Source organism: Streptomyces sp. MS06, from assembly GCF_047200655.1.
In the GTDB taxonomy this organism is placed as follows: Bacteria; Actinomycetota; Actinomycetes; order Streptomycetales; family Streptomycetaceae; genus Streptomyces.
In genome coordinates this window covers 113,721-169,463 of sequence record NZ_JBJZOJ010000002.1, presented here as the reverse complement: position 1 = coordinate 169,463, position 55,743 = coordinate 113,721, and the positions used below count along the sequence as shown (strand labels likewise).

The following is a 55,743-nucleotide window of genomic DNA, read 5'->3' as shown; positions in this document are numbered from 1 at the left end:
GGGTCGGGAACCGCGACGTCCCACCCGGTGGGGTGGATACGCACGGACTGCCCGTCGCTGCGGCCGAGGTCCAGCCAGGTGGCCCCGTCGCATCCGGGGGCCACGCGGATGTGGACGGGCTGTACGTCCTCGCTCAGCGCGAGCGCTTCGATCAAGTCCAGCGCTTCCTTCAGGGCGGTGCCGTTGAACACGCCGTGCCCGTCGCGGAAGAGTCCGACCATGAGTTCCTGGCGGTGGCTGCCGGTGGTGCCTTGGGAGCGGATGGGGCGGGCCACGGGGTGGCCGTTGCGCTGCGCGTACACGGTCCCGTCGGCGGTGCGGAAGTACCGGAAGTGCTGCTGCGCGTAGTCGGTGATGACTTCTCGGGCCGGGGGCTTGTCGTCGTCGGCCATGGTCACAGTCCCAACCGGTTGAGAGCGTTCGTCCACGCGTCCGCGCAGTGCCGCGGGGTCTCGCCCTTGCTCTGCGCGGCGGTGAACAGGCGGGCGACGTGGGTGTCGGTCAGGCAGCCGCACCGGCCGTGTGTGGACAGCACGGCCAGGAACGTCCGGTACACGGTCGCGTGGACCGCACTGGACGCCTCGGTGATGCGCTGCTCTGCCATGGCGATCCCGCGGTTCAGGTAGGCGGGCGTGCGGTGCCGGCACTCCCCGTCCCTGGCCCCTGCGGGCCTGGTGGCCGCGTGCGCCAACGGCCGGGCCGGGGCAGGAGCCTTCACGGCCAGCGCGCGCACGGCGTCCGGCAGGGCGGTCATGGTGCCGGTTCCGGGTCCGAGGTAGCGGGCGTAGGACATGGTCGACTTGATGTCGACGCCGGGGCGGACCGCGTTGCGGGAGGCCATGGCGCCTCGGTAGATCCAGTGCTGACCGCGCGTGGTCGGCACGGTCCGGGTGGCGGGCAGGGCGGTGCGTGCCCAGGCGATGGCGTCGGCGTCGTCCAGGTCGACCACGGTCAGCCCGGCGCCGCCGGGGTGGTAGCCGACGCACACCGCCCGACGCCATGCCGCCGCCCACGGGGGCGAGACGATGACGGCCGGGTCGGTGGCGGCGGCGGCCCACGCGTGGCAGACGCCGGGGCAGCGGCAGGGTCCCGGCGCCTTCATGTTCGGCCGGCCGTCACACGCGTTGTCCGCGCAGGCGGGGCAGTTGCCGAACGGTACCTTCCCCCGGCGCAGCGGCAGCACGGGCACGCCGGACGCCGCAAGGCTCAGCGCCGTGTGCTGGGGGTGGGGCGTCACACTCATGCCGCCACCCCCAGCGCGGCCGTGGCGAGGTACGCGGCATCGATCCACTCGGTGTAGGCGGGCGGGATGGCCTCCGTCAGTTCCTCGCGCACGTCCGTCCAGTCGATACCCATCGCCGCTTGCAGCTCCGGGACGGACGGTTTGCCGCCGCCGTTGCCGTAGGCGGCGACGTAGGGGCCGTCGTAGAAGCGGCCGTGCCGGTAGCCGCGCACCCGCCCCCGATGCGGGCGGTGCGCCGGCTGCTCGATCGTCCAGCCGCTCACTTCGAAGTTGCGGTGCCGGATGACTCCGAGGCCGAACATCTCCCCGCACAGGGTCAGATCCTTGCGGATTTCGGCGCGGCCGTTGGGCTGTTCGATGACGTAGGGCAGGCCGGTGGCATCGAGCAGCTTCCGGGTGGGTGCCACCAGGTCGACGTGCGCACGTCCCCAGCCCTGGGAGCGGTTGGTGCCCACCGTCAGGGCGCACTTGTCCTGGCAGGGCGGGGAGGCGTGCACGAACGCGTACCGCCGGATCTCGCCCGTGGTGATCAGGTGGGTGAGATGGGTGAGCGCGTCGCCCTGGTGGTGGGGGAAGGGGTAGTTGGGTCGGTGGGCGATGTCGCAGCCGTGCACACGGAAGCCGGCGCGGGCGTAGCCCATGGCGGCGCCGCCGGCGCAGGAGAACAGGTCCAGCAGTAACGGCCGCACGCCGTCTCGCTGGATGTCGGTGGGTTGGGTCATGCTGGAGGTCTCCAGTTCCATCGTTGGGTGACTGGCTGGACAAGGGCGGCCCGGTCTTTGCCGAGAGGGGGCCGCCCTTGGCGTTGTCAGCGGTGGAGTTCGTTGCGGTTGCGGGCGATGAGCCCGTAGGCGGGTGCGGTGAGGGTGTTGGTCTCCTGCCGGACCGGGCCGGTGTAGTGGTGGTGGGTTTCGGTGCGGGTGGCCTTGAGGGACTTGAGGGCTGAGCCGATGGCGGCGGCGACCGCGGCCACAGCGGCGATGGGGAGGGTGGCGAACAGGACGCTGGTCAGAGTCACGGCGGCGAATCCTTGGCAGGCGAGCCAGATCCCGCAGCCGATACCCACGCATGCGGCGCCGGTGCCGATGCCCGCGACGGCGGTGCCCGCGGCCCATGCGGGCACGATCCGGTGGTCGGGTTGGGGGACGGGCGGGGTGGTGCCGTGGTCGGGCACGGGGTGGGTGTCGCGGTAGCGGGTGGGTGTCTGTGTGACGGGCTGGTAGGCGTCGGCGATGATCCGGCGCGCTTCGGCGTTTGCCTGTTCGTCGCTCATCCGCGCGTACGGGTTGAGCGGGTCGGGGGTGCTCTCGGGCGGGGTGGTCGGGTGCACAACGGTGTCCCTTCAACCGGGAGGAGTGTCACGCCGGGTGATCGGTCTAGTGGGGCGTAGTGGGTAGTGGGTAGTGGGGTCCCCAGTGGGGGATGCCTGTTCAAAGCCCCTGCGCGCCCCACTAGGGGCCGGTGGTGGGTAGTGGGGGTGTTTCCCCGCTACCCACTACTCGGTAGCGCTGCGTAGAGGGTGTTCAGGCGTGGTCGGGGTGGACGTAGACCGAGTGGGGGCCGTTGTCGCGGTAGACCAACTGGCCCCGTTCGGTGGCGGCCTGGAGGGCGGCGCGCACGGTCTTGCGGTCCTTGCCGACCAGTTCTGCGATCGCGGACGGCTTCATGCCCTCCGCCCCGGTGGCTTTGATCGCGTCGATAGCGGTGGGCAGCCATGCCGGGCCCTGCTCGCCCCGCAGCGCGGAGAGGTTCAGTCCGGCCGGCAGGTCCGGCCCATCCCCCTCACCCTCGCCTTGCTTCGGCTCTCGGGTGTGGGGGTCGGGTGCGGTGGCGAACTGCGCGTCGATCTCCGCGCGGAAGCGGCGCAGCATCTCCTCCTGCGGCGACGCCGGGCGCTGCTCCTGCTCGCGCAGGGCGGACAGGTTCAGGCCCTGTCCGGGCCCGTCCGGGGTGGGGTCGTCGTCCAGGCCGGGGAGGTCGCGCATCCAGGCGGTGCGGTCGGTGTCCCAGCGGCGGGCGTAGGCGGGCCCGGCGACTCTGGCGGAGACGTCGTCGAGGCGGGGGTGGCGGGTGGATGTGGCGGCGGTGATCTCCCGGATCTGGTTCGGCAGGATCCGCCAGGCCTTGAACAGTGCCGCGGGCGACTCGGGGGTGCCCATGAAACCGGCGCCCTTGTAGGGGGCCTGCTCCACGCGCAGTCCGCGGCGGCCGGGGAACATCTTGGACAGGTCCATGCCCTCGGTCTCGCCGCCGGTCAGGGCGACGCGGACCTTGCCTTCCCGGCGGATCATCAGGTTGCCCAGCACGCTGCCGGTCGCACCGAGCGCGGTGAGGACGGTGCGCACGCCCATGGCGCGCAGCATCCGGATGACTTCCAGGATCTTCTTGGCGAGTTGCTTCATCTGCCGGTCGGTGCTGACCAGGATCTCTGCGCCCTCGTCGATGACCAGCATGATTTGCGGGATCTTCGCGCTGATCGGGAGGAGGTCGGTGTTCGCCTTGGCGAGCAGGTCCTGATAGGCCCTCTTGCGGTGCAGGCCGATGGCGAGCGCGGCATCGAGCATCAGCATGGCTTCCTCGTGGGAGGCGGCCAGCCAGTCGATACCGGGGCGAACCGGCTCGCCGCCCGCGGTCTCGATGTCCCCGTTCAGTGCGGGCAGCACCCACGGCAGTCCCGCGCTGCCGGCGTTGAGGTCGATCACCCATGTCAGGACGTCGTCGGCGCGGGCGAAGCCGGCCAGGATGTCGTGGACCATGTTGGTCTTGCCCGATCCGGTCGGGCCGACCACCAGGGCGCACTGCTCGCGCAGGTAGGCGCAGACGACTTCTCCGTTGGTGCGCACCCCCCAGGGCAGGCCGGTCAGGAGGGACAGGCGGCCGTAGTCGTCGGGGTAGGGGCGGTCATCGTTGAGGACGTTGACCGTGGTCACGTCCAGGATGGTGCGGCCCTGGTGGATGCCGGGGGTGGCGGTGGCGGTGCAGCCGTGCGGCAGTTTGGCGTCCGCGGACAGCGCCACCGTGTGCTGGGCGATGCGGTCGTAGGTGATCCCGCCCTGCGGCTCCAGATCCAGCGAGTAGCCGGTGGTGGTCGGCCACATCTCCACGGCGAGCACCCGCACGGTGATGTTGCAGATCCGCTGGATCCGCTCTACCCACGCCTCGGCGATCGCCCGCCGCTCCGCGGACAACTCCTTCGCGATCTGCCGCTGTTCGGCGGCGATCGCCTCCTCTTCGCGGGCTTCTTCGTAGAGGTTGGTGGAGCGGGTGGCGGCGCCGATGCCGACGCCGAGGGTGGCGAGTGATCCGAGGGCGGCCCAGGTCAGGGGGCCGTGGGTGATGGCCCAGGTGGTCCAGCCTGCTCCGATGAGCCAGGAGGCGGCGCGGGAGGCCAGGGTGCGGCCGGCGTTGCGCACGCGCAGCCCGGCCACGGTGTGACCGAGGGCGCCGGCGGTGCCGACGGCCAGGGCCCAGCCGGGGGGCATGTGGGTGGCGGCGCCGGTGGTGGCGACGGCGAAGGCTCCGGTGGTGGCGGACAGGGCGCCGGTCACGGGTCCGTGACCGGCCGCCCAGTCCAGCACCGGGCCACTACCGGTGTTCTGCTGTTTGGTGGTGGCGGTGCTGCTCATCGTCAGACGTTCCAGCCCTTCTCGGCCTCGGTGCCGTTGCGGGGGTCCTCGTGGCGGGCGATGTCCTGCTCGTGGGCCTGGCGGAACAGCGGGCCCATGTCCTCCGCGACCGCGACGGCGCTCATCAGGGCGCCGAAGATGTCGTTGAAGCTGTCCGCGACTTCCTTCTCCAGCGGGAACTCGCTGTCGGAGCGCTCGGCGAGGATCTTCATCACGTTCGCCACGGACGTCAGCGCGGCGGGCAACCCCTCGACCATGGCGAGGATCTCCATGGCGTTCTCGGGCTCGTAGGAGTTGGCCGCCTGCTCCATCTCCTCGGCGGCCTCTGCAAAGCGGAATCCGGACACGAACTGCTCTCCTTCACTCACCTCGGGGATCGTGCTGGCAGGGGTGTCCACGGCCGGGCGCTGCACCTGCTCGCCCAAGCCGCCCGTGCCGTCCTGCTCGGCCTCCGCATCCGCGGCGGCCTCCTGCTCGCGCAGGTCCTTGCGGGTGGTCTCGTCCCGCTCCGCGCGCTGCTCGCCTGCCGTTCGAGCCATCCGCCGGTACAGGCGCCGCCCGGGATGCATCAGCGCGGGGATGCCGAGCTTGCGGCCGATCGGGGTGCCGAGGAGCCCGAGCAGACCGACCGGGAGAGCGAGCATGGCAGCGAGCAGGCGACGGCCGTGAAAGCGGGCCGCGGACCGGCGCAACGCCTGACGAGCCGCCTTCCGGGCCGGTGCCTTACGGACGTTGCCGCGCTGTACGGCGACCGTGCCACCGTTCTTCGCATCCCGCGCGGCGCGCTGCTTGGCGATCGCCGCATCCCGCGCGGCCCGCGCCTTACGGATCGTGCCCCCCGTCAGGCGGCCCGCCAGGCCGGGGCGCTTGCCCGACCGGGCGCGGGCTGCGGTGGCTTTGGCATTGCGGCGGGCATCGGCGACCGCGCGCCGCGCGCGGGTGGTCTGCGCCCGCTGACCGCCCCGCGAACCGGCCGCGGTCCGCTGCGCGGCGCGCAACGCCCTGACCCGCTCCACCCCGCCCACAGCCGCGCTGCGGGACGTTGCGGGTTTGGACGGGCCGTGACCCGTCCTGGTGGGGGTCTTTCCGCTGGCCGTGGGGGTGCCGTTGCGGGCGGCGGTTGCGTTGCTGCGGCGGTGCTGGCCGGGCACCGTGCCCGACCGGCCACCGGAGCGACCGGGACGGGCACCGCTCGAACGGCTTCCGGAGCTGCCGCGGGTGCCCGCACCGCTGCTTTGCAGGCGGGCATTGCGGGCGGTGGAGCGGCCGGCGGCGCGGGCGGCGGTCCGGCGAGCCTCCCGGCGCGAGTCGGGCTTGCGGGAGCGGGTGGCGGCGACTGTGCCGAGCACCGCCATCCCGGTAGCGGCGACCGCCGCGGCGAGCGGACCACCGGCCAGCGAAGCGGCGGCGACCGCACCCACGGTGCCGTTCGCCCCGGACAGGGCGAGCGGGACGATGGGCCAGCCACCGGGCGTGTGCTCCACCTCCCTCCCCTCCCGCACCTTGGCGGGCGGGGTGTCGGGCGGAGGTGGTGGGGTCGGGGCAGCCTCGACGGCTACCGGCTCCGTGCTGAGTTCCGTCATGCTGAAAGCACTCCTCTATGGGGAGTAGGGCCCGGCCAGGGCTGTAGGAGGCATTTGGCCGGGCCTGCCAACAGGGTTTATGCAGCGCGCTGTTCTTCGGAGTAGGCGCAGGTGACGCACATGCCGAGCGTGGGAGGGATGACGTATCCCGCGTCGCGGCGGCATTGAGGGCAGGTGCGGCGGGCGGTGTTGGCCTTGGCCAGGGCCGCCCACTTCGCAGGCGTCATCGAGCGGACCGGTTTCGCCCGGTCGGTGCGGTACAGGTAGGCGACCAGCGGGCCACGTCGGCGGCGTCGTGGGCGTTCCACGACCGCTGCTACGTCCTGACCACCTGGACGGAGTCCGAGGGCGCGGAGTTGGCGGCGGGTGGCGTAGCCGTCCGGGGCGAGCCGCCACCGGTAGACCGGCAGCGTGCCCATCAGGCGTTCTCAAGCACGGGTCCGGCGTGGTCGCGGTGCTCGGTGTAGCGGGCGGAGACCCAGCCGACCGACCAGCCGCACAGCTCCGCCGCCGCCCGCACCGCAAGCCCCTCCGCGAACGCCGCCCGCACCACCGCACGGGCGCGCTCCTCGGGAAGCTTCTCACCGGCCGGTCCGGCGGACAGCAGCGCGGCGCGTTCACGGCGTTCACGCTCGGCCCGCTCCTGCTGCTGCCGGAGCTCGGCCGCGGCCCGCTCCCGCGCTTCCCACTCGGCGCGCTGAACGGCTTCCCGTTCGATGCGTTCACGTTCGCGCTGCTGCTGTTCACGCGCGCGCTCACGGCGTTCACGCGCCTCTCGCTCCGCCCGCTCCGTCGCCTCCTGCTCGGCGCGCTCGGCTTGGCGGGCGGCTTCCTCACGGTCGCTCTGCTCACGGGCGAGCCGGGCCTCATGCTCACGCTGTTCACGCAGCAGCAGCGCCGCGTGCTCACGCTCCTCACAGGCCCGCCTCTGAGCGCTCTCGCGCCGCTCGGCGGCGGCCTGCTCGCGGGCTTCCCGCTCGGCGCGCTGCTCAGCCTCCCACCTGTTCACGGCGGCGGCGATCGCGCGCCGGTAGGCGAGCCCGGTCTCGGCGGTGACGATGAGCAGGAGCGGCGCGACCGCGTGCACGGCCACGCCCACCAGGTCGTTCGTCAGCGCGGAGTCGGCGACGTTGAGGGCCAGAGTCATGCAGCCGGTCATCCACCGCAGCGCGATCGGCCACCGGCCGCCGTGCCCGCCGAGACGGGCGAGCACCGCGTCCAGGCGGACCACGATGACCACCGCGGCGTCCACCACGAGCGGCAGAATCGGCGCGGTCCACGCCCAACGGCTTGGGGTGTGCTGGGCCGCGAGCGGGGTCACGGTGAGGACCGAATACAGCATCGCCCCCGCCACGATCAGCCACGTGCCCGCCGACAGGGCCCGCTCTGCTGAACGGATCTGCTCGGCGTTCACGCGACCACCCCCGCCCGTGAACGCACCCGCGTCGACGCCATCAGAATGACCGCGGTGGTGGGGTCCTCCGGGACCGTGCTGTCCTCCGACCACTCCCACGCACCACCGTCGACCGGTTCGAAACCGAGCGCACGGAGCGCGCGTGAACGCTCCATGAGCGTCGGCACCGGACGCCGCCGGCCGAACGCGAACTCCGGCCACCGCTCCGTCGTGCCGAACAGCACCACGTACACGCGCCAGCAGCCATCCCGCACCGACATCTGCGCGATGAACTCCCGCGCCGTCTCCTGCGCGCTCATGCCGCACCGCCCCGGCCCGCGTCCGTGGCCTGGTTGGTCAGCGTGCGCCGCGCGGCCAGTACCCGGCGGCGGGCACGGCGGATGCGCCGGGTGTCCAGCTCTGTGGGGGTGCGGTCGAGGGTGGTGATCTGCGCGTCCAGCAAGTCGACGTCCGCCAGGATGGCGGGCATCTCCTCCTCGATCGCGTCCAGCTCCGCATCCGTCGGCTCCATGAAGTGGGCGAACGCGGTAACAGCGTCCTGAACAGTAACGATGTGATCCATTGGGTCTGGTTCCTTCCAGCGAGGAACGGCCCGTCGCGGCTCCCGGGTGGCACCCCGGGAGCCGCTTGCCGTTGACGTCGGAACATCCGGCCCCTCTCAGCGCTGCTCGTGTGAGACGAGCAGCGGAGGCAACCGGCCGCAGCAAGCGCTACGGAGCAGCTGAACAGGTACAGGTGTTGCTGTCTCCTTCGGGAACACGAGCTCCCGATTCAGGCGTATGGAGACGTGACCTTTCGGTCTAAGCCGTCCCGAATGACAAGGGTCGGGTCCGCCCTCGGCCCGCTCTGTCCCGGGCCCCTTCACCTCGTGCGGTCCTGTCAGAAGGCACAGAGATACCCGAGGCGCTAGTCATTGTCCGTACAATGGCTACAGTCAGGATGTTGGCAGACGGTGTGGCGGACCGCAAGCACATTGGCCGCATTGACTGGACAATGCAGTCAGCTAGCGGCTTCCATGGGAGGCATGGCAGTGACCCGACTCGGGCGAAACCCGATGTACCAGCAGATCGCGGACGCGCTGCGGGAGCAGATCACGTCCGGGAAGCTCGAACCCGACGCGAAGCTTCCGACGGAAGCGGAGCTGCGTGACCAGTACGCCGTGTCACGGGAAACCGTGCGCAAGGCACTCGCCCAGCTCGTGAACGAGGGGCTTGTCGTCTCAGCCAGGCCGCAGGGTCACTTCGTCCGGCGCCGTCAGCCGATGGTGTTCCGACCTCAAGGGGAGTTCCGGAAACGGCCCTACTCGCCGGAGATGGACGCCTTCATGACGGAGTACTCAGCGGAGGGACGCGAACCACGGCAGGAAATCGAGGTGGCGATTGTGGAGCCACCGGAAGACGTGGCCAAGCGGTTGCGGTTGGAGCCGGGCGACCTCGTTGCAGTCCGCAAGCGGGTGCGGTACCTGGATGGCGAGCCGTTCAACATCAATGACAGCTACTTCCCGCTCGCGCTCGTACGGGATTCGGAGGTCATGCGTCCAGAGAACATCGCTCGCGGCGCGAACGAGGTTCTGGCCGAACTCGGGTACCGGCAGGTCCGGGCGCTGGATGAGTTGTACGTCCGTATGCCGACGCCAGAACAAGTACACCGCCTCGATCTCGGTCCTGGGACACCGGTCGGCGTTCACGTCACGACCGGCTTCACAGAGGAAGGGCAACCTGTACGCGTCGCGGTGACTGTGCTCCCTGGGGACCGACACGTGATCTCGTACGAGCGGCAGCGTGAAGTGCCGAACGAGGAAGCATGAACGATCTGCGCATTCGTCCCGGCCGTCCCGATGAACTCGACACAGTGGAAGCACTGTTGAGCGAGGCCTCCGGCTGGCTCGCGTCACGTGGCATCGACCAGTGGCAGTACCCCCCGCATCGGGATCGCATCACAGCGGCGCTGGAACAGGGTGTGTGTTTCCTTGCTTCCGACGATGGCGAGCCCGTCGCGACCATCCAAGTCGATGACTTCGCCGACCCAGAGTTCTGGACACCAGATGACGACCCGGGCGATGCGCTCTACGTGCACCGCATGGCCGTGCGTCGGCACGCGGCCGGTGCTGACGTCGGCGCGAGGATGCTGGACTGGGCAGCGCACCGTGCTACGACACTGGGCAAGAGATGGCTCCGCCTGGATGCCTGGAAGGACAACGAAGGGTTGCACCGGTACTACAAGTCCGTCGGGTTCACCCTTGTGCGCATCGTTGACCTACCGCACCGTAGATCGGGAGCGCTCTTCCAGCGCCAGGCCCAAGGCGAGGCCTGAGGTCGGCCCCCACAGGCCAGGCACCACCTGACGCGCGACCTTCCATGGGCAGGGCCGGAGGCCACAAGGCGATGATCTGTAGAGCACCCTGCAGTCAAGACAATGCCTTCGGCGCGGGATCGGCCGGCACCGGGATGGCGCGGGCGTCGTCGCCGACTGCGGGTCCGTAGTGGCGCGCACGGGGATCTCCCGTCCCATCCAGCGTCGACCCAGGCAAAGCCGAGCAGACGAGGCTCAGGGCGTCCAGGTCGCTCGTACAGTTGCGCGCTCCACCTGGACGCCATGAACCACGCCCGCTCTACGGTGTTGTGGGTCGACGACGTACGGGACGGAGATCCGGAGCCAGTGGTGGGATCGGCTAGTGCGAAGCTGGCCAATCCGCAAGAGATTGGTGACATTCACCACACATTAATACGGACATATGAGCCCCAAGGTGGCGCGCCTTCGTGATGGGCAACGCGAGCGAGTCATGATTGTCAGCGGCGTGTGATACGAGACAGAATCATCGCAGGTCAGTGGACTGACGCGTGAACGCTTAGATCGCCTAGGCCAGCCTGAGTTCGTCTTGCATGGTCCGCCATGCCTAAGTGGGCGACTCAAGGGCGAGGGGCGCCTATTGCCAGGGGTGTGCCATACCGTTGGAGCCCCAACACCGAGAGACGCGCCTGCCTTTGGGGAGAACCTCCGGACGCGTCCTTCTGACGACCAAGGAGGACTATGCCCACTCTGGGTCTCGGTGGACTGTCGGGGCTTCACGTCATCTACTCGCACTCCCGCACAGGTGGCGCTCCTCGCGCTGGTGTTCGATATTCAACTCAAGGGCGACGTCCGGTAGTTCACCTCGACAGGCGGTACGGAGAGTCAGGTAGGTCACACGGAACATCTCATTCCGCGCAGAAAGCACACAGTCGGTGCCGCTGACCAGCCGCTTCGGGAGAGACGGGCGCACGCTCCGTATTGCGAGCCGCGTGTTTGCGCCCCCTGCGCCCCCTCTTTGATTACTGAGCGTCGCGGTCAGGGGGTAAGCTCTTTGGCTACCTGATTGGCAGTCAGCCAGTTGGCAGAGACAACTGTGCCCTCGCACGGATGTACGGTCCGTCGAGGGCAATGGACTCAAGGAGCCAGCCTTGAACCTCTACCACCCTATCGCCCCCTACTCGCCAGTCAACAACCGGGGGACGCCTTTCTCAGCGGGATCTCTTCGGTGACGGCCCACTCGCCACGCCGTCGCTTCAATGCCACCGAGCGGACTGTGCTCTTCCTTGCGGCGGACGGCCGCTGTACCCACTGCGGCATCGAGCTACAGCCGAGCTGGCACGGCGACCACATCACCCCGTACTCGGCCGGTGGCGCCACCGACATCATCAACGGACAGGCCCTCTGCCCGACCTGCAACCTCAAGAAAGGCCGCTCTGTGGTCAACGGCGCCCGCGGATGGCAAAACCAAGCACATGAAAAGTTCTTTGCCAACCCGACGAAGGACTATCTCGTCTCGGCGACTCCCGGAGCGGGAAAGACCTACTTCGCGCTGAATCTGGCAAAGCGCCTCATGCAAGAGCGCACTACAGAGCGCATCATCGTAGTCGTCCCCACCGACGCTCTGCGCCTCCAATGGGCTGACGCCGCAGGAAGTATCGGACTGCACCTCATGCCGGTTACTGATCCTGAGGACTATGGAAAGCCGGGCTACCAGGGCTACGTCGTGACCTACGCACAGGTGGCCAGGGGAATCGGATCTGAGAAGTTGCGGTACCTGACCAGGCGCCCCACAGTCGCGCTGCTTGACGAAATTCATCACGCAGGTCAGAACAAATCGTGGGGTGAAGGTCTAACGCACGCACTGGAGCACGCAGTTCATCGCATCGCGCTCACGGGTACACCGTGGCGCAAAGACGGTGCCAGCCCGATCCCCTTCGTGCGCTATGACCGGGATGGCAAGGTCGAGGTCGACTACGCCTACGAGTACGGCACTGCCGTCGCCGATGGAGTGTGCCGGCGCATCGAATTTCATGCGTACGATGGCGAGGCCAAGTGGACAGACTGCGGCAAAATCAGCACCGCCGCCCTGGGCGGTGAGCTCGCCGATGATGACGTACCCGCCGCGCTCGACGCCGTGTTGGAGCCCAACCACAAGTGGATTCCGGCGCTGCTGGCTCAGGCGAACACTGCGCTCGATGAACTACGTACCGAGGTGCAAGATGCGGGTGGTTTGGTGGTCGCGCATGAAAAGTGGCACGCACGGGCCTACGCAAACCTCCTCCGCCAGCTCACCGGTGAGCCGCCGACTGTAGTGCTCTCCGACGACCCAGAGGCAAAGGAGAACATCGACCGCTTTCGGGGAGGGCGAAGTAAGTGGCTGGTTGCTGTGCGGATGGTTTCTGAGGGCGTCGACATTCCACGCCTTGCGGTTGGTGTATACGCTACAAAGATTCGCACGCCGCTGTTCTTCCGTCAGGTTGTCGGCCGCTTCGTGCGTATCCGCAAGGACGAGGAGTTCAACGCCCGTCTTTTCATTCCCGCGATTCCGTCGATCATGCAGCATGGACGGGCCATCGAAGAGGAGCTCCGTCACCAGTTGGAGATCGAGTCAGACCGGGTCGAGCGTGTGCGTGAGAGTAGCGATTCTAGGGGCGGGATGCTTGATTTGCGTATTCCGCTCGACGCAACCGAGGCAGTGTTCGATAGGGCAATCGTGGACGGCGATGAGGTGACACCCGCCGAAGTCGCCAAAGCCGCGGCATGGCTACGAGCGAACGGCATCCCCTCGACCTACGCGGTGAACGCTGCTCGTGGTTTGAGATCTGCGCCCACCGCAGTAGCCGTGGCAGAGAAGCATATGACGACGCCAGCGCCCGCCCCACCGCGCCACCGTGCCGAGCGCATGCTTCGCGGGGAAATCGACACTCTGGTGGGCAAGTTGGCATATAGGCGAGGGATGCCGAAGAAGGATGTCAACCTGCAACTGATCCGTGAAGGCTGGCCAAGTCGCTCGAAGGCGACAGTAGAGCAGCTTCGCCGGCAGAAGAGTCATTTGATGCAGATTCTGGGAAGGTCTGAAGGCTGAACCAAGTTCACCATGTCCTGACATAGCCGCTTCAAGGTTCCCGAGACTGGGGGCGGCCTTAGAAACGGTGGTTGCAGTTCAGCAACCACACCAACCAGCATCAAAGATTAACAGCCCAGCCGGCCCCAGTGACCACTCCGCCCGTGATTGGCATGAGGGGGCGCAGCACTCGGTAGACCCCCGTGCCTCAGCAGTTGAGACTCTGCCAACCTCTCGTGGCGCAACGCAGGCTTTTGTGGGTCGATCTGGTCATGGCGCCGCCACTCCGGGGAGTCATCTTGGGGCTGATCTGGAGCTTCTAGAGGAGGTGCGCCAATGGCCAAGCACACGTTCGCAAGCTATGTCGTCAGGATTCGAAGGAGTCGAGGGAAGGACTACCTCCCTCTCAGTAACATTGATGGCATGGAAATCGATCTGCTCAAAGAATTTTACGGGTTCTTCCTTCACCTTCAGGAGCGGGCGTTCGAATTTCCTGAGAAAGAACGCTCGCTTGAAGCTCGTGAGATTCAGCAGAAGAACCGTTCCCTGCACGTAAAGCTTGCATATGGCGCCTACGGTGCCCAATCGCGTATCCGTGACAGGACAACCGGGCAATTGGTGTTCCAAAAGGAGGAAGATCACGTAGATCTGACCGACTTGCGAAATTACATCATCTTGCCTGAAAATTCCACCGCCGGCCTCCTCTTCACTGAGCGGTTCCAGGGTAGCGGCATTGTGTCAGCGCTCTCGGAAGCATTCAAGAAGGCATTCCATGCCAAATATAGCGGCTATACGCTAGAAATTAATGCCATGACGTCAGAGGCTGCATTTGGTGCATTTATGGAAAGTGGGGAGATTAAGAAAATCAGATTGGTGCGGCAGGCTATTCCCCACGACGTAGCAGGCGCGCTGGGACTAGGTGACGAAGAGACGGAACTTGGCTCCCTCGAGATCATGTTGCGCCCTCCGCGCACGGGAGCTTTCCGCAAGAAGAGGATCCAGTCTGTGATGAGTGGGGAAACCGATGTATCTAGCCTTCTAGAGTGGCGCAACGTTGCCTTCCGAGAGCTCAAGGTCGAGGTCAAGATCGCCGACTCGGTCAGGACGTTGTCAGTGTCGTCTGGTACAACACCAGGCATGCTCTACGACCTCGACTCGGAGATGCGGAAGGAAGGAGTAGTCGAGCTGTCCGACGCATGGGTGTACTCGAAGGCCGAAGAGCTAGCTGAAGACCTAGGTGAGAATATGGGCCTCAGCGCCGACCGTATGCGCCGCGAATTCCAATGGCCAGAATCTTGGGATCGCTACAGGCTGGAGGTTCCCGTTGATGCGAATGATTGACCTCATTCCGATCGTCGAAGATCATTTCAACACCCTGCGCAGCCACTCGACCAACAGGATTATGTGGGGGGAGGTTATATTGTTCTATGGGGTACCAATTGCACTGGGGGGAGTCGGCGTGGCGCTGCATTGGAAAATTGGCGGAGTCGACAATATTTTGGCTGCCTTCGCCATCCTGACCGGCCTGCTTTTTAACCTCCTAGTATTGCTGTTCGATGTAGCGGCAAAGGCTGCCCAGGGCGTAGGGGGGACCGGTCCTCAGAACGTTCGCCTGAAGCTCGCCAAACATCTTCAGTCAAATGTCACCTACAGTCTTCTTGTGGCCCTCATCGCAACCTCAATTCTTGGCGTCTTGGCTGGAATGGATGTTGATAAAGCAGACCGATGGATTAGCGGCGTCTTGCTGATTCTTCTCTCACATTTTACTCTCAACCTACTCATGATCATGCGGCGCATTAGATCCGCATTCCTGACTTCTTTCGAGTAGCTTTTTGCGTTTTTCTGTGTTCATATATCGCCACCCAAAAGCTAAAGTTGATGGGAAGGCGTCACGCTGCCAGCACTCCACGATCGGTAAGGGTTCGTGTGAATTCTGATCTCTACAACTGACATCAATGAGTCCAGACAGCGGCAGACATGGGTGAGCACGGGGCCAGCCGGCGACAGCAGCAGGGGGTGCAGGCCGAATTCACAGAACGGAGGTCATCGGCTGGCTCTGCCCCAGCGCGAGCGGATGACCCCACCGGAGCTGCTTCGGGACGAAGAGGTTGCCAGCAAGCGGCAGGCGGCCAACCTCTGGCCAACCTGCGGGCGTTCGAAGCTCATCACGATCGAACGGCCAGGTCAGATGGCCAGGGATGCGCCTTACGGGCTGGCCTTGAAACCCGTTGTGCTCCCAGCCAGGACACTCCCCATGCCATCAAGAACCCGGCTCCGGTCCGCCGGGCGGCTTCCCAGCGGCACGAGCGCCCGACCAGCCTCGACCAGGGTCCAAAACGATGCCTCCGGCGGGGGATTGGCCGGCACTGGGATGGATGGGGCGCCGTTGACGACGGCGGCCCGTGCGTGGCGTGCGTTGGGAGCTTCCATCCCGTTCGCCGTCGCCCGAGGCAGAGCCGAGCAGACGTTGCCCTTGGCGTACAGGTCGTTCATGCAGGGATGGGCTGAAATAGCGGAACTGCCGCGCGCGCACAGAACCTACTGGCAGTATCGGCGCTATGTCTTGGGACTTTCCGTCAGTCGTGACACCGCTCGGCACAGCAATGGTCACGCTTCCCGCCCTCTACGTCGCTGTACGAACAGCCATTGGCTCGTACAAGCGTGACGTTGCAGAGAACCGTCAGCGGCTGCAGCGCGAGTTGCAGGTCTCAGGCGACGGTGGAATCTCGATTCGTGAGCCAAACGTTGAGTCACAAGCCGACACAGGTTCAGATGGTCCCGACGGCACCGAGTCTCCTACGTCCACGCACAATACGTACTACAACATCAGGGTTAACCAGAGTGCCTCGCCCGAGGAACTTCGTGCTGAACGGGAGGAACAGACATTCTCGCTCCTACTGGCTGACTACTACGCACACGGGCTGACTCAAGCGCAACGCAGCTCGATCATGAGCCTTACGTTCTCTGGTCTTGGTTGCCTGATCCTTTTCATCGGAGTAGGCCTAGCCATCTGGCGCTCCGAGACAACTGGGGACCTGTATGCAGCCATGGTCACAAATGTCACGGGAATCGTAACCGGCACAGTCGGTGTGCTGTTCCACCGGCAAGCCCGAGGAGCGATGGATCACCTAGCAAGTCAGACGAAACTTCTGCGTCAGGACATGCGTGCCGAGCGTGGCACCCGAAACGCTCTTCGTCTGGTCACGGAGGTAGCAGATCCCGGGCTGCAGAGTCGACTCCAGGCAGCCCTGATCTTGAAGTTCACAGACGCCGAACTGCCTGACACCGGTACACCTTCAGTGACAGTGCCATCACAAGCGAATGGGAACGCTCCCGAAACCTCAGGTCGTTCCATCACCTGACTGGCCGGGCCACATCCGTGCCAGAACGGGCGGGGATTTACGCAAGTCGGGAGCGCAGAGACACCTGCCGTCGACCCCCGCTCAAGGTAGGGGAATAGGAGGTCACGTGTGCGTCGCCTCACCTCGCTCGCGAAGCGGGTATCGGTCGCCTCGTTGTCCTGGTCTTTGTCCAGTGCACCCATGGCCACCACCGTTCATGGACGTACGTGCACCCCGTGTGACCTGCCCCGCGAACCCCGGCGAACGCCCCCGGATGGCCATGCGGACAGTTGGAAAGCGTGTTGGGGGCAACCCCTCACGAGTTCGAATCTCGTATCCTCCGCCAGTGCCTCACCGGGCACGATGTCGAAGGGCCCCACCGTTCGCGGTGGGGCCCTTCGACATGTCCGTCTCAGTTTCCGTCTCAGTTCGTTTTCGGGAGCTCCCAGAGAGCGTCACCGACTTGCTGCGCGACCTTGCGGAGCATGGTCCCCGTCACATGCATGTAGCGGGCGCGCATGCGAGCCGCTCCCCCGGGCTCCCAGCCCATAATGGCGTCGACCACGACGTCCGGGACGCCGAGGATCAAAAGCACCGTCGCAGCGGTGTGGCGAGCATCATGGAGGCGGGCGTCCCGTACCCCCGCGTCCCTCAGCAGCCGCTTCCAGACGTGGAAGTCGGTGTTCGGGCTGAGGGGGCCGCCGGTCGGCGAGGCGAAGACGTACCCCTTGCCCTCCCAGTCGGCACCGGCCGCGAGCCGTTCCCGTTCCTGTTCCTCCCGGTGCTGGCGGAGGAGCTTGATCAGCGGATCGGGCAGACCGACCGTGCGCCGTCCGGCACGGGACTTGGTGGACTTGTGCTCGCGCCGGGTCTGCTGCCGCTCCGGGCAGTAGCCGGCCTTTCTGCCGCACGAGGTGTCCCCGCACCCGTGGGCGTACTTGGGCCGGAGCCGATTCTTGCGGATGCGGACGTACCCGGCGTCCAGGTCGACGTCCTCCCAGTGCAGCCCGAGGGCTTCCCCCTGGCGGAGACCGAGCGCCAGGGCCACGACCCACCGCGCACTGTTGCGCAGCTTGGACGCCTCCAGCAGCAGGCTCTGAACCTCTTCGATCGTGTACGGCTCGATGTCCTCCTCTTCCAGGCGGGGAGCCTTGGCAATCTCAGCCGCGTTGGTGACGACGTGCCCGCGTCGGACCGCTTCACCGAGGGCGACCCGGACCGTCCGGTGCGCGTGGTGGGCCGTGCCGGCGGAACTCCCGGACTCCTGCATCCTCCGGTAGAAGCGTTCGAGGTGCTCCGGCTCCAGCCGATCTAGCTTGTGGGCGCCCAGGCCGGGGACGAGGTGCACGCGGACGTCGACCTCGTAGCCGTCGTACGTGTTCTCCGAGACGTACGGCTTGGCGATGTTCTCGACCCAGTGCTCAAGCCATGCGCGGACCGTCCAGCTCTGCCCCGGCTTCCTGAGCTTCCTGTCGTCCCGGGCCCGCTCCATTTCGCGGACGGCCTTGGTCACCCCGGCCTTGGTCTTGCGCTCGATGTGGCGGCGGTCCGGTCTGCCGTCGTCACGGACGCCGACCGTCACTCGGCCGTGCCATTTTCCGTCCTTGCCGAGATAGATGGACGAGGCTCCGTTGGGTTGGCGGGTGCGCTTCTTCTCTGCCATGTCGTCCCTCTCAGGCCGCTTGGGCGGGTCGGTGGCGGAGCTTGGCCACGTAGGCGGGTACTGCGTCGGCGGGAACTCGGCGGAGCCGGCCGACCGTGACGGACTCGATCTCTCCGGCGAGGACGAGGCGGTAGCACGTCGTACGGCCGATGCGGAGTCGCCGGGCGGCCTCCTCGACGGTCAGGAGCACCAAGGACGGGTCGGAGGTCTCTGGCGCGGCAGTTCCTCGGGGCTCAGCCATGGGTCGGCTCTCCTTCCGTTCCGGGGGCGGGTTCGAGGGATGCGGCGAGCCAGGTCTCGGCGTCGGAGAGGCCGGTCCCGGCGAAGACCCAGTGGGCGAGGACATACGTCGTCTCGGGGGCGGGTCCGTTGGCCGTTGCCGCTTGGGCGCGGCGCCAGTCGGCGCGGGCGTCGCGGAGGGCGCCGAGGGTTGTGGAGTAGCGGCGGGACTTGGTGGAGAAGTGGCCGCGGAAGCAGAGCATGTGGGCCCAGGCCCGCAGGCGGAGGTGTGCGAGGTCCTTGCGGGCGCCGAGCGCCCATGCGGTGCGGATGAGGCGGCGGGCGTGGTCGCTGATGTCGAGCTGGGCCAGTTCGGCGACGAACCTGAGCGGCCGGTCGAGAGCACCCGTGGCCGTCTCGGCGCCTTTGGTGGCGTACTTGGCGATGTACGCGGCGACGGCCCGTTCGGTCAGTTCCTGGCCTCCGTTGAAGTCGGCCGAGCGGATGGCGCGGACGTCGAGTTGCCGGCCGAAGGTGAAGGTGTGGGTGCGTCCGTCGATGACCAGGCCGTCCACGTGGACCTTGGCGGCAGCCGCCTCGATGGCGTCGGTGAGCAGTTCGGCACTCGCCCAGGTCGGGGGCGGGGTGTCGCCGCCGTCGGGGCCGTCGAGGCGGACGACGGCGTGGAAGTGGACGGCGCCGCGCTTCTGGTACTCGGCGACCTTGGCGAAGGACACCCGGGCGTACTCGCGGAAGCGTCGTTGGGTGAGGCCGGCGCGCTTGGCGACCTCCCGGCGCAGGTAGATCGAGAAGCGCCGCCAGAGCGGGCCGGCGTGCGCGTTCCACAGCACGGCCGCTTCGTAGTCGTAGGTGTCGGGGTGGAGGGGCGAGCCGAGTGCGGGGGCGTCCTGGTCGTGGCGGTCGCCGCAGCGGCAGGGGCGTCCGCTGGAGGGGCGGTTGTGCACGGGGCCGAAGCTCGGCGCGGTGAAGGTGGCGAAGACGCGCGGGTGGGCGCCGACCTGCTCGGGGATGCCCTTGCCGCCGCGCAGGCCGGAGGTGATCAGGTGGAAGGTGTCCCGCCGGTAGACCTCGGCACAGGCCGGGCAGCGGTTCGTGCGGCGGTTGTTGCAGCGGACGAGGAGCTGTCCGGCCGGGAGGTCGGACGAGTCGAGGTGGTGGAGGAGGTTTCCGATCTCGCCGGTGCGCGTGTCGACGTCGTACTCGGTGCGGTGGCCGTCGAGGCGGATGGGGTGGGTGCAGCCGCCGAGCCCGGAGAGCTGCCGGAGGATGCCCGGCAAGGTGCCGTGCTGGGCGAGCCTGGCAAGTTCCGGGAGCGGGGGCGGGGTGGTGCGGGTGAGGATGGCTGTCTCCTTCTGACTGGCTCGGTCGGGAGTGACGGGCCCCGGGGCGGCCGGATGCTTGGCGGTGTCGTGGCCACCCCGGGGCGTCGGGTGCTGTTCGGCGCCATTGGTGTGCGATGAGGAGGAAGGCCCGGTGGCCTCAGCCGCTGAGGCGACGGAGACAACCGGACGCCATTCATCTACTCGTCTAGACGTGTGACCCGTTTACGACGTCCACGCCGGAGCGCGTACCGGACTCGATGGCCGGGGCGAGGAACGTGTGCGAGAGCCAGAAGCCGAACAGGGCGACCAGGACGACGATCCACATGCGGACGCCGAGGAACTTGACCGCTCCCCAGGCGAAGAAGCCGAGGACGACGACGAGCGGCAGGCTGACGGTCATGGGGTGGCGGAGTCCTTTCAGCGGACGGGGCAGCGGTGGGTGCGAGCGGCCAGCTCGGCGGCGGCGCGGCTGTCGTAGTCGGTCGAGAAGCCGCAGCGCGGAGCCGTGCAGGCGGCGGTGTGCTTCTCACGGCCGCGGCCGTCGTGGTACGTGGCGACCTGCACCGGGCCGATGCGGACGACGTGGCGGAAGCGGCGACGGGATGGCACGGTCAGTCCCCCTGCCGCAGGCTCGCCCCGGGGAACTCGCGCAGGATGCGCGCGGCCTGGTCGGGGTCCTGGGTACGGTCGGCGGCCTCCTCGGCGAGGAGCCGGGCAAGGGTCGTGTGGCCGCTGTCGGCCGTCTGGCGGGCCGCGTCGAGGTAGTCGGCGGCGGTGTTGAAGGTGAGCAGAGGCACGGTTCAGCTCCCGGTGGGGGTGAGGTGGGCGGCGACGGCTTGGGCCATGGGCTCGGGCACGCCGAGGCGGGCGCGCAGGGTCGGGGTGTCGATGGGGGTTCCGGTGCGCGTGTGGTGCTCGGCGGCGACCTTGCGGGCGTGTTCCACCAGCGCGGCCGGAACGGATGGGGCGGGGAGCTCCGGCGGCCGTCGCGGCTGCTCGGGTGGCCGCTGCTCGATGACCGGAGCTGGGGGCGGCTCGGGTGCGGGTGCGGGTTGGGGGGTGTCGGTCTGGTCGTGGCTGTCGGTGTGGTCGCGCGGTTCGGGTTCCGGGCCGGGGTCGGGTGTGGTCGGGGTCGTGTGGGCGAGGAGGGTGCCGCCGAGGAAGGCGACCGCGGGCCAGCCCGCGACGAGGATGCGCAGCCAGGCCGGGACCTGGTCGACGTCGAGCAGGCCGGCGGTGGCGACGTTCGCGCCGAGGGAGGCGGCGAGGGCGATGACGAACCAGCACCACCCGGCGGCTTTCGTCCGCCCGGAGCGCAGGCGGCGCCAGGCGGCGACGAGGAGCAGGTCGACGCTGATCGGGTAGGCCCACGCTTTCCAGCCGTCCTGCCCGGCCGCCGCCGCGATGTCGTGCAGGTGGGCGAAGGACAGCGCGGCTGCGATGACGGCTTGGACGAGTACCGCGTCCACACGGGCCAGGTGGGCGCGCATGAGGCGGCTCCTTTTCGGTTTCGGGCATGGCGGGGGTAGGGAGTTGGCGCGAGGTGGTCGCGCCGACCGGGGTGGTGGGGACGTCAGTCGGTCACCGGGCGGGGATGGACGACGGGCGCAGGGGGCTCGGCCGGTGGTACGGGTACGTCGGGCCGGAAGGGCTTGAGGGCGGGGACGTCGGGCACGAGGTACGCGGATTCGCGGCAGATCCCGGCGGCGTCGGCGAGGGACAGATACGGCGTGCGGATGCGGGACCAGCCGCCGGAGGTGTCGCCCGCGACGGCGACGCCGGGCCGCTCGGCGGCGATGGCGCAGGCGGCCGTGACGGCTTCGGGGGCGATGTCGCCGAGCGCCATCTTGGCGGAGGCTTCGTCGTTCACGCGGTGGCAGACGCGCCCGGTGAGCTGGGCGCGGAGCATGGTGGCGCCCTTGCCCAGTTCGGCGCCGAAGCGCTGCCCGCAGACCTCCAGGTAGATCCCGGCGGCGCGGCCGAGCTGGGCGAGCCGGATGAGCTGGGTGACCATCTCGTCCCGCCGTTCCTCCTCCTTGCGCGTGGCGACGAGGAAGAGTTCGGCCACCTCGTCCACGAACAGGACCATGGGGACGGGGCGTTCGCTCTCGGGCAGGCCCCAGATGTCGGAGGTGATCACCTCGGCCGGGGTGCCCGGGGCGATGCCCTGCCGAGCCTTGATCAGGTCGTAGCGGTCCTCCATTTCCTTCACGAGCACGGGCAGCAGATCGGCCGCCTGCTCCGGGTCGGTCGCCAGCGCCGACAGCCGGGAGGCGAAGGGCGCCAGTTCCACGCCCCGCTTGCAGTCGATGCCCACCAGGGCGACCGGCTGACGGGCGAGGCCGGCGACCAGGTGGCGTTGGTACATGGACTTGCCCGAGAGGGTCGCCCCCAGGGTGAGTTGGTGCGGAACGGCCCGGTAGTCGCGCACGAAGGGCGTGGCGTCCTCCCGAAGCGCCACCGGCACTTCCAGTGAGCCCGCGCCGGACTTGCGCGGCATCCGTACCCGCCGCAGCACGTCGAAGCCGACCAAGCGCAGTTCGACCACGCCCGGCTTGACGGTCGAGACGTACACGGCGTGCACTCCCCAGGCGTGCCGGAGCCGTTCCGCCGAGGCGGCGACGTCGGCGGGTTCCTGTCCCGGGGCGAGCCGCAGGCGGAGCCGGAGACCGGTGGCGGTGGGGCGGACGATGCCACGGCGGGGAGGCACGGGCCGCACCTCCCGGCGGGTGGTGGCCTTGACCGCGAGGGCCCGCAGCCGGGACGGGGCGACGGTCAGGCCGCAGGCTTCCATGACCGAGCCGTAGGAGCCGAGCAGCCGGGCGGTGGACAGGGGCAGGCCGACCGCGGACCAGTACACCGACGGGTGGTTGGCCCGGGCGTAGGCGGCCCCGCCGCCGAGTGCGGCGAGGGGGCCACCCACTTCCAGGAGGGTCGTCAGGTCGGTCATCAGGCGGTGGCCTCCATGGCGGCCGGGAAGGCAGCCGGGGTGACGGCGGCGGCGCGGTAGGCGATGCCGTGCCGCTGCTGGCCGTTGAACACGCTCTCCCACGGACGGGCCACCAGGCCCGGCAGCGAGACGGGCGAGCCGAGGATCAGCCCCTCGGAGACACCGCTCTCCGGGACGGTGACCTTGATCAGCGACGACTCGCCTTCCTCGATGTACACGACGCCGATCGTCATCAGCGCCTCACCACTGACGGCGTCCTTGGCGATCTCGCCGGTCTGCCGGTCACGGATCTTCGGCTCGGGAGCCTCGGTCAGCAGGATGGTCGCGGCCGAGGTCTCCACACGGATGGTGCGCAAGGCGGTTCCCCTCTCTACTCGTCTAGACAAGATGCGTCCCGCGAACCCGATCTCCGGGTTCGCGCGGACCACTGTGCCACACAACTTGCCCACTCGTCTATACGAGTATGTGTGTTGGGGTGTACGGGTTCGAAGAAGGGACTGCCGCCAGTGTCAGAGCCACGCGTCAGAATCCGTCCATGCTGACAGCGACCAACGGCCGTGGCCACGCGGTGAAGCGCCCCACGAAGCCGGCAGTAGGGGCCATGCTCGCCAACCTGAGGCGCGGCAACGAGCATCTGATCCTCGAGCGGCAGGACGAGGAGCGCGAGGGCGACTGGTACATCCAGGTCTGGTTTCGCGAGAACAACACCTACCAGCTGGAATACCGCGACGGCGTCCCGGCGGAGCACTACCAGACCTTGACGGTGTCGCAGGACAAGGTCCTCCAGGCAGTCCTTGGCTGGATGCTGAACAAGCCCGACTGGCGAGAGGGCTTCATGTGGAACAACATCGGCCACATGTTCACGTCCGCTCCCGACGACGAGGCCGAGCCGTCGACCCCTTAGAACTTCGCCGACACCCATCTCGTCACGTCGCTGGGAGCTGGTACGACAGGACGTACGCGTCCGCCGCCATGACCGTGTCGCAGACCTCCACCGGCCGGCCCTCGGCGTCGTAGGCGGTCCGAATGAGATGGATGACCGGCACACCGGAAGCGAGACGCAGCGTCTTGACCTCGGCGGGCAGGGGCATCCGGGCGCGGATCTCCTCGTCGAAGTGGTCGAGGCGGTGTCCCAGCTCCTCAAGCCGGGCGTAGATGCCGCCAGGCCCGGGGTTCGGCTCGGCGATCGGAGTACCGCGCGCGATGTCGAGCGGCAGATACGAGGTGGCGAACTCCACCGGCCGGCCGTCCAGCAGGTACCGGCGCCGACGAGCCAGCACCCGCCGCACCGAGCCGAGCCGGGCGGAGACGTCCTGACTCGCCTTCTCCTCCTTCACTTCCAGGCTGTCGACCTGCGGGTGACTGCCGGCCGCGTCGGCCTCCACGATGAACGCGGACTTGCCCTGCTCGCGATGGCGGCGGGCGAAACGGTCGGACGCGAGCCGCCGGACCGGGGGGCGCGGTCGTACGAACACCCCCTTGCCGTGCTCGGCGTGGACGAGTCCTTCGCCGGTGAGGACGGAGAAGGAGTTCCGGACCGTCATCCGGGAAACCCCGTAGTGGTCCACGAGCTCGGCCTCGGAGGGCAGCTTCTCGCCCTCCTTGAAACGTCCACGGTCAATGGCTTCGCGCAGTTGGTCGGCGATCTGCCGGAAGACCGCACGATCACTCGTGGGGTCGAGATCACCGAGCAGGCCGGAGGGAAGAGAGGGCACGTGCACTCCTTTAGGTATCTAGACGAGTGGGCGAGTTTTGTTGCTACGGTGGAGAGCCTAGCCAGCCGAGAGGGCCGAGGAACGTGAGCACCGACCGTCCGCACTCCGTGAGCGTTGCCGGAGTCATCGTCGACGACCAAGGCCGCGCCCTCTTGATCAAGCGCCGCGACAACGGCCACTGGGAACCCCCGGGCGGAGTCCTCGAACGCGAGGAGACCATCCCCGAAGCCCTGCAACGCGAAGTACTCGAAGAGACCGGCATCAAGATCACGCTTCCCGCGACCCTGACCGGCGTCTACAAGAACATGACGGGCCTGATCGTCTCGCTGGTCTTCCGCTGCGAGGCAGCCGACGGCACGCCCACCACCGGGGACGAGACCCGCGCACTGCGCTGGGCCACCCGGGCAGAGGTCACCGAACTCGCCGACGAGGCGTACGCGATCCGCGTCCTGGACGCACTGGACGCGGCGTCTCCACCAGCCATCCGCGCCCACGACGGCGTGAAACTCGTCTAGTCCGAACCCGCTGCACATGGCGGCCTATCAGCATGAAGGAACTTGTATGCACGAGTATACGAGTATGGCGAGGGTCTGGGGACTGTCTTGCCCGGGATTCCCGGAAGAGGTCAGCCGAGCCCGCCGCTGGACGCGGGACATCCTGCGCGAGTCCCCCTTGGCGGAGGACGCCGAACTGATCGTGAGCGAGCTGAGCGCAAACGCGATCCTGCACACGGCCAGCGGCCGGGAGAGCGGCTCCTTCCACCTGGCCTTAGCTGTATCGCCCCAGGTGATCGCCCTGTCAGTGACCGACGACGGCGGCGCCGCCAACGCACCGAAAGTCGAGCACCAGGACCAGGACGCCGAACACGGCCGCGGTCTCGGCATGGTCAGCGCACTCGCACACCGGGTCGTCGTCCACACCAGCCAGGCCGGCCACACGGTCACCGCGGAGCTGTACGCGGACACTCGGCCGGGAGGCCGCCCATGCTGAAGCCACCGCAGTGGGGCTACTGGTGCGAGTGCTGGACCGACGATCTGACAGAGCAATGGGGGCCTGCGCTGCTGGCATCGTTCGACGCGTACTCGGCGCCCCAGGCGGACCGTTGGGTAGCGGTCGCACTCCGCACGATCTCACCGGCCTTGGACGCGGACACCTCCGACGAGGCGTGGGAGTGGCTGTACGAGGGCCGCATCGAGACTCGTCGAGCGCTGTTGCGCGCCGAGCCGTGCACGGTGTCAGTGACCCACGCCAAGACTCGCATCATCTGGACCATCCGCCCAGTGCTCTTCCTGCCACTCGCTCATCGCGCACGCAGAGCACTCCCGCCCTGTGCTGACGACTTCGAGCGTTGGCCTACGGCTACCCGTCTCAGCTGATGCGAAGGCCCAGCCTCGCATCTGTAGCTGGGCCTCATGCATGCTCAATGGCATGAGCGCCTACAGCAGCGATCTGGACCTGAACGTCACTGACGCCACCGGCAATGGCGTCGAGGTGGACGTGGCGGCGAACCTGCTGAACGGCACCGTACGACTGTCAGTGCTCTGGGCCCAGCAGGTCTACCTGCACCCCGACGACGCCGAACGGGTCGCCCGCTCACTGCTACGTGCTGCCGAACACGGGCGCCACATCGCGGAGGCCCGAAGCTCAGGAGCTGATCAATCCACGGGCCCCAGCCAGTGAGTTACAACTTTCTCTACTGGTTCAAGGCGGCTCGCTCCGCTCACCGCGCGCGGCCCGGCCCCCGGCCGGGCCTGCGCTCCTGCCTTCGTCCCGCTCCAGCCCGGCCGGTGCCCATGCCGCGCTCACAGCCATCGGTCGCCTGATGCCAGAGAAGGGGTGCGTCGTGGCTGGGGCGGTCGGCTCCACGGCTTTACGGAGCCACTTTGGCGCGAGCCTCGAAGATCATGGCCCCAACGTCGTACTTTACCGGGCAGGTCCACTACCTGCCCGACGCGCCGGAAGCTTACGGGGCCATGATCACTCGCGCCAAAGCAGCGCCACCGCAAAGCCGCTCCGCCGCCCTTGCGCCAGGCCCCATCCTGCCAGGAACGAGCTGGTACGCCATCCCGTCATCGTGCCACGTCGCATTAGTTGAAGCGGATACCGAACAAACCACCTGTTTCGTACGGAGCATCAGACAATCGAGCGCATTCATTGAAATTTACCCTGAAGCCTTCATCCTGCGCCTTCTTAAGGTCATCAGAATTCATAGTTACAACGTACTGAATCGCCTCCCGCTCCGCGACACGAGCGGCCAGAGTGAGGGCGCTTGCCATTTGACGCCCCTCGACGTCCGAGTAAAGATGACTGTCGTGCACCAAAAAATCAGGGCCCCGACCATTCCGCTTGGCGGTCACTGCCATGGTTAGATCGAAACAGAAGAGCGCCATGCTTTTGACGCCTTGACTCTTGTCGCCACCAATTGTGGGCACGAAGTTGTATCCCGCTTTGCTTGGCTCAACGCTCAGCGATGCAGGGCGTTCACTGCCATAGATTTCATAAGCGTAAGACGAATAGAGTTGCGCTATTTCATCAATCTGCGAACGCCGATCGCTTAGGTCCGTACTGAAACGCAGCTCCATCTCCGCAGACCGCAGCTGTAGGTGCCTGTTGGCGTTTTCCCACTTGTCGACGGTTTCGCGACGTTGCTGTAGCTCCGTCAAACGACCTTTAACCTGAGCCAGCTGCTGTTGCAGCTCGTTGTAGGTTTCCAGAGCACCGCCGGCCTCTAGAACCCGCATCACCTCCGCCCGCTCGGTGTCGGCGTGCTGAAGCCGTAGCCTCATCTCGTCCAGAGATTCCACTAGGGTTGCACGTTCGGCTTCGAGATAACGCTTCCTGTTCTCGACAATTGAACGATGAAACGCCGCAACCTCGTCGAATCGTCGCAATACCGTGTCAGGGAGGGTGATCTGCAGCTGGTCGTAGACTTGTTGCACGTATGAATAATCGGGCTGTGAGTCACTTTCTTGACTGATAGCCGCCTCCAAATCACCTAGGCGGCGCTCATCCATGACTAGGGCATCATTTAGTTTCCGGATCTGTCGGCTCAACTCGTCAGCCTTGGCGCGATGCAAAGAGTACTGCTCTACGACTTGAAATTCGGAGATCTGTTGCTCAAGCTGGACTACCTGAATCCTCAGTGTTCTAATCTGCGCATCAAGATCCTGCGTTTTACCCAGGGTCATGCCCAGCACTGGATCGTTCGCTGCTTTCTTAAGTTCTTTCAAACTTTTTTCAGCGGTAGCGATCTCTTTGGACCGCTCAAGAAGATCGATGTCTAGCCCGAAAAGGTAAGCAAGGGGCACTTGTGACGCGGCAGCGGCCTGCTTGCGATGGACCTCTGTTGGGTTGTCGAAGGCTCCGTTCTCAACATTGCGCAGGTAAAAAGCGATTAGGGATCGGAATGATGGTTCGTTGGGCGCGCCAGTTAGGCCGAATAGTTGTGCACCCAACTGTCGCCGCCACATGGCGATCTTCATGCTCGTTCCGTCTACTGCGACATTACTCGGATCGCCTCCACTCCTTTGAATGCTCGACACGCCACGCTGCAGGTCGAGGGCGAGGCTGAATGAATATTCAGAAAGCTCTGGTCTACGGAGTACATGGTTCGGACGTGCCTCAGACCCAAGAAGGAAATCAAGGACCTGAACGAAACTGCTTTTGCCGACGGCATTGCGACTGTCCTGCCGCCTCGCAGCCTTAGTTCGCTCAGCTACGACGATATTCAATCCTTGCTTGAAATGCGCCGCTTTGAAGTTGGGTAGGTCACTATTAAGGGTGCGAAACATGCCGAACCCTCCTCAGTTCGCCATCCTGAATCACCACAACACCTGCCGCAAAAAGCACGTCAAGCGATAAAGCAAACCACCAAAATGGGATCGCGGAGGGCATATTTTTTTTGCTACGCCATGTCGTGAGGCGCTGCCACACAGCACTCACCGAACCTGGGCTTTCCAGTTGCAGCAGCACCTGGGCCCCGACCGCGATAAGCGCTTGGTCTGAAGCGATCGATTTACTTGGAAGGAGCATCACTCACTCACCCGGAGCTTCGAAGATGTCGCAGGTCTCGAAGAAGTGCGTAACTACCATCATTGCAGCGCTCCTCTGCTGGCTCATGTCAGGGTAGTCCGCACCTGGAAAAGCCTCTGTAACCAAGTCATCGCAAAGCGCATGGAATACTGCATCGGAACTACCCAAACGCGCGCGATGGCCGTCATACCTAGCACGCAGGTTCTCTGAAACCTGGGCTTGCTCTCCAGGAGACGCCAACGAGAAGTAATACCGTACATGCCCGGTATGCACCTTGAAGGACACGAGGAGGTCGGTAACCTCTGCACCAAAGTTATTGTGCTCAATCTTCCCAGGAGGAACCTCGGAAGGGCTGTCGGTATCCGCAACCAACCGTGTACGCGCTAGGGATTCCACGCACCTAGCAATATACGACATCCCCGCAGGATGCTCTGATGGAGGAGCGCCGAGAATCCAAGCGAGTTTGCTGCGGTCAACGTCATCGCTCACACAATAGTCCCACAAAACTTGCGGGGGCCAGTTCTCTATTTTAACGGATGAAGCTTTTTTTGCCTGCCTGAGATCCATGATGCCGGCAGCAGCCATGGTGGGCAGACCTTTGGCGTTATTGTAGACGAAAGCCCACCTCTCCATGCGTGCCCCCCAGTGGCGCGCCGCATTTTCGAAGTCTGCTTCTATTTTGTTCGTCACATATGCTTCGGACGGACTGGTAGCCCCGTAACACGCAAGCATTAGTCCATCTACCCAGCCGTCACATCCCTTATCTCCACGGCCTGCCGGATCGATCTGAACAAAGTCAGGGCCATGTTTCATATGCATGAGATCAGTGACAAAGTCTTGCCAGTCAAATCCTGTCTTCCGTACACATAAAGCCAGGAACTGGCTGTGGAACCATGCACGGTCCTGATCAACTAGCACGTCGCTCCCCCCAGAGACGAAGTACACAACTACCCCTCAGCCTACTAGCGTTCACCTTCCGTGAACACAGTGCTACCACTGACTAGTGGTACGAGCGTCACGTACGCACGCTGTATCGATCGCTCAGAAGGGGAAGTTGTCTGTCACGTCGGACTAACACATCGCCAGACAACTGGCTCAGACACCTCATGAGCGCTGTCCACGTGCACATCGGGACCTACCGGACCGGTACCACATGGACGCCACCTGCGCGGCACGGAACGGGATGGCGCCTTCATACGTGAGGAGTCGAAGTCGAGGATCAGGTCCGCCGGCGCTGCCGGGGATAGCTGCGCCGGCGCCAGGCGATCCGAAAATTGCCTCCCTGCCAAAGTACCGAGGGCGGTGACGGCAGCGTTGACGTTGAAAACTAACCGCACGACTACCGTCTCCCGGCCAGCGAGCGGACGTTCTCCAACAGGGCATGCAGCAGGTACGGAGGCTGCGCCACAACCGTCCGGGTGGTCTCCAGGTACGTCGCCGCGTTCTTCCCGGCCACGCCCTCGCCGGCGCGGATGAGCTCCTGCCTGCGCTCCTCCCAGGTCGGCCAGTGCTGGTCCAGGTAAGTCTCCAGGGTGTCCTCGAAAACGGTGTAACGACCTGTCGAGTCGTCGGCGGGCTGAGGATTCGGCGCCACACCCAGGTACTGCAGAAGATTCGCGTTCTTGGTCCGGTTCCTCCGTGCCTGGCGCTCGAACTCCTGCTCCTTCTCTCGACGCTGCTGCGGGATGAGGTGGCGCACCGACTCTCGCTTGCGCTCCTCCATGCCAGCGTCGCCGTCGAACACGACGTAGCAGGGCACACCCAAGGCGCTGAAGAGCGCGTCGGAGATCATGAGGTTGTCCTTGCCGTTGACCTCGATGACGCTGATGCCTTCCGCACCCAGATTGATTCCCGACCGGTCCGCGCAACCGGTGATAACTCCCTCGTCCCCGCGTCCCTCGACCAGCACCACGGCATGGGCGAAGAACCCCTCTGCCAGCGCACCTCCCAGCGATCCCTCGGTCCTGCTCCTGATCACCTTCTTGTCGACGAGCCCGTCGAGGGCCCTGCACAGGTCCTCCTCCGTGGCCTGCCATACCTCGGTAAGGGGGTGCTGCTCACCAGCAGCGCGGCAAAGGCGACGAATCTGGTGGTAACCCTTCGGATCAATGAAGACCGGGTTGTGGGTGGCGTAAGTGACCTGGGTACGCCCCTGCGGTGAGGTGGCAACCAACTCGCGGAGTACCTTCGCGAAAGTCCGCGCCTGCGGCGGGTGCTGGAACAGCTCGGGCTCCTCGATGGCCAGACACAGCGTCCGCATGCCGTCGGCCGGACGCCTTCGGTCGGCCAGGTACTTCAGCGCCGCAATGATTAGAGCGCGCTGGAAGCCGTGCCCTTGCCGGTGCACGGAGGTATGAGCGGCGCCGTCCCGGATGCTCACTTGGAAGGCGGTTCGCGCCGGCCTCGGCGCCTGCACCGTGGGAGCCACGACAACCTCACGTCCGGTGGTGAACTTGGCAACCTCCGCGGAGAGCGCGGCCGACACCTCGTCCAGCACAGGGCCATACACCTTGCTGTGGACCTCCTGCCGGGCCAGATGAGCGTTCTCCTCGATCTCACCGAGCTGCTCATTTGCCTGCGAGCGGTCCACGGCGTGATCGAGAATGCGGCCGAGCGCCGTCGCCTTCTGGTCGTCGGCCTCCTCGTACGCCCGCAGGTCAGCGGAAACGAACACGAAGTCGATCAGCTGGGCGAGCCTGCTTTGCCCGGCAAAGCCGAAGAAGTGCGTGTCCTCGATCTCGGCCTCGGAGAGGCGGTCGCGGTTGGCCACCTCCCACGAGCGCATCGCCTCCAGAACTTTCTCCTTGGTGCCCGCGGACGGCAGGCCCAAGCTCGGATCGCTGTCCTTCAACTGGTCATAAGCACGGCGCAGTTCCATGGCCTTCTCGTTCTTGCGCACCTCCTCGAACGGCCCGTATGCGAGCGCCTTGCCCGTGATCTTGTCCTCACCGTTCTGCCAAGTCCGCCAGATGCTCACGCTCGCGGCGCCCTCGGGCGCGTAGCGCCCGAGGGTCTGGCGATCGTGATCGGTGAGCCCGCCGAACTCCACCTCGACGGAGATACGACTGTCCTCTGCCGCCGAGTGGACGTCGTCGTCGCTAAGGGCGACGCCCTTTTCGCCGTTGAAGAACCAGTCGAGCGCACGCAGCACGGTGGACTTGCCGACTCCCGTCGGTCCGATGAAGGAGATGATGTCTTCGAAGGACACGTCCACCTTGTGCAGACAACAGAAGTTCTCGATCCGTACGCGCTTGATCTTCACGGTCGTCCTGTGCGGTTGATACTGGCGGGGTATTTGATTACCCCTGTGACGATCGTGACGCTAGCAGCTTGTCTGACAGACCATCAGCCGTTTCTTCAGGATGAGGGAGCCTTTTTCGCAATGCCGTTCCAGCGGAGAGTCAGACATTCGACTCAGGCCCAAGTCCAGGGCCCGTGCACGGTGCTGCGGGAAGCCGTCTGACGCAGGCAGCAGGGTCCCAGTCGTACCCGCGCAGCGCCTTCGGCGTGGCCCGCGTCCCCAGTGAGTGTCTAACTGCGTGACAACGCAGACGAACAGCGGCGGACAACCGCGGACGCCTGCAGACCGTTGCCCCAGGTGAGACCCAGATCAGCCCAAGGCAGCACCTCCGCCCAAGTTGCTTCGGGACGAAGAGGTCATCAGACAAGGTCTCACTGCCGCGCTTCGGCTGGCGCAACTTGCTCTGGTCGACGACATGGCAGCGTGGCTGAGGCCGGTGGGGGTGCAGCGAGACACACACACGCCTGATCGGTCGACGCACCCGCCGTCGTGGCTGACTGTCGTCAGCTGAGGATCAGACATTACTCCCGGCGCAGCTACGCGAAGGGACGTACCAGGCAGAGAGCCCGTGCCATTCATGTGCCAGATCCTGCGGGGAACCACGGGGAACAGCGGGAACTCGCCCCGGGGCCGACCAGGACTCCAACACCCCTCCGCCGCAGCTCAGCGTCACAACTTCCCCCAAGAGACCCAAGCTTCCCAAGCTGAGGGCTCTGGCCGTCGTCACAGGCTGGCCGTGACCGATTGCTCTGGTTGACGACAGATCCCGATAGCGTGGCTGAGGCTGGTGGGGGTGCAGCGAGGCACACGCGCGCGTGGTCGGTCGGCGCACCCGCCGTCGTGGCTGGCTGTCGTCGGCTGAGCTTCGTGCCACTGACGTGCCAGATGCAGCGGTCAGCCACGGCTAACAAGGCTGTCTGGGGGGCGAGTTGCCGGTCAACTCGCTAGGCATCGAAGCCACAGGTCACCGGCTCGACGCCCCAGCCTCTCTCCTAAAGTGGTGCTCAGCTCCCGCCGTGCAGTGCGCTACTGATCTCCAGCAGGCGCCCCTCGGACAGAGCGAAGGCGTTGCTTGGGTTTCGGTAGGAGTGCCCACCGTCGTTGATCCAGACGCCGCCTGCCAGCCTCCACCGAGCGGGAGCCCATTGGCCCTGGTTCTCAAGGAGCATCCTTGCCACCTCGGCGGGCTCTTCGATCAGGGTGAGAGCGGCGAGCGCAGGGGTGAGGGCTGCGGCTGCATCGTCGGGAAGCAGCGCGTCGCCGAGTGTGGGGAAGAGCAGCAAGAGACGGGCGTCAGCATCACCAATGCCTTCTGTTGCCGACTGCCGAGCAGCGGACAGCAGTTCCGGCCAGGCCATGCCGGGCCCCATAAAGTGACCGTCGACCACAGCGAGGCTTTCCGCTTCGGACCAGGCCGGCTGATGGATCAGATAGTCCACGCCCCATGCGTCCACGACGTTGCGGTAGACGACGTAGATGGTGTGCCCGGAGCGCAGCGGCACACTGAACACCGGCCACTCATGCTCGGCGGACAGCGTGCGATACAGCAGCATGGCCGCATCCCAGTCGGCGCCGAATGCGGCTCGTTGTGCGTCCTCCCCACGCAGGCAGGAGCCGAGGTGCACAGGCCAGAACAACGGGTCGTCCAGGTAAGCGTCGCCCCGGACCAAGGGGCCGCCTTCGTATCCGGGGATCTTGAGCATGTGCAGATGATGGCACGCGGGACAGTCACCGCGTCAGGAGCGAGGCTCGGCCCTCTTCCGTCTCAGTTTCCGTCTCATTCAGCGCCGTTCACGGTCGTTCAGACGAGACCGGACGCGGTAGCCCGCCCAGACATCCGGCCGCCCATGAACGCAGGTGAATGGCCCCGTCCGAGGCTTCCGGGGCCACCACCACAGTTGGAAAGCGTGTTGGGGGCAACCCCTCACGAGTTCGAATCTCGTATCCTCCGCCACGGCTGACCAGCCGAAACGAAGGTCCCGGCCGCCCAGCGGTCGGGTCCTTCGTCGTTGCGTGGTCTCAGTTTTGGTCTCAGTTGGGGTTCTGGGCCTCAGACGGCGTCTTCGCCGAGCTCCTCTGAGCCAGATCTGGTGTTGCCCCGTAGAGCCGCCCAATCTTCCTGCCGAGATCGTTCAGCGTCGGTTCGGACATGCGCTGGTAGCGCTGGGCCATCGAGGGCGAGGACCGGCCCGTGAGAGCTCGGCCTCGCTTACCCGTCGCCGCACCATGAGCACGCGTCCTTGATGCACCACGATGGCTGCGGCGATGGGCCGCATCTGCGTACCTCTTCCTCGATGGCACAAGCAATCTGCGGCCACGGAGCACGTAGGGCACCGACAAGTGACCAGTAGCCGTGTGCCTCGCGAACTAAGGCGCTGGCCCCGAGGCGTACCGCTTCGGGGTCGATCGTGCCTATGACCCTCCGGGTGACACCCCCGGCCCCGCGGGGCGCGGGGGTGACCCCGCTGCCGAGGAGGAGCGTCGCAGTACGGATGGCGTCCAGCGTGGCGGGTGGCGCCGTGCCGGCGAAGCCTCCGTAGATCAGCTCGTGCCAGCGTTGCTGGGTGCGTGCCCAGGCGAGGCGTTCCAGTCCGGTTCCCAGGTCTACGGCCATGCGGGTCGGGTCCTCGGCGTTCCACAGCAGGACGATATCGCCGAGGTCGAGCCCGAGGTGGCGGAAGTGCAGTGTGATGCCCTCCACCTCGCGCCGGCGCCAGGGGGTCAGGGTCCCGTGGACACTCAGGTGGCGGGCGTGGAAGCCGAGTTGGGAGAGGACGGAAAACCAGCCGTCGAGAATCGCGCCGTACGCGTCAAGTCCTCCTACGGGTTGGACGCGGGAGACGTTGACGAAGGAGGTCAGGAAGCCGTCGCAGAGGTCGCCGGCGGTATCGCGTTCACCGGTGAGGCGGACAACCGGTTGGGGGAGGAAGCCTCGGCGGTACGTCTGGGGTCTTCCATCCTTGAGGAGCGGGTCGAGGGCCTGGATCGCCGAGATGGTCAGTTCTGTGTCGCGCCCCCAGCGGAGCGGGAGACAGTCGTCGCGTGGAGCTCCGACGTGGGCGAAGGCGGTCTCCAGGCTGCGGAGGAGTTCTCTCCACGAGGGCGGCCGACGTGGCGGGCGGTACGGGGTGCCTCGCCGCTGGTGTCGGATGTCGACGTGAGGGCCGTCGATGGTGAACTCCCACTGCGAGTGGGATAACGACCTGCCTAGCACGGAGGGTATCCGCGAGGCCAGTGCGTCTCCGGTCGTACGAGCTGTACCGGTCAGCACGACCGGGACGCCATCGCCAGGAAGTGCCGGGCGAGGTCGAAGCGGTGCTGGCCGATCTCCTGAACCTGCCGGTGGTCGAGGGTCTCCGCCTGCTCGATAGCGAGCGCGAGTCGCTGGGCCGCGGTCTCGTCGTCCTCGTCCGGGTCGACGACGGTGATGGCGCCCGTCTGGTCGCACAGGGCCGCCTCGGCGCAAGTGCCCGTGCGCCAGGTAAGCGCAGCCATGGGGGTGCCGGCGCGGAGGGACTCGCCGAAGACGGCGGCGCCAGCTTCCACGTACGTGCGGGCGTAGGTGTAGACGAATACGGAGGCGTCGCGGATGGCGGCCGTCTTGGCCGGCCCTCCGAGTTCGCCGATCCACTCGACGTGGTCCGCGTCGAAGAGACGGGCGTGGCTCTGGACGTAGTCGTGGTCGAATACCGGGCCGACGACGCGAATGCGGCGGCCGAGGATCTGGGCGGCGCGGACCGCCAGGTGAGGGGCCTTCTCTGCGTCGACGCGGCCGAGCCAGACGAGGTCGCGTCCGGCGGTCGCCGGCGGTTCCTCCTCGTCGAGGCCAAGGTGCACGGCCAGCTCGGGGATCGGCCGGTGGTCCGCGTACCGCTCGATCATCTCGGGCGAGTAGCAGTACAGCCGGGAACGCCTGCCGTCGAAGGCGGTGGTGGCGTGCTGGAAGACCGGGGAGTGCTGGAAGGTGGCGACGTCGCAGTCCAGCGCATTCCAGGTGCGGGTCCAGGCGGGCAGCGAGGGGTACTCGTGCCCGACGACCAGGAGGTCGTACTTGGTGTCGTGGACGTCGCGCTCGGCGAGCGATCCGGGGGTGATGTCCTCCAGGCGGACCGGCTTGCGGACCCAGTCGTTCTCCAGGTCCGCGAGCCAGCCCGGCCCGAGGAGGTGTACGTCGGCGCCTGCGGCCCGGGCGCCTACGGCGACCGCCCACAGCCATCGTTCGATCCCGCCGTAGCCGGCGGGCGGAAAGGCGTAGCTACCAGGGAAATCGCAGACGCCGACGAGCACGTTATGCCTCCGGTGTTCCGTCCGCCTTGATCCGGCGGAAGCCGAGGTACGGGAAGAGGGATTCGGGAAGGACGAGCGAGCCGTCCTCCTGCTGGCACTGTTCGAGGAGCGCGGCCAGCGTGCGGCCGACGGGCAGGCCGGAGCCGTTGAGGGTGGCGACGAGCTTGGGCTTGCCGTCCTCGCCTCGGGTCCGGATGTTCGCCCGGCGGGCTTGGAAGGTGCCGAAGTTGGAGACCGAGGAGATCTCGCGGTACGTGTTCTGGCTCGGGATCCAGACCTCGATGTCGTACGTGAGCTGGGCGGAGAAGCCGGTGTCACCGGCGGGCAGCTTGATGACCCGGTAGGCGAGGCCGAGTTCCTTGAGGCACGCCTCGGCGTGGCCGACCATCGTCTCCAGCTCGGCGTCCGCCATCTCCGGGTCGACGATCTTGACCATCTCGACCTTGGCGAACTGGTGCTGGCGGATCAGACCGCGGGTGTCGCGGCCGTACGAGCCAGCCTCCGAGCGGAAGCACGGGGTGTGGGCGGTCATGGCCAGCGGCAGCTCGGCCGGAGGGATGATCTCGTCGGCGTAGAGGTTGGTCAGCGGGACCTCGGCCGTCGGGATGAGGAAGAGCTCGCGGTCGGCGACGCCGGTCTTGAACAGATCCTCCTCGAACTTCGGCAGCTGGCCGGTACCGGTCATGGTCTTCCGGGTGACCAGGTAGGGAACCGCGTACTCGGTGTACCCGTGGCGGCGGGTGTGGATGTCGAGGAAAAGCGTGGCCAGTGCCCGCTCCAGGGCGGCGCCGGCGCCGCGCGAGACCGCGAAGCGCGGCCCGGACAGCTTGGTCGCCCTACCGAAGTCGAGGATGCCGGTGGCCTCGCCGAGGTCGACGTGGTCCTTCGGCTCGAACGCGAAGGCGGGCGGAGTGCCGACGCGCCGGATCTCGACCGCGAACTCCTCGGAGTCGCCGTCGGGGGCCGAGTCGTCCGGCAGGTTCGGGATGCTCAGGAGCAGGTCGCGCAGCTGGGCCTCGATCTCCTCCTGGCCGGCCTCGATGTCGCGGACCTGGTCCTTAATCTCGCGTGCGCGCTCCTTGAGCTTGCTGATGTCGCCGCCCTGCTTGGCCGTCTGCTGGACCTCGCTCGCCACTCGCTTGGACTCTGCCCGCAGCTCGTCGGCCGAGCGGATGTTCTGGTTGCGACGAGACTGGAGGGACTCCATCTCGGACAGGTCCAGGGAGTAACCGCGACGAGCGAGCCGACGAACCGCGTCGGCACCCATGTCGATCAGGGCGCGGGCATCATGCATGAGGAAGATCCTTCTGATCCTGCGAGTGGGATGGGGATACGCAATCGACGGTAGCAACCGCCGAGCCGTCCCCGTTCCGGAATATCCCCCAGTCACCGATGCCGCCGGTGCGGTCCCGGACGCCAGTTTCAAGCTCGTTCATCAGCGTTGCGATGAATTCCGGCAGCTCCATGTCCGGGATCGTGAAGGGCTCGACGTACGGCGCTTCCGGAAAGAACAGGGGCATGGCCTCGCCGGGAGCCCGGTCACGGTGCCACAGGAGCACCGAGACCAGCAGCCCGTGGGCTACCAGGACGCGTGGACCGGGGTGATCCAGGGCCGCGAGCACCCCGGCGAGCATCCTGCGGATGCCCTCACGCTGCGACTCGCTCCCGCCGGGCGGGCGCTCGTGGGTGCCGTGGCCGTCGAGCCAGACGGCGTACTCCAGGAACGGGCCTCCCTCGAATTCCCCGTAGTCGAGTTCGTTCAATCGAGGATCGGTGATCAGTTCGGGCCCGGGGACCCCCATCAGCAGATTGGCAGTCTGCTGGGCGCGGGGGAATTCGCTGGCCAGCCACGTTTTCACGCTGTGGAGGGGCACGCTGCTCCATCCCTTGTTCAGCGACCGGCGGCCTTCCTCGCTCAGGCGGATGGGCTTGGTCGGATCGCCGTTGACGAGATAGCGCCGGCTGTAGTTCGTCTGTCCGTGGCGGAGAACGTACGTCGTCATGATCGGTTCCTTGAGGTCGGCGCCGACAGCCATGCGAGGACGTCGGCCATCCTCGGAGCGCGCGGATCACCGGTGTCGAGGTAGAAGAGCAGGCCGTCCAGGGCCAGGGCCCTGCACCATGGCGCCAGGACGGGCATGGGAATACGGGAGATCCGGGCGGCGGCCAAGCGGGCGTCCGTGCCGTGCCTGAGGTCGTAGTACACGGTCCAGAAGGCCCAGTCGAAGACCGCGTCGCCCACCATCGGAAGGGGATCGATCAAGCGGGGGTGGCCCAGCCAGTCGAAGAGGACGTTCTCTCGGTAGAGATCCGCGTGCAGGACGGTGGACCGAGCGGAGTCCTCCTCCAGGGTCACGAGGGCCGGGAGGGCCGCGTCGACGTGCTCCTGCCACGGGCCGACGTCGACCGATTGCAGTCGGCGCCGCACCCGGGGGCGTACCTCCTGGTGGAGATACGCGGTCAGGGAAGGAAGCTCACGCAGCCGGCGCCGACGGCGACCGAAGGTATGGAGGCCCTGGAGGGCGGCGGCCACGGTGGGAAGCTCGCGAGGCGGTCGCTCACCACCGCCGGGGCGGCCTCCGATCATCTCCAGGGCCGCCACGGCCAGGTCGTCCGCCGCCTCGACGACGCCCGCCGTCGGCCCGCCCGCCCATAGGCGTAAGGCGGTGACCTCATCGTAAAAGCGGGCGGGATCAACCCACGCCTTCAGAAGCAGCGGACGTCCGTCGAGGGTTCCGGCCGTCACGACCACTGAGGCGTGTCCGGCGTCGTGGTACGTCCCGAGTGTGAGCTTCCAGCGCTCCGCCGCGCGCTCCATCAGCCTGGGCACGGCGTCGAGCCAGCTGGCGACTCCCGGGCCGTAGTGCGTGACCAGCCGCCAGCGGCATTCCTCGGAGACCTCGCCGAGCGTCCGCTTCTCCATCAACTCAGCACGATCCCGTCGGAGACCAGCTCGTCGGTCAGCGCCGGGAACTCGTCCAGGGCCCCCGCCACCAGTGCCTGCACCTTGTCCACCTCGACGTCCGGGGACGACAGACGGACGAGAACGCGCCACGGCTGGTCGAGTCGCTGCCCGGTCGTGCTCACCAGGTGAACCTCGGCGTGGCCATCCGTCGCCTCGTGAAGCCGCTCGGCGAGCCGGCGGGCGGCGATGTTGTAGAGCTTGCCCACGTGGTAGACGGGGTTCTTGCCGTTGGCACCCTCCAGGTTCATCGGCCGCAGGGGCGTGATGAGGCCGTTGACGCGGTTGCCGCGGCCCACGACGCCCTCGTCGCCCGACTCGATCGAGCTGCCGGTGTACGTGAGGTACAGCTCGTCCTTCTCCGGCACGTCGCGCGCGTTGAGCCGGAAGCGGGTCTCGACTCCGGGCAGCCGGAGGCCGGCCAGCCGGTGGCACTCGGCGAGGACACTCTCGGTGTTCCGCACGTACTCCGCGCGGCTAGCGACGAGCCGCGACTTCTGCGGGACACAGAGGACGATGTCCGCCTGCTCACCGTCCCAGTAGCCCATGAGCTTCACGTCCGATCCGCACCACGCGTGCGAGAGGGTGAAGTCGCTCTCGCCGGAGAAGTGGTCGACCAGATCGCGCACGAACGACTCGAAGACGTTCTCCGGCGCCCAGCCCGTTCCCAACGACGTGTCGTTGGACAGTCGCACCCGCCGCTCCCGCAGGTCCTCGATCGACCGCGGGTTGAACCACCGCGTCCGGTCGGGCACCTCGTCGCCCGTGAGGACGGCACCGGGGCTGGAGTTGCTGGTGATGTTGAAGGAGATGTCCAGGTGGTCCGAGACCTCGGGAAGCCGGCGGGCGAAGAACGCCCGCACCTCGGCCTCCACGATCTCCTCTACGGGGATCCGCTCGCCGCCGCACATGGGCGCGGCGCGGCCGTTGACGAGGATCCTGACCGGGGCGGTCATCCGGCCGGCGCCGTAGCGGACCTCGCTCGCGCCGCCGAGGAGGGCGAGCTTGTCGAAGTTGTGGTGCAGCACGGCGCCGAAGCGCTCGACGGTGTAGCGGCTGTACGCGCGGGACAGCCGCTCGGCGAGGTGGTCGGCCAGGGTGTCCGGGTGGCCGAGGCCCTTCCGCTCCACGATGGTCGTCGCGTCGGGCTTGGCCAGGCCGGTGTCGATGACGAGGTGGCTGTGGTTGATGGTCGTGCTCGTACGGGGCATCACGAACTCCCGTTCACGGGGGACAGGGCAGAGACGAGCGCTACTGGTCTTGCGGAGGTGCCAACTATCCGGGCCCCACAGGTCCTATTCGAGGTCTCTGACAGGTCATCAAGAGGACTTCCACAGGGCTTTGTTGGCTTCTCATGGATGATTTCGCGCCGCGACAGGGACACCGCATGTCACTCTCAGACGAGAGTTCGTCCCGGAGGAGATTCATGTCCCGTCCCGCAGGCAACACCCGACTCAAGTCCGCTCGCCTGGCTGCCGGATACAACTCGCAACAGGCCCTGGCCGACGCCATCACCAGGACAGCACCCAAGCTGGGCATCAGGGGACTCGCCGTTGGCGTCCGCCAGATCCGGCGCTGGGAGTCCGCCACACCGCCCTGGCCACAGCCTGACGTCCACCGAGTCCTGACCCACCTCCTGGGTCAGAGCATGGAGGACTTGGGATTCACCCCGCCCTGGGGAACCGAGAGCCGCCCTGCCGGCTCGACGGTCCGCAGCACCCCTCGCACCCCCCTGACGGGTGCGCGGCTAGCCAGCGTCCCCCCGCAGGCGGGCGTCACAAGGCAGCCGGTCACGGTGGGCAAGGACTTCGAGGCCGTCACCCGTTCCCATCGGCACCTCTACTGGTCCGTGGCCCCGGCTGTACTTCACCCCGCGGTCCTGGAGCACGCCCGTCTGGGATGCGCTCTCCTGCCCGAGACGGCGAACCCTGCTCGCCAGACTCTCGCCAGCGCACTCGCCGAGTCCTATCTCCTGGCTGGCCGCATCGAGTTCTTCGACCTACGCCAGCCCGAGCAGTCCTCGGAAACCCTCTTGCGTGCCCTGCAGGCGGCAGGGGAAGCGGACGACCCTCTTCTCGGATCGGCCATCCTCGCGCACATGGCCTTCGCCCCCGGCTGGGCCGATGACCGTGAAACGGCGATCGAGCGCATGATGGCGGCCCGCACCTACGCTCGACGCGGAGACGCCTCCGCGGAGCTCTGGGCGTGGCTGGACGCGGTCGAGGCGGAATGCGAGACCCGATGCGGCGACCCTCGTGCGGCGCTCCGACTGATCCACCACGCCGAGGACGCCCTCTCCTCGGGCTCGGAGCACCCCACTCCCGACTGGCTGGACTGGTTCAGCCGGGTGCGCCTGTCCGCGTTCAAAGGGAACACGCAGCTGAAGGCCGGCCACCTGCCGCAAGCCCGCCAGACCCTCCAGGAGGTTCTCGAAGATCTGTCGCCCGAGTCGGACAAGCAGCGCACGGTCGTCCTCGGTGATCTCGCCGCGGTCGAAGCCGCGGACAGCCATCCGGAGGCGGCATGCCAATACGCCGTCCAAGCCCTCGACCAGCTCGCCATCACCTGGTACGCGACAGGCATGGAGCGGATCCGTGAAGTCCGGCGCACGCTCGCCCCATGGCAGAACGAGCAGTGCGTCCGAGACCTCGACGATCGTCTCTACGACTGGGGCACGACGGTCAGCGCTCTCCAGCGTTGAACTTGGCGATCTTCTCGGGCAGCTCCGCGAGCGAGTCGATGCGCATCGTCGTGATCGAGTCCGCATCCGGGTCACGCTGCTGAATCGTGCCCCACGGACCACGCCGAATCAGAGCTGTCAGAAGCCCGGCCTGCACGGCCGGGCGGATGTCGTTGTCGAGCCGGTCGCCGACGTACAGGATCTCGCCCGGCTCGGCAGGCGTCGCGTCAATGACGTGCTCGAAGAACTTCACGTCCGGCTTCGACGCCCCCCAGTCGTCACTGGTGGCGATCAGGTCGGACGGAAGATCCAGCCCTCGGAGCAGACCGCCCGCACGCACGGTCTGGTTCCCGGCGATGCCCACCCACAGGCCGGCCTCACGCAGCGCGGCCAGCGTGGGGCGCACATCGGAGTAGAGGTCGTCCTCACCGAACCATTCCGGCTTCCCGGCCGCCGCGCGCTTCTCGCGCTCCTCGGTCAGGTCGAACCCCGGCTGGAACTCCTGGAAGGTCTCGCGGTAGTCGCGCCCCTGCGCGATGACCGCCCCGAACATCGCCGCGAAGGTATGCCGCGGCACCCCCAGCCAGTCCGCCCAGGTCCCGTACTCCCGGGTCTCGTCGACAAGACACTCACCCACGTCGAACACCACCGCACGAATCATGCTCCGCAGGTTAGACGGTGCGGCGCGGGGAGTAGGCAGCCCTGTCGGATTGCGGCTGAATACCTACCCCGCCCGATCCCAAGCCGACACCCACTCATGGCGGGAGCCGGGGGTCACTGGCGCGCCGCAAGGGTGGCGGCCGGGCGACACGGTCGACCGAAGTGGGCACATTTCTGCTCGAACCCTGGCGGGAGCCATCCACCGCTCAGCAGACGAGGATGCGCGGGAAACGCGGTGATGGCGGCGACAGCGAAGGCGAGGGACGCCCATGGTGTGTGCACCATCGTCGTCACCTGCTGGCCGCGAGTATTGACGAAGCTCGTCTGGAACGTAGCAACGCTCACGAGGTCGATCGTGCTCAGAGCCCTCCACTCAAGGTCAAGTCCGCTCGTGCTGCTCGCAAAGTGCAGCTTCTGACGGGTGATCGTCACCTCTCCCGGGCCGTCGACCACCCATCGCGGTTGGGCGTCACGCGCCGCCTGTCGCCGCCTGGCGGAGTTGCCGACTGCGGAGCCCACAAGACTCCCGATGACGAATGCGGGATTGCCGACAGCGACCACGTTGTTGTGCTGGTAGCGCCCATTGCCCAGGGCTCGCCAGGTCGAACGCTGACCGGGGCCGACTGCAAGAGTACGGTCGTCATGCTGCAATCTCGCAGTCGTGGCGATCAGCGGGCGGCGAACCAGACTGCCTGTAAGGAGATCCGCAACGATCTCGCACGAGTGCCACAGGTGGTCGTCCAGGGATGACCACGCCGGGGGGTTCACGCGCCCTGAGGGCGGCGCGAAGGGGTTGGCATCTGTCACTCTGGAGGGTCCGTTTCCCGAGGGCAGTTGATCACTCAGTGCGATCGAGTGTACTCAGAGGGCTTCTCAGCTGGCAGTACGGATCTTGCCACCGTGGCGGTCCAGTCGAATCCAGTGGATCGATCGCCCCTCCAACCTCAGCGGCACGGCAGCCCTGAGTCCGCTTCCGCGAGCGCCGATGGTGCGCTAGGGTCACCGCCCAACGGCATGAAGTGAACGCCGTTTCCGAGCGGCCTTGCCCACGGGGGCCGTGCACCGGACAAGGACCCTTAGGTCCCACACCTTCTGCAGACAACTGGCGCTCCGCGCACGATGTCTTGGGGTCCGTGGGCGATCCCGTTAGGGAGACGATCGTGCCCAAGTCCAAGGGCGCAAGCGGCACATCGTGGTGGACACCCTCGGCCTGATCCTGGCGGTCATGGTCACCCCTGCCTCGACGGGAGACCGGGACGCCGCCCAGGATCTCCTCTTGCAGGCCGCACGGCGGCATCACCGGCTCAGGCGCGTATGGGCGGACAGCGGATACACCGGCATGCTGGTGGGCTGGTGCGCGACCGCCTTGAACCTGATGCTGACCGTCATCCGCCGCAGCGACGACCACAAAGGCTTCGTGGTGCTACCCAAACGGTGGATCGTCGAGCGGACGTTCGCCTGGCTCACCCGCTCCCGGCGTACTACGAGCGGCTGCCCGCGTCGTCGGAGGCGATGATCCTGTGGTCGATGACCATGGTCATGACCCGCCGCCTCGGCCGTCGCCGCAGGCGAACCGGCCCGGTGCCGGCTCGTGCACCCATCCCCGCGCAACGAGCCGCTTGAGCTTGCACCGCACTCCCTCGATCTTCGCAGGAACCACCTCCAGCCCCAACAAAGCAGTGATCTCACGGCAGTTCAGTGGCTGACCGCCAGTGGCGCGGCGTTCGGCCAGCAGGCCCATGACCTGCTGATATTCCGGCGCCAACACCTCGACCGACAGCCCCTCCCGCCAGACCGGAACCAGCGACCCGGGCTTCACCGCTGACGGCGTCCTGGCCTCGTTACCTTCCGGCTGCCTCCCCGCCACCCCCTCCTGGCCTGCGGTCTCACCCACGTCCCACACCTCGCCGACGCGCCTGCGGGCGATCAGCCACTCGTCCCACTCCGACTGCGCCGCCTCCAGTTCGGCCTGCAACTCCTCCACCCGCTTCCGGGCCGCACGTTCCCGCTCCTCCAGCCGCCCCAACACCGACGCCATCACACACCTCCAGCACGCCACCTCCACGGACGCACCGGACCTACCTCACCCGCCCCGGCACCATGCCTGACCAGCACAAACTCAACCACCACTCTCGGTTTCGAGAAGCCTTCTCAGTTCTGGTCTCATTCGGCCCCGTCCGGAGCCGTCCGGACGGGGCCACCCCGAACACTCCGCCCCAGGTCAGGACGGGTACGACCCCCGCCGGACCCCCGTACGAACATTTGGAAAGCGTGTTGGGGGCAACCCCTCACGAGTTCGAATCTCGTATCCTCCGCAGCCGCCTGAACAGGCGAAACGAAGAGCTGGACCGCTTAATGCGGTCCAGCTCTTCGGCCTGCCTTGGTTGTAGTTTCAGTTGCATTTATAGACGACATTTAGGACATTGCCTCAAGCGGGAACGGCGCACGCTCACGCCTCATGGGGTCGACCGGCGCAGACTGCGGGGAGCCACACCATCTGACGGGATACGTCACGACGGTTACCGGCAGCCAGGACCCACACGAGGGCCCGGTGCGACTCTGGTCTCGGCGGATCCACTCGGATCTGTCCATGGCCCCTGGACGATGTCGCGGTCATAGCCCGATCATCCGGACCTTGCTGCCGCACAGCCGGGTCATGTCATCGACATCCGACGTGAGGATGGCGACCGGGCCAGGCTGGCGCAAGGCCGCTTCCGCGACGGTGGCGTCGATCGCGTACTTGTGTCCGTGCAGACCGGCACCCTTGAGCAGTTGGGCCGCCGCCTTGGCCGCTGCCTCCGTGATCGGCTCCACCTTGACCCGGGAGAGCGCCCATTGCAGTCGGGGCAGGTTCACCCTGGCGTGGCTCACCTCCACGATGGTGTTGGCGCTGACGACGAGGTCCGCTCCCATGTCGTGGAACACCTGGAACATCGCCAGAACCTTCCGGTCCTGCACCACCCAGGCCGACAGCCCCTCGCTGTCCAGGACGACGGTCTCGATGTGCCCGCTCACGCGGCGCTCGCGCCGCCGGCGGCCGGCGTCGTACCGAAGATCCGCGCCCGCGCCTCGGCCAGCTCTTCCTCACTGAAGGCCCCGTGCTCGTCTGTGTGGCTGCGCAGGTCGGCCCCCAGGAGCTGGTGCCGGATCTGCCTGGCGACCGCTTCGGCCACGTAGCCGGAGATGTTGTCCGTGATCTTCTTCAGCTCCCTCACCTGCTCGGTGGGGAGTGTCACCGTGATGCGTGTGGTGTCTGCCATAGCCGCAAGCATACTGTGGTATGCGCGCTACGTGCTGCCTGTTCCCGCCCTCGGGGGCGGGTTCCGGCAGCGGCAGGTCCAAAAGCCGGTGAGCTGGGCTCATCCTCGCCGTAGGCGTCGACGGTGGCCTCTTCGATCAACGCCTCCAGCGCGGCTGGGGCCCAGGTACTCATGGCCTCACCGTAGCGCTGCACCGTACGGTGAGGCCCGGTGTGTTCAGCAGCGGCGTATCCGTCGTGGCGCAGTCGCCAGCAGTCAAGCCGAGGCTCGCGGTTGCCAGCGTGTGACGTTGCCTGGTGGGGTTCGGTAGTGAGCGGCCCAGGGGAGGGTCCGGCGAGCGACAGGGCGGAAGACAGTGGCACGAGTCGTCGTACGAGAGCCGAGTACGGGCGCGAGGAGCGCACCGCCGCTGGCCCGGCAGGAGACATCCGCCTTCGTGAGGGAGCTGCTCGGCGCCGGCTGGGCGGCGGTTTTCCTGCCCGGTGAGCCCGCCCGCCTCGGGCGGCTGCTGCTGTGGAAGCCGACCGGGGCTGCAGCCGGAGACGGTATGGCGCCCACCGGCCTTGAGACCGAGACGGTGGAGCTGGTCCTGCCGCACGGCCGCTCGGTCAGGCGGCGCAGGGTCGAGGGCTACGTGCTGCCTGTCGCCGTCGCCGTCTCCGCCCTGGCCAGTGCGGAGCCGACGCATCCCTCCGGCGCCGCCTGGCAGGCCGCCACTCGCTTCGCGCTGCGGCTGCTCGCCGACGGCCGCCTCCACCCGGCCCTCACCCCCGCCGGTTACGACACCTGGCAGGTGGGTCCTTACACCGCCGCCCAGCGCCAGACGCTGGACGCCCTGGCCGCCGCCTTCCCGCCACACGCCCACTGCCTGCCCGAGCCCGGCCCTGCTCCGGTACGGATCGCCGAACCGGCTGCGCTGGTACGCCAGTTCTGCGACGCGGTCGCCGACGAGCTGGTCCGCACTCCTGCCGCGCAACTCGCCATGGGAGCGCTGCCGTACGCCTGGCGCGAGGCCCGCACCTTGCCCTCCTTGCGTGAATGGGCCGAGGAAACCCAGGCGGCGCTCACCGCCGAGGTCAGTGTCTCCCTGCGCGTCGACGTACCCGAAGGACGCCGACGGCAGTTCCGGGCCGTCCTGCAACTGCACACCGCGGCGGACCCGGCGCTCGTCATCGAGGCCGCACGGCTGTGGAGCGAGCCGACCGAAGTGGAACGGCTGCTCGGTCCACGCGCCGAGACCGAGACCCTTCTCGCCCTGCGCCGCGGCGCCCGCGCCTGGCCCCCGCTACGGAGGCTGCTCGACGATGCCGCTCCCGATCAGCTCCGGTTGACCGACGACGAAGCCTTCGATCTCCTTGGGGACGCCACGAACGCGCTGCGCGCGGCCGGTGTCGACGTGCACTGGCCGCGCGAACTGGTCAAGGCGCTCACCGCGACCGCGGAGATCGGGCAGCGCACCGCCCCCGGTTCCGCCGCGGGCGGCCTGCTGGACACCGAGGCCCTCCTCGACTTCCGCTGGCAGATCTCCCTCGGCGGCGAGCCGCTCACCGAGGCCGAGATGGATACTCTCGCGGAGTCACGCCGTCCCCTCGTCCGGCTTCGCGACCAGTGGGTGGTCGCCGACCCGAAGCTGGTGGCCCGCGCCAAGCGCCGCCGGATGGAACCGCTCACCCCCATGGAGGCGTTGAGCGCCGCGCTGACCGGCGAGGCCGGGCGGGACGGTGACCTGGTCCCCTGTGCGGCGGTCGGTGCGCTCGGAGATCTGGTCGCTCGTATCCGCGACCCCGAGTCCCGCACCCTCGTGCCCCAACCCGCTGCCCTCAAGGCCACGTTGCGCGAGTACCAGAAGCGGGGCCTGGCCTGGCTGGCTGAGATGTGCGCACTCGGCCTCGGCGGCTGTCTCGCCGACGACATGGGCCTGGGCAAGACCATCACCTTGCTCGCTCTGCACCTGCACCGCCAGAGCGACCCCGCCACCGCGGGCCCCACGCTCGTCGTCTGCCCGACCTCTCTGCTCGGCAACTGGCAGCGCGAGGCCGCCAGGTTCGCGCCTTCCATCCCCGTGCGCCGCTACCACGGCGGCGGCCGCCACCTGAAGGACCTCGCCGATGACGAGATCGTCCTGGTCACCTACGGCGTCCTGCGCCGCGACCGGGAGACCCTCACCGAGCACGCATGGTCGCTGATCGCCGCCGACGAGGCCCAGCACGTCAAGAACCCCTACGCCGTCACCGCCCGTGAGCTGCGCGCCCTGCCCGCCCGCGCCCGCGTCGCCCTCACCGGCACCCCCGTGGAGAACAACCTCTCCGAACTGTGGGCGCTCCTCGACTGGACCACCCCCGGACTCCTCGGCCCGCTCACGGCCTTCCGCGACCGGCACGCCCGAGCGATCGAGTCGGGCGAGGACCCGCAGGCTGCCGACCGGCTGTCCCGCCTTGTCCGCCCGTTCCTGCTGCGCCGCAGGAAGTCCGACCCGGGCATCGCACCCGAGCTGCCCGCCAAGACCGAAACCGACCGCGTCGTACCTCTGACCGCCGAGCAGGCAAGCCTGTACGAGGCAGTGGTCCGCGAAACCATGGCGAAGATCGCCGAAGCCGAGGGCATCGCCCGCCGCGGTCTGGTTCTGAAGCTCCTCACCGCGCTGAAGCAGATCTGCAACCACCCCGCCCAGTACCTGCGCCAGTCGACACCGCTGCGCGGCCGGTCCGGCAAGCTCGACCTGCTCGACGAGCTGGTCGACACCGTCACCGCCGAGGGCGAGTCGGTGCTGGTCTTCACCCAGTACAAGCAGATGGCGACTCTGCTGGAGAAGCACCTCGCAGAGCGAGGGATCCCCACCCTCTTCCTGCACGGCGGTACCCCCGTCACCGCGCGCGAGGAGATGGTGGACCGCTTCCAGCGCGGCGAGGTGCCGGTGTTCCTGCTCTCCCTGAAGGCCGCGGGCACCGGCCTCAACCTCACCCGCGCCACCCACGTCGTGCACTACGACCGCTGGTGGAACCCGGCCGTCGAGGACCAGGCCACCGACCGCGCCTACCGCATCGGCCAGGACAAGCCCGTACAGGTCCACAAACTCCTCGCGGAGGGCACCGTGGAGGACAAGGTGGCGAAGCTTCTCGAGTCCAAGCGCGCGCTCGCCGACGCCGTCGTCGGCTCCGGTGAGGCCGCCCTGACCGAACTGTCCGATGCCGACCTCGCCGAACTCGTCGCCCTGGGGAGGCAGACATGAGCCCTTCGTTTCCCGGTCAGCGCCGCGCGCCCGCCCGCGGCAGGCGTGCCTTCGCCGCGACCTGGTGGGGCCAGGCATGGGTGACGGCCCTGGAGGACTCCACCCTGGACTCGGGGCGCCTGTCCCGCGGACGCACCTACGCCCGCCAGGGCATGGTCGGCGCCGTCACCATCGCCCCCGGCCAGGTCAAAGCCGCCGTCCAGGGCAGCAGGCCCCGCCCTTACCGCTCCGCCGTCCACCTTCCCGTCCTCACCGACCCTCAGTGGGACACCCTGCTCGACACGATCGCGGCCCGCGCCGGACATCTCGCGGCACTTCTCGACGACGAAATGCCCGCCGAACTCGTGGACGACGCCCGGCACGCAGGCGTCCCACTGCTCCCACTGCCCACCGAGCTCGATCCGGAGTGCTCCTGCCCCGACTGGGGATACCCCTGCAAGCACGCCGCCGCGCTCTGCTATGCCATCGCCGCCACCATCGACACCGACCCATTCGTGCTCTTCACGCTGCGCGGCCGCGGTCGCGAGGAGGTCTTCGCCCAGCTCCGCGCACGCCGTACGGCAGCACAGGAGACCGCCGCCCCACCGGCACCGGCCGGCATCCCGGCCGCCGCCGCGTACGCCCGCTGGGCCGAAGAGCCCCGCGCACTGCCCGAACTCCCGGAACCCGCTGCCTACTCCACAGCACTGCCCGTCGCCCCGCCATCCGGCACCGGCCTGGCCGCCGCGGACCTGGAACGCCTCATGGCCGACGTCACCGCGCGCGCCGCCCGGCTCCTCGCGGGCGATACCGCCGACCTGCACCTGACCCAGCGCCAGGACGCCGTCCGCATCGCCGCAAACGACCCCGGACCCGAGTGGTTCCACCACCTGATCCGGAACACCGGCACCAAACCCACTGCTTTCGCACGTCTCACCCGTGCCTGGCGCCACGGCGGTCCCACGGGCATCACAGTCGCCGAACAGTCCTACGCCCCCGATCCGACGGTGATGAAGACCGCCCGCACCGCCGTGGACACGGCCATCGCCGAGATGACCGACTCGCCCACACACCTCAGAACCTGGCGCAACCGCCTCGCCCTCACCCACTACGGCATTCAGCTGCGTCTGGGCCCCGACGCCCGCTGGTACCCCTTCCTCCAGGACGACGACGGCGAATGGTGGCCCGCGGCACCAGCCGACAGTGACCCGGTCACCGCGCTCACCGCGGTCTGGTCGCAGAACGGGGAGTAAGGAGGCGATTCCCCCGCTGACCAGGAACCACGAGCGGAAGGCGGACCGCCCAGTGGTTTGGTGAACACGCAGTCCGACTCGACCCACAGATCGCCGGCCACCGTGGACTGCACGATGTCCGGTCCGGGCGCGTGCCGTAGCACCCAGGGCGCGAAAATGGTCGATATGACGGAGACACGCGCATGGTCGTACGACGGCACGGAGCTGGCTTGGCTCCAGAAGCGGCTCGCTCGCTCGACGGCAGGTCCCGGGCACGTGGTCTCCGACCTCGTGCCAAGTGAGTACGAAGCATTCGTACGGATCTTCCACCGCTTCGAGGCCACGGACCGGTCAGGCCGTAACCTCACGTGGCAAGAGTTGGCCGAGGATTCAGGTGTTCCATTCCATCCTGAGATGTCCCACTGGTGGCTGCGGCGCGAAGGTCCCGACCCCGAACGCACACTATGGCAGGCCGAAGACGGAGCCCTCGACCACACCAGTCGGCGAGCACTGGTGCGCGTACTTGCCGGAGTATCTGGCGACCAGGCCGTCCACTTCGCCTACGACCTCGCGGCCCTCCTCTGGGGCGAAGAGACACCGCTCGTTCACCGCGCCCCTCTGACTGACCTGGAAGCCGTGAGAGAAACGGTCGTGGACACGGTAGGCGAGAGCGGCCCCGAATTCTGGTGGCCGCAGGATCGCAGCTGGGTCGTCACCACCAGCTACGACCTGCTGTCCACCTATGTCGGCTGCTCAGCCGAGACCGCCGAGCTGATCCTGAGTGACGGTGACCTCGAGACCCTGCCGGTCACCCCGCAGGCCCGTGTCGACCGGGAAAGCGAACCGCCGCGCCGCCCGTAACCGTCACGATCGAGTCAACCGGAGGGGCCGCCCCAGTCGGTTGTCTTGGGGTGGTCAAGTCGGTGCTGCGTCAGGTCAGGTGACCGGCGCAGCTGCCTGCCGTGGCTTCGTGATCGACCGAACCGGCATCTCCGCCGCCCAGGACTGGGACCGTATCCTCACCGGCACCGGCACCGGCACCGGCACCGGCACCGGCACCGGCACCGGCACCGGCGCACGGTTCACCACGTGGCCGAACACCGTCGGCATCCTCCGGGAGCGCGTCTTTCAGCACCCTGAACTCGCCCACAGCAAGCCGACAACGTACGGCCCGCTCGATGTCTTCCACCCCCCTAACGCCTCTCAATGAGCAGGGCCTATCAGCGATCGGCGCCCCGTCTGCGGAACTCACCGTGGTCTCAGTCCTGGTCTCATTCGCCTACGTCCGGGATCGATCACCTGCCCTGTCCTCCCCGCCTCCACCTCAGGTCAGAACACCCGCGCACACCCCCGAACCCCCAGACGAAGACTTGGAAGACGGGTTTGGGGCGACCTCTCACGAGTTCGAATCTCATATCCTCCGCCATTGCTCTCACCGGGCAATACGTCATCCTCAGTCCCCGTTGTCCTGGTTCTCGCCTACAGCGGGTGTCTCCGGGACTCCCCCAGACGGCCTCGGCGATCTTCCGGGCCACTTCCTTGAGCACGGCGTCCGGCACATGCAGGAGTCGCGCCCGCATACTCGTGGAGTTGGCCGCGCTGCAGAAGCACCGGGGCGGCGATCACCGACGAGCGGTACCACTGGTGGCGGTCCCCCGCAGCGGGGTCGGTTGTTCCGGCCTTCAGGCGGTGTACGACCCCGAGGAGCTGATCAACGCCTGGCGCAGGACGTGAGCGACGGCTGCACTCCTGTGGTTGCGGTTCTGGTTGCATTCACTGGTGTACGGCGCCGTCCGGAAGCCCCGCCCAACCCTGCTGAACGCAGGTCAGGACGTTTCCGCACGCCCACGAGCACGGTGGCGGCCGTGACGTCGCGGGCGGTCCGTGGGCGTTCATGTCGCGGAACGTGCCCGGTCGACGGGTTGCTGTCCGTTCGGTCACCGGGGCGTCCGGGACGGCGGCACCTGGTCGGCCCGCTACCAGCGGTGTCGCGTACGCTCACGGGCACCGACTTGAGCCGCCGATCGCGGAGAGACATGTGAGTCTGGACATTGCCGCCTTCACCACGTCGCACCCGGAGCGGCCACCGGTACCCGTCCCGGTCGACTGGGCGGCCGTCGAGAGGTGGCTGGGACTCAGGCTGCCGGAGGACTACAAGCAACTGGCCGATGCCCATGGCCCGCTGGATTTCGGTGAGTACGTATGGATCCACGTGCCCTGCGTCCAAGAGGGCAGCTTCGACTACGGACGCTGGCTCAAGGACACCCACCGCGAGGCGCGCATCGCTGCTCGGAGGCTGACGGAGGATCAGCGGCCCGCGATCCACCCCGACCCGGGTGGCCTCCTCGCCTGGGGATGCACTCGGGGGAGCGATGTCCTGTTCTGGGACACCTCCACCTCAGATAACCCCGACGAGTGGACCGTGGTCGTCAATCACTCACCAGGTATCCCCGGCAACGGTCTGCAACCCTGGCACCACTACGACCTCACCCTGGGCGACTACCTTCGGCACACCATTCGGGCGGAGTGGGAACTGCCGTCCCCACCCGGGCCGCTCATCGGACCGCTGAGCAGCACCGTCGCGCGCAGCGCGTTCCTTCCGACGGTCAAGGCGTGGACGCCGCCCGAGCCCACCCCGCCCAGGCTCACGGACAGCGAGCGTCACATCGCCCTGCAGACGGGCACCGGTCTGGACGCGTTGCGTCTCCTGTGTCCGCCGCCTGAGGACCCGTATCTCGGCGACGGCACCTGGGCCGGGCTGTTCGACGAACTGGGCACCACGTTGCCGAGCGAATACGTGACCTTCATGGACCTTTACGGCGCCGGCTGCTGGAACAACTGGCTGCGCTTCCACACTCCGCTGCGCACCGGTGAGCGCCGTTTCCTCCAGCACATCGAGTCGACCGCGGCCGGGTACCGCCAGCTCAAGGGCAACCGTCCGCAGTGGTACCCACTCGGCATCTGGCCCGAACCCGGCGGCTTCCTCCCGTTCGCGAACTCCATCGACGGTGACCAACTCGGCTGGCTGACGGAAGGCGACAGCCCCGACGACTGGCCGTTGATCGTCTGGCCCCGCCACGCGGATCAAGGACCGCCTCTGCCGGATCCCCTGATCGAGACTCTCCTGGCCTGGTCGCGCGGCAAGTTCAGCACTCCCGGATTGGCACCGCTGGATGAGGACGACGACCCCGTCGAGTTCGCCGGCTTCGAATCCTGGGACGACCGCGCCTACTGGTAGCAGAGTGGCGTTCGCGGGGGGAGGCGACGGCCTGGCTGCCGAGTAGTCGGGCCGTCGGAGGTCGGGATCAGTCCTTGATCAGTTGCCCGTACAAGGGTGGATTCCGGGTGAAGAAGATGTTCGAGGTCGGTCGGCGCCGATGACGGCGGCGACTTCGTGCAGGCGGGTCAGCGCAGCGCCTTCGGTGGGCAGGGAAAGATCGAGCAAGGCAGCAGCGTGGTCTCGACGGGCGCCCAGGTCCGGCATGTCCTCGCGCTGCCGGGCGCCCTGCTGGTGACTCTCCTGGAGCGTGAACCAGCACCCCGGCGCCGCGCCTTTTCCCCCGGTCGGCGGCGTTCCGCCTCAGCTTCAACCGACGGCTGTGTCAGTGGTGACCGCTACGTTTCATGTCGTGGCGAACTCGTACACCGTGCTGTGGACCAATGGTCTGTGCCGCGACCTGATACGCGGCGGCTTCACCGGGCGGCGTCCGACCGTGCTGTTCGGGGGTCCCCACCAGTCCTGCCCGAGCTTCCGACGTGCCGGAGTTGTACCCGGGGACCGGGTGTTCGCCGTCCGCGCCTGGCGGGCCGCGCTCTACACGGTCTGCGCGATGGAGGTTCGCCGGATCGTCGACCACGACCAGGCGGGCGCCGAACTGGCCGACGAGGACTACCCCAACCTGATCCACTGGCGCCCGTTGCGGCGCGGCTGCGTCTCCGAAGTCGTGCTCGGCTCGCCGGGAACCCCGATCCGGTTCGACGCTCCGCTCTCGGGAGACCGTCTTGAGCAACTCGCCTTCGCCTCGCGCCGAGGCGAGCGGAAGCTCAGGCACGTCGAGGACGGGCGACTGCTGCGCGCGGTCGGCTTGCAGGGCGTCTATCGGCTCGATCCGGGTTCCGCGGACATTCTCAACCGACACCTCACCGATCAGGGGCCGGTGGCGTGAGTGCGCGCGATCACGCCGTTCGTCGAGTTGCGCGCAGTACGACATCGCTGACGTGGTGGGTGCTGGCCGCGCCGGGGGGTCGCTGCCGGGTTTCGCGGGTCTCGACGTGCCAGGTGTCGGGGTCTGCGGTGAGCGCGGCGGTGATCTCGTCGACTCCGACGAAGGCCTCCGGGTCGTACATCCGGGTCTGGGTCGCCACGTCCACCGGGTCGCGCAGCGGGGTGAGGTCGTGGTGCACGACCAGGAGCGTGCCGCCGGGGGCGACGGCGGCGAGCAGGCTGCGCACGCCGCGCTGGTCGGGTGTGCGCTTGAAGGAGCCGTACTGCAGGGAGACCAGGTCGAAGGTCTCGGTGCCGAAGGGTGCGGGATCGTTGGCGTCGCCGCGTACGAGGTTGACGGCGAGCCCGCGGCGTTCGGCCTCGGCGCGGACCCGGGCGAGCGCGTTGCCGGAGATGTCGGTGGCGGTCACCTTCCAGCCGTGCTCGGCCAGCCAGAGGGCGTCGGCGCCCTCGCCGGTGCCGACGTCGAGCGCCCGGCCCGGGGCGAGGGCGGTGACCTCGTGGACGAGTGTGCCGTTGGGGTTGCCGCTCCATGCCCGGTCGGGGCCCCCGTAGCGGTGGTCCCAGTCGGTCTCCTCGCCCGATTGCCGGACGGCGGCGTGCAGGTCCTCCTCGGCGAGGCTGAAGGCGATCATGGCGCCGACCTGGCTGCCCTGGGCGGCCGACGGCAGGACCTGCAGGCTCGGGTCGGTGATGTTGCCGGCCGCGTAGATCCCCGGTACGGCGGTCTCGCCGCGCGCGTCGACCGCGAGGACGTCGCCGGCGCCGGTCGGGTGCGGGGCGGTGGTGAGTCCGACACCGGCCAGCGCGTCGGCGCGTGCCTGGAACCGCGAGCCGGCGACGACGGCGTCGGCCTCGAGCACGCGGCCGTCGCCGAGTTCGACCCCGGACACCTCGCCGTCCGGCCCGGTGAGGACTCGGCTGACCTCGCTGCGCTCGACGGTGACACCGGAGGCGGCAAGGGCCTCGACGGCTCCCTCGTCGACCCCGGCCGGGTCGTGCAGGACGACGACCAGCCGGTCGGTCAGGTGCCGGAACAGCGGGGTGGGGTGGAGGCCCAGGGGGTTCGTGACGATCTGCACCAGGCGCTGGTCGCGCACCTCGAAGCCGTGGCAGAACGGGCAGTGGAGCACGCCGCGCCCCCACCCCTCGGCGATGCCGTCGATCGCGGGGAGTTCGTCGGTCAGGCCGGTCGCGGCGAGTACGCGACGGGCCACCAGCGTGTGCCCGCCGGTGAGGTCGAGCCGGAACCGGCCGTCGTCGCGGCGGTGCACCCCCACGACCCGGCCAAAGAGCACCTCCCCACCGTAGGCGCGCACCTCCTCGCGACCGACCTCCATCAGCTCGCCGGGCGCGGCTCCCTCGTGCCCCAGGTAGCCGTGCATGTGCGCGGCCGGCGCGTTGCGCGGGGTGCCGTCATCGACCACGACCACGCCTCGCCGC

57 protein-coding genes and 1 pseudogene (2 of these 58 running past the window's edge) are annotated in these 55,743 nt (G+C 67.5%); 21 read left to right on the top strand and 37 right to left on the bottom strand.

What is annotated here, in order from left to right:
* From ACL02U_RS01825 to ACL02U_RS01780, 10 genes are all read right to left on the bottom strand, one after another.
* Positions 1-392 carry the 5' end (the start) of an ATP-binding protein gene (locus ACL02U_RS01825; RefSeq protein WP_412788781.1) on the bottom strand. It extends 1,081 nt beyond the left edge of the window, so only the first 392 of its 1,473 coding nucleotides appear in the window; its start codon is at positions 390-392; its stop codon lies beyond the left edge, outside the window.
* A gap of 2 nt (positions 393-394) precedes the next feature.
* Positions 395-1,243: a bifunctional DNA primase/polymerase gene (locus ACL02U_RS01820; RefSeq protein WP_412788780.1), complete on the bottom strand. Its 849-nt coding sequence runs from the start codon at positions 1,241-1,243 to the stop codon at positions 395-397.
* Positions 1,240-1,965 carry a DNA methylase gene (locus ACL02U_RS01815; RefSeq protein WP_412788779.1) on the bottom strand — a complete coding sequence of 242 codons (726 nt, stop codon included), beginning with the start codon at positions 1,963-1,965 and terminating at the stop codon, positions 1,240-1,242. Before ACL02U_RS01815 ends, ACL02U_RS01820 begins: the two co-directional genes overlap by 4 nt.
* Positions 1,966-2,051: 86 nt before the next feature.
* The gene (locus ACL02U_RS01810; protein WP_412788778.1) at positions 2,052-2,573 is read right to left on the bottom strand and encodes a hypothetical protein; all 522 of its coding nucleotides are present in this window, start codon (positions 2,571-2,573) and stop codon (positions 2,052-2,054) included.
* A gap of 193 nt (positions 2,574-2,766) precedes the next feature.
* Complete coding sequence (locus tag ACL02U_RS01805) at positions 2,767-4,869, bottom strand: hypothetical protein (protein ID WP_412788777.1); 2,103 nt, start codon at positions 4,867-4,869, stop codon at positions 2,767-2,769.
* A gap of 2 nt (positions 4,870-4,871) precedes the next feature.
* On the bottom strand, positions 4,872-6,452 hold the full coding sequence (locus tag ACL02U_RS01800) for a hypothetical protein (RefSeq protein WP_412788776.1): 1,581 nt from the start codon (positions 6,450-6,452) through the stop codon (positions 4,872-4,874).
* Positions 6,453-6,529: 77 nt separating this feature from the next.
* Positions 6,530-6,871, bottom strand: coding sequence for an RRQRL motif-containing zinc-binding protein (locus ACL02U_RS01795; protein ID WP_412788775.1), 342 nt, complete (start codon positions 6,869-6,871; stop codon positions 6,530-6,532).
* Complete coding sequence (locus tag ACL02U_RS01790) at positions 6,871-7,866, bottom strand: DUF2637 domain-containing protein (protein WP_412788774.1); 996 nt, start codon at positions 7,864-7,866, stop codon at positions 6,871-6,873. Before ACL02U_RS01790 ends, ACL02U_RS01795 begins: the two co-directional genes overlap by 1 nt.
* Complete coding sequence (locus tag ACL02U_RS01785) at positions 7,863-8,165, bottom strand: DUF6303 family protein (RefSeq protein WP_412788773.1); 303 nt, start codon at positions 8,163-8,165, stop codon at positions 7,863-7,865. Before ACL02U_RS01785 ends, ACL02U_RS01790 begins: the two co-directional genes overlap by 4 nt.
* The gene (locus tag ACL02U_RS01780; protein ID WP_412788772.1) at positions 8,162-8,428 is read right to left on the bottom strand and encodes a DUF6284 family protein; all 267 of its coding nucleotides are present in this window, start codon (positions 8,426-8,428) and stop codon (positions 8,162-8,164) included. The genes ACL02U_RS01785 and ACL02U_RS01780 overlap by 4 nt, the downstream gene beginning before the upstream one ends.
* 462 nt (positions 8,429-8,890) lie before the next feature.
* On the opposite strand from ACL02U_RS01780, the gene ACL02U_RS01775 reads away from it, so the two are divergent.
* The 6 genes from ACL02U_RS01775 (at position 8,891) to ACL02U_RS01750 (ending at position 16,584) form a co-directional block, all read left to right on the top strand.
* On the top strand, positions 8,891-9,673 hold the full coding sequence (locus tag ACL02U_RS01775) for a GntR family transcriptional regulator (RefSeq protein ID WP_412788771.1): 783 nt from the start codon (positions 8,891-8,893) through the stop codon (positions 9,671-9,673).
* Positions 9,670-10,179, top strand: a complete 510-nt coding sequence (locus ACL02U_RS01770; protein WP_412788770.1) for a GNAT family N-acetyltransferase — start codon at positions 9,670-9,672, stop codon at positions 10,177-10,179. The genes ACL02U_RS01775 and ACL02U_RS01770 overlap by 4 nt, the downstream gene beginning before the upstream one ends.
* Positions 10,180-11,431: 1,252 nt before the next feature.
* Positions 11,432-13,243: a DEAD/DEAH box helicase family protein gene (locus ACL02U_RS01765; protein ID WP_412788769.1), complete on the top strand. Its 1,812-nt coding sequence runs from the start codon at positions 11,432-11,434 to the stop codon at positions 13,241-13,243.
* 402 nt (positions 13,244-13,645) lie between these two features.
* Positions 13,646-14,563: a hypothetical protein gene (locus tag ACL02U_RS01760; RefSeq protein WP_412788768.1), complete on the top strand. Its 918-nt coding sequence runs from the start codon at positions 13,646-13,648 to the stop codon at positions 14,561-14,563.
* Positions 14,556-15,050, top strand: coding sequence for a hypothetical protein (locus tag ACL02U_RS01755; protein WP_412788767.1), 495 nt, complete (start codon positions 14,556-14,558; stop codon positions 15,048-15,050). The genes ACL02U_RS01760 and ACL02U_RS01755 overlap by 8 nt, the downstream gene beginning before the upstream one ends.
* A gap of 730 nt (positions 15,051-15,780) precedes the next feature.
* Positions 15,781-16,584 (top strand): TRADD-N-associated membrane domain-containing protein, encoded by an 804-nt coding sequence (locus ACL02U_RS01750; protein ID WP_412788766.1) that lies wholly within the window; start codon positions 15,781-15,783, stop codon positions 16,582-16,584.
* A gap of 403 nt (positions 16,585-16,987) precedes the next feature.
* On the opposite strand, the gene ACL02U_RS01745 is transcribed toward ACL02U_RS01750, so the two are convergent.
* From ACL02U_RS01745 to ACL02U_RS01705, 9 genes are all read right to left on the bottom strand, one after another.
* Positions 16,988-18,226, bottom strand: coding sequence for a tyrosine-type recombinase/integrase (locus ACL02U_RS01745; protein ID WP_412788765.1), 1,239 nt, complete (start codon positions 18,224-18,226; stop codon positions 16,988-16,990).
* Between the two features lie 10 nt (positions 18,227-18,236).
* A complete protein-coding gene (locus ACL02U_RS01740; protein WP_412788764.1) occupies positions 18,237-18,467 on the bottom strand; it encodes an excisionase family DNA-binding protein in 231 nt (76 codons plus the stop codon).
* Positions 18,460-19,743, bottom strand: a complete 1,284-nt coding sequence (locus tag ACL02U_RS01735; protein ID WP_412788763.1) for a replication initiator — start codon at positions 19,741-19,743, stop codon at positions 18,460-18,462. The genes ACL02U_RS01740 and ACL02U_RS01735 overlap by 8 nt, the downstream gene beginning before the upstream one ends.
* A 250-nt stretch (positions 19,744-19,993) precedes the next feature.
* A complete protein-coding gene (locus ACL02U_RS01730; RefSeq protein ID WP_412788762.1) occupies positions 19,994-20,188 on the bottom strand; it encodes a hypothetical protein in 195 nt (64 codons plus the stop codon).
* A 17-nt stretch (positions 20,189-20,205) separates the two neighbouring features.
* Positions 20,206-20,397: a mobile element transfer protein gene (locus tag ACL02U_RS01725; protein WP_412788761.1), complete on the bottom strand. Its 192-nt coding sequence runs from the start codon at positions 20,395-20,397 to the stop codon at positions 20,206-20,208.
* Positions 20,398-20,399: 2 nt separating this feature from the next.
* Entirely contained in the window at positions 20,400-20,585 is a 186-nt protein-coding gene (locus ACL02U_RS01720) for a hypothetical protein (protein ID WP_412788760.1), read from the bottom strand.
* A 3-nt stretch (positions 20,586-20,588) separates the two neighbouring features.
* Positions 20,589-21,278, bottom strand: a complete 690-nt coding sequence (locus ACL02U_RS01715; RefSeq protein WP_412788759.1) for a DUF2637 domain-containing protein — start codon at positions 21,276-21,278, stop codon at positions 20,589-20,591.
* Positions 21,279-21,361: 83 nt separating this feature from the next.
* A complete protein-coding gene (locus tag ACL02U_RS01710) occupies positions 21,362-22,738 on the bottom strand; it encodes an FtsK/SpoIIIE domain-containing protein (RefSeq protein WP_412788758.1) in 1,377 nt (458 codons plus the stop codon).
* A complete protein-coding gene (locus ACL02U_RS01705) occupies positions 22,738-23,094 on the bottom strand; it encodes a hypothetical protein (RefSeq protein ID WP_412788757.1) in 357 nt (118 codons plus the stop codon). The genes ACL02U_RS01710 and ACL02U_RS01705 overlap by 1 nt, the downstream gene beginning before the upstream one ends.
* A gap of 179 nt (positions 23,095-23,273) precedes the next feature.
* Here ACL02U_RS01705 and ACL02U_RS01700 point away from each other — a divergent pair, with 179 nt between their 5' ends.
* On the top strand, positions 23,274-23,642 hold the full coding sequence (locus ACL02U_RS01700; RefSeq protein ID WP_412788756.1) for a hypothetical protein: 369 nt from the start codon (positions 23,274-23,276) through the stop codon (positions 23,640-23,642).
* 22 nt (positions 23,643-23,664) lie between these two features.
* On the opposite strand, the gene ACL02U_RS01695 is transcribed toward ACL02U_RS01700, so the two are convergent.
* Positions 23,665-24,453, bottom strand: a complete 789-nt coding sequence (locus ACL02U_RS01695; protein ID WP_412788755.1) for a GntR family transcriptional regulator — start codon at positions 24,451-24,453, stop codon at positions 23,665-23,667.
* A 107-nt stretch (positions 24,454-24,560) separates the two neighbouring features.
* Here ACL02U_RS01695 and ACL02U_RS01690 point away from each other — a divergent pair, with 107 nt between their 5' ends.
* From ACL02U_RS01690 to ACL02U_RS01675, 4 genes are read left to right on the top strand one after another with little or no spacing between them, the layout of a single operon-like run.
* Positions 24,561-24,968, top strand: a complete 408-nt coding sequence (locus tag ACL02U_RS01690) for an NUDIX hydrolase (protein WP_412788754.1) — start codon at positions 24,561-24,563, stop codon at positions 24,966-24,968.
* A 46-nt stretch (positions 24,969-25,014) separates the two neighbouring features.
* On the top strand, positions 25,015-25,443 hold the full coding sequence (locus tag ACL02U_RS01685) for an ATP-binding protein (RefSeq protein WP_412788753.1): 429 nt from the start codon (positions 25,015-25,017) through the stop codon (positions 25,441-25,443).
* Complete coding sequence (locus ACL02U_RS01680) at positions 25,437-25,829, top strand: hypothetical protein (RefSeq protein ID WP_412788752.1); 393 nt, start codon at positions 25,437-25,439, stop codon at positions 25,827-25,829. Before ACL02U_RS01685 ends, ACL02U_RS01680 begins: the two co-directional genes overlap by 7 nt.
* Before the next feature lie 40 nt (positions 25,830-25,869).
* A complete protein-coding gene (locus tag ACL02U_RS01675) occupies positions 25,870-26,133 on the top strand; it encodes a hypothetical protein (protein ID WP_412788751.1) in 264 nt (87 codons plus the stop codon).
* Between the two features lie 407 nt (positions 26,134-26,540).
* Here the strand turns inward: ACL02U_RS01675 and ACL02U_RS01670 are convergent, their stop codons facing one another.
* From ACL02U_RS01670 to ACL02U_RS01645, 6 genes and pseudogenes are all read right to left on the bottom strand, one after another.
* Positions 26,541-28,244: an ABC-three component system protein gene (locus tag ACL02U_RS01670; protein WP_412788750.1), complete on the bottom strand. Its 1,704-nt coding sequence runs from the start codon at positions 28,242-28,244 to the stop codon at positions 26,541-26,543.
* Complete coding sequence (locus ACL02U_RS01665) at positions 28,228-28,485, bottom strand: ABC-three component system middle component 6 (protein WP_412788821.1); 258 nt, start codon at positions 28,483-28,485, stop codon at positions 28,228-28,230. Before ACL02U_RS01665 ends, ACL02U_RS01670 begins: the two co-directional genes overlap by 17 nt.
* 3 nt (positions 28,486-28,488) lie before the next feature.
* Entirely contained in the window at positions 28,489-29,430 is a 942-nt protein-coding gene (locus ACL02U_RS01660; RefSeq protein WP_412788749.1) for an ABC-three component system protein, read from the bottom strand.
* A gap of 394 nt (positions 29,431-29,824) precedes the next feature.
* Positions 29,825-31,747, bottom strand: a complete 1,923-nt coding sequence (locus ACL02U_RS01655; RefSeq protein ID WP_412788748.1) for an ATP-dependent nuclease — start codon at positions 31,745-31,747, stop codon at positions 29,825-29,827.
* Positions 31,748-32,790: 1,043 nt separating this feature from the next.
* Positions 32,791-33,489: a hypothetical protein gene (locus tag ACL02U_RS01650; RefSeq protein WP_412788747.1), complete on the bottom strand. Its 699-nt coding sequence runs from the start codon at positions 33,487-33,489 to the stop codon at positions 32,791-32,793.
* A 489-nt stretch (positions 33,490-33,978) separates the two neighbouring features.
* Positions 33,979-34,062, bottom strand: a pseudogene (locus ACL02U_RS01645) (NUDIX hydrolase); the annotation flags it as partial.
* 476 nt (positions 34,063-34,538) lie between these two features.
* Between ACL02U_RS01645 and ACL02U_RS01640 the strand changes: the two are divergent.
* Positions 34,539-34,985, top strand: a complete 447-nt coding sequence (locus ACL02U_RS01640; protein WP_226652058.1) for a hypothetical protein — start codon at positions 34,539-34,541, stop codon at positions 34,983-34,985.
* A 65-nt stretch (positions 34,986-35,050) separates the two neighbouring features.
* On the opposite strand, the gene ACL02U_RS01635 is transcribed toward ACL02U_RS01640, so the two are convergent.
* Genes ACL02U_RS01635 through ACL02U_RS01615 form a run of 5 tightly spaced genes read right to left on the bottom strand, consistent with a single transcriptional unit; the run spans position 35,051 to position 40,246 of the window.
* Entirely contained in the window at positions 35,051-36,073 is a 1,023-nt protein-coding gene (locus ACL02U_RS01635) for a glycosyltransferase (protein WP_412788746.1), read from the bottom strand.
* Between the two features lies 1 nt (position 36,074).
* Positions 36,075-37,367 (bottom strand): serine--tRNA ligase, encoded by a 1,293-nt coding sequence (serS, locus tag ACL02U_RS01630; RefSeq protein WP_412788745.1) that lies wholly within the window; start codon positions 37,365-37,367, stop codon positions 36,075-36,077.
* On the bottom strand, positions 37,360-38,076 hold the full coding sequence (locus tag ACL02U_RS01625; protein ID WP_412788744.1) for a histidine phosphatase family protein: 717 nt from the start codon (positions 38,074-38,076) through the stop codon (positions 37,360-37,362). Before ACL02U_RS01625 ends, serS begins: the two co-directional genes overlap by 8 nt.
* Positions 38,073-38,996, bottom strand: coding sequence for a phosphotransferase (locus ACL02U_RS01620; protein ID WP_412788743.1), 924 nt, complete (start codon positions 38,994-38,996; stop codon positions 38,073-38,075). Before ACL02U_RS01620 ends, ACL02U_RS01625 begins: the two co-directional genes overlap by 4 nt.
* A complete protein-coding gene (locus ACL02U_RS01615; protein WP_412788742.1) occupies positions 38,996-40,246 on the bottom strand; it encodes a methionine adenosyltransferase in 1,251 nt (416 codons plus the stop codon). The genes ACL02U_RS01620 and ACL02U_RS01615 overlap by 1 nt, the downstream gene beginning before the upstream one ends.
* Positions 40,247-40,461: 215 nt before the next feature.
* Here ACL02U_RS01615 and ACL02U_RS01610 point away from each other — a divergent pair, with 215 nt between their 5' ends.
* Positions 40,462-41,736, top strand: coding sequence for a transcriptional regulator (locus tag ACL02U_RS01610; protein WP_412788741.1), 1,275 nt, complete (start codon positions 40,462-40,464; stop codon positions 41,734-41,736).
* Here the strand turns inward: ACL02U_RS01610 and ACL02U_RS01605 are convergent.
* Positions 41,717-42,376, bottom strand: coding sequence for an HAD family hydrolase (locus tag ACL02U_RS01605; RefSeq protein ID WP_412788740.1), 660 nt, complete (start codon positions 42,374-42,376; stop codon positions 41,717-41,719). The two genes, ACL02U_RS01610 and ACL02U_RS01605, sit on opposite strands and share 20 nt — an antisense overlap.
* Positions 42,377-42,489: 113 nt before the next feature.
* Positions 42,490-43,182 carry a hypothetical protein gene (locus tag ACL02U_RS01600; protein WP_412788739.1) on the bottom strand — a complete coding sequence of 231 codons (693 nt, stop codon included), beginning with the start codon at positions 43,180-43,182 and terminating at the stop codon, positions 42,490-42,492.
* Positions 43,183-43,567: 385 nt separating this feature from the next.
* On the opposite strand from ACL02U_RS01600, the gene ACL02U_RS01595 reads away from it, so the two are divergent.
* Positions 43,568-43,891 (top strand): transposase, encoded by a 324-nt coding sequence (locus tag ACL02U_RS01595; protein ID WP_412788738.1) that lies wholly within the window; start codon positions 43,568-43,570, stop codon positions 43,889-43,891.
* Between the two features lie 21 nt (positions 43,892-43,912).
* Here the strand turns inward: ACL02U_RS01595 and ACL02U_RS01590 are convergent, their stop codons facing one another.
* The 3 genes from ACL02U_RS01590 to ACL02U_RS01580 form a co-directional block, all read right to left on the bottom strand.
* On the bottom strand, positions 43,913-44,413 hold the full coding sequence (locus tag ACL02U_RS01590) for a hypothetical protein (RefSeq protein WP_412788737.1): 501 nt from the start codon (positions 44,411-44,413) through the stop codon (positions 43,913-43,915).
* A 575-nt stretch (positions 44,414-44,988) separates the two neighbouring features.
* The gene (locus ACL02U_RS01585; RefSeq protein WP_412788736.1) at positions 44,989-45,390 is read right to left on the bottom strand and encodes a DNA-binding protein; all 402 of its coding nucleotides are present in this window, start codon (positions 45,388-45,390) and stop codon (positions 44,989-44,991) included.
* A complete protein-coding gene (locus tag ACL02U_RS01580) occupies positions 45,387-45,635 on the bottom strand; it encodes a hypothetical protein (RefSeq protein WP_412788735.1) in 249 nt (82 codons plus the stop codon). The genes ACL02U_RS01585 and ACL02U_RS01580 overlap by 4 nt, the downstream gene beginning before the upstream one ends.
* 436 nt (positions 45,636-46,071) lie before the next feature.
* Between ACL02U_RS01580 and ACL02U_RS01575 the strand changes: the two genes are divergently transcribed.
* The 7 genes from ACL02U_RS01575 to ACL02U_RS01545 all read left to right on the top strand — a co-directional run bounded on the left by ACL02U_RS01575 (position 46,072) and on the right by ACL02U_RS01545 (position 54,241).
* Complete coding sequence (locus tag ACL02U_RS01575; protein WP_412788734.1) at positions 46,072-48,864, top strand: DEAD/DEAH box helicase; 2,793 nt, start codon at positions 46,072-46,074, stop codon at positions 48,862-48,864.
* On the top strand, positions 48,861-50,096 hold the full coding sequence (locus tag ACL02U_RS01570) for an SWIM zinc finger family protein (protein WP_412788733.1): 1,236 nt from the start codon (positions 48,861-48,863) through the stop codon (positions 50,094-50,096). Before ACL02U_RS01575 ends, ACL02U_RS01570 begins: the two co-directional genes overlap by 4 nt.
* Positions 50,097-50,261: 165 nt before the next feature.
* Positions 50,262-50,936: a hypothetical protein gene (locus tag ACL02U_RS01565; RefSeq protein WP_412788732.1), complete on the top strand. Its 675-nt coding sequence runs from the start codon at positions 50,262-50,264 to the stop codon at positions 50,934-50,936.
* Between the two features lie 109 nt (positions 50,937-51,045).
* The gene (locus ACL02U_RS01560; RefSeq protein ID WP_412788731.1) at positions 51,046-51,285 is read left to right on the top strand and encodes a hypothetical protein; all 240 of its coding nucleotides are present in this window, start codon (positions 51,046-51,048) and stop codon (positions 51,283-51,285) included.
* A 380-nt stretch (positions 51,286-51,665) separates the two neighbouring features.
* Entirely contained in the window at positions 51,666-51,809 is a 144-nt protein-coding gene (locus ACL02U_RS01555) for a hypothetical protein (protein WP_412788730.1), read from the top strand.
* Positions 51,810-52,113: 304 nt separating this feature from the next.
* Entirely contained in the window at positions 52,114-53,313 is a 1,200-nt protein-coding gene (locus ACL02U_RS01550; protein WP_412788729.1) for an SMI1/KNR4 family protein, read from the top strand.
* Positions 53,314-53,704: 391 nt separating this feature from the next.
* On the top strand, positions 53,705-54,241 hold the full coding sequence (locus tag ACL02U_RS01545) for a hypothetical protein (RefSeq protein ID WP_412788728.1): 537 nt from the start codon (positions 53,705-53,707) through the stop codon (positions 54,239-54,241).
* A gap of 10 nt (positions 54,242-54,251) precedes the next feature.
* Here the strand turns inward: ACL02U_RS01545 and ACL02U_RS01540 are convergent, their stop codons facing one another.
* A protein-coding gene (locus tag ACL02U_RS01540) for an FAD-dependent oxidoreductase (RefSeq protein WP_412788727.1) crosses the window boundary here: on the bottom strand, positions 54,252-55,743 show its 3' portion. The gene runs 158 nt beyond the window's last position; only the last 1,492 of its 1,650 coding nucleotides appear in the window; the start codon falls outside the window, past its right edge; the stop codon is at positions 54,252-54,254.

Excerpts from the sequence above, each read along its gene's own strand:
- ACL02U_RS01820 (WP_412788780.1), bottom strand. The coding sequence starts at position 1,243 with ATGAGTGTGACGCCCCACCCCCAGCACACGGCGCTGAGCCTTGCGGCG.
- ACL02U_RS01815 (WP_412788779.1), bottom strand. The coding sequence starts at position 1,965 with ATGACCCAACCCACCGACATCCAGCGAGACGGCGTGCGGCCGTTACTG.
- ACL02U_RS01805 (WP_412788777.1), bottom strand. The coding sequence starts at position 4,869 with ATGAGCAGCACCGCCACCACCAAACAGCAGAACACCGGTAGTGGCCCG.
- ACL02U_RS01800 (WP_412788776.1), bottom strand. The coding sequence starts at position 6,452 with ATGACGGAACTCAGCACGGAGCCGGTAGCCGTCGAGGCTGCCCCGACC.
- ACL02U_RS01795 (WP_412788775.1), bottom strand. The coding sequence starts at position 6,871 with ATGGGCACGCTGCCGGTCTACCGGTGGCGGCTCGCCCCGGACGGCTAC.
- ACL02U_RS01785 (WP_412788773.1), bottom strand. The coding sequence starts at position 8,165 with ATGAGCGCGCAGGAGACGGCGCGGGAGTTCATCGCGCAGATGTCGGTG.
- ACL02U_RS01780 (WP_412788772.1), bottom strand. The coding sequence starts at position 8,428 with ATGGATCACATCGTTACTGTTCAGGACGCTGTTACCGCGTTCGCCCAC.
- ACL02U_RS01775 (WP_412788771.1), top strand. The coding sequence starts at position 8,891 with ATGGCAGTGACCCGACTCGGGCGAAACCCGATGTACCAGCAGATCGCG.
- ACL02U_RS01770 (WP_412788770.1), top strand. The coding sequence starts at position 9,670 with ATGAACGATCTGCGCATTCGTCCCGGCCGTCCCGATGAACTCGACACA.
- ACL02U_RS01760 (WP_412788768.1), top strand. The coding sequence starts at position 13,646 with ATGGAAATCGATCTGCTCAAAGAATTTTACGGGTTCTTCCTTCACCTT.
- ACL02U_RS01755 (WP_412788767.1), top strand. The coding sequence starts at position 14,556 with ATGATTGACCTCATTCCGATCGTCGAAGATCATTTCAACACCCTGCGC.
- ACL02U_RS01750 (WP_412788766.1), top strand. The coding sequence starts at position 15,781 with ATGTCTTGGGACTTTCCGTCAGTCGTGACACCGCTCGGCACAGCAATG.
- ACL02U_RS01745 (WP_412788765.1), bottom strand. The coding sequence starts at position 18,226 with ATGGCAGAGAAGAAGCGCACCCGCCAACCCAACGGAGCCTCGTCCATC.
- ACL02U_RS01740 (WP_412788764.1), bottom strand. The coding sequence starts at position 18,467 with ATGGCTGAGCCCCGAGGAACTGCCGCGCCAGAGACCTCCGACCCGTCC.
- ACL02U_RS01730 (WP_412788762.1), bottom strand. The coding sequence starts at position 20,188 with ATGACCGTCAGCCTGCCGCTCGTCGTCGTCCTCGGCTTCTTCGCCTGG.
- ACL02U_RS01715 (WP_412788759.1), bottom strand. The coding sequence starts at position 21,278 with ATGCGCGCCCACCTGGCCCGTGTGGACGCGGTACTCGTCCAAGCCGTC.
- ACL02U_RS01710 (WP_412788758.1), bottom strand. The coding sequence starts at position 22,738 with ATGACCGACCTGACGACCCTCCTGGAAGTGGGTGGCCCCCTCGCCGCA.
- ACL02U_RS01700 (WP_412788756.1), top strand. The coding sequence starts at position 23,274 with ATGCTGACAGCGACCAACGGCCGTGGCCACGCGGTGAAGCGCCCCACG.
- ACL02U_RS01685 (WP_412788753.1), top strand. The coding sequence starts at position 25,015 with ATGCACGAGTATACGAGTATGGCGAGGGTCTGGGGACTGTCTTGCCCG.
- ACL02U_RS01680 (WP_412788752.1), top strand. The coding sequence starts at position 25,437 with ATGCTGAAGCCACCGCAGTGGGGCTACTGGTGCGAGTGCTGGACCGAC.
- ACL02U_RS01675 (WP_412788751.1), top strand. The coding sequence starts at position 25,870 with ATGCTCAATGGCATGAGCGCCTACAGCAGCGATCTGGACCTGAACGTC.
- ACL02U_RS01670 (WP_412788750.1), bottom strand. The coding sequence starts at position 28,244 with ATGTTTCGCACCCTTAATAGTGACCTACCCAACTTCAAAGCGGCGCAT.
- ACL02U_RS01665 (WP_412788821.1), bottom strand. The coding sequence starts at position 28,485 with ATGCTCCTTCCAAGTAAATCGATCGCTTCAGACCAAGCGCTTATCGCG.
- ACL02U_RS01650 (WP_412788747.1), bottom strand. The coding sequence starts at position 33,489 with ATGCTCAAGATCCCCGGATACGAAGGCGGCCCCTTGGTCCGGGGCGAC.
- serS (WP_412788745.1), bottom strand. The coding sequence starts at position 37,367 with ATGCATGATGCCCGCGCCCTGATCGACATGGGTGCCGACGCGGTTCGT.
- ACL02U_RS01625 (WP_412788744.1), bottom strand. The coding sequence starts at position 38,076 with ATGACGACGTACGTTCTCCGCCACGGACAGACGAACTACAGCCGGCGC.
- ACL02U_RS01620 (WP_412788743.1), bottom strand. The coding sequence starts at position 38,996 with ATGGAGAAGCGGACGCTCGGCGAGGTCTCCGAGGAATGCCGCTGGCGG.
- ACL02U_RS01615 (WP_412788742.1), bottom strand. The coding sequence starts at position 40,246 with ATGCCCCGTACGAGCACGACCATCAACCACAGCCACCTCGTCATCGAC.
- ACL02U_RS01610 (WP_412788741.1), top strand. The coding sequence starts at position 40,462 with ATGTCCCGTCCCGCAGGCAACACCCGACTCAAGTCCGCTCGCCTGGCT.
- ACL02U_RS01605 (WP_412788740.1), bottom strand. The coding sequence starts at position 42,376 with ATGATTCGTGCGGTGGTGTTCGACGTGGGTGAGTGTCTTGTCGACGAG.
- ACL02U_RS01590 (WP_412788737.1), bottom strand. The coding sequence starts at position 44,413 with ATGGCGTCGGTGTTGGGGCGGCTGGAGGAGCGGGAACGTGCGGCCCGG.
- ACL02U_RS01580 (WP_412788735.1), bottom strand. The coding sequence starts at position 45,635 with ATGGCAGACACCACACGCATCACGGTGACACTCCCCACCGAGCAGGTG.
- ACL02U_RS01570 (WP_412788733.1), top strand. The coding sequence starts at position 48,861 with ATGAGCCCTTCGTTTCCCGGTCAGCGCCGCGCGCCCGCCCGCGGCAGG.
- ACL02U_RS01565 (WP_412788732.1), top strand. The coding sequence starts at position 50,262 with ATGACGGAGACACGCGCATGGTCGTACGACGGCACGGAGCTGGCTTGG.